Source organism: Paraburkholderia atlantica (genome assembly GCF_000092885.1).
Lineage (GTDB): Bacteria > Pseudomonadota > Gammaproteobacteria > Burkholderiales > Burkholderiaceae > Paraburkholderia > Paraburkholderia atlantica.
Genome location: NC_014120.1, coordinates 1 through 57,671, shown reverse-complemented (window position 1 = coordinate 57,671; position 57,671 = coordinate 1). Strand labels below are relative to the sequence as shown.

Genomic DNA, 57,671 nt, shown 5'->3' with positions numbered 1-57,671 from the left:
AACTTCCTCCGACGGCAGCAAAACTAGCCCTCTGTCACGAAATGCTTCCCGCTGCAACGGCGTGGCAACGAAGGCCTTGGGGGCGACATCTTTAGCAATCTCAAGTATGCGACTTATCGGATAATTTGCCCCGATCACCGAGTAGGTTGCGTGCAGCTTAATCGCAGCTAGAATGACGATCAACGCGTTAATGCCGCGGTCAATGCCAAGCAGCACCCTGTCGCCGGCACCAACACCGGAGGCTGCGAGTCTGTTAGCAAAACGGTTGGCCGCAGTATCCAACTCCGCGTACGAAATGCGACCGCGCTCCCAGAAATAAGCGGTATCCACTGGCGACATTTTGGCACGCGCTTCGAACATTTCGCGTAGTGTACTAGCGCCCGTATAAGCGAGCCGTCCTCCGTTGTAACGCTTAAGAAAAGCCTTTTCTGCCGGGTGCCGCAGATCCAGCTCTGCAAGCGGCGCCGCCGGCGCCGCAATGATCACCTGAATAATTTGCTGCAGGTTGAGCAGCATTCTGGAAACGAGCTCGTCGGAGAACAGCTCAGTGCAATAGGACATCTGCAGATAGATGCCGTCCCCCTCTTCCTGACAGTAAAGAGTGAGATCGTACTTGGTATAACCGTTTTCCAATTCGCGTGCGACAATTGAGACATCATGCTGCCCCTCAGAAATCAGCTCTGCCTTCTCCGAATACATGTTGAACATCACCTGGAATACGGGGGAAAAATTGCTTCCACGTACCACGTCAACTGTTTCCAACATCCGACTGAATGGATATGCCGCGTTGAAGGCAGCACCGATGACAGTTTGCTGCGTCGTGGTCAGATGTTCGATGAATGACTTGTCAGGATCCATCTTCGCCCTTAGCGGCAACATGTTTAGGAAGAACCCCAGCAGGTGTTCCGTACCTGACTGTTCGCGCACTACATTCGGAGTTCCGACGATGATATCGTCCTGTCCGCTGTACTCTCTCAATAAAACGTAAAAAGTCGTCAGTAACACGCTGAAAAGCGTGGTGCGATTGTCCGCAGCGAGTTCGCGAAGTCTGGACGCCGCGAGAGCCGGAATTTGTATGGCGTGTGACTTACCGGTGTAACGCATCCGCCTCGGACGAGGCTTATCGGAAGGCAGGGCCAGCACCGGCAACTCACCCGACAACTGTTGTGCCCAGTACGAGCGCTGTCGCGCCCAGCAGTCCGATCGAAACTGCTCAGACTCCCATTTCGCGAAATCCGCGAACGAAATTTCGGCTTTGAGACCGTCCTCTGAACTGACTCCCGCCTGGTAAAATTCACGCAGTTTGCGCACCATCACCGAAAGCGACCACGCGTCCATAATGATTTCATGCGTGGTAAAGATGACAACATGCCGGTCGGAGCTCTCTCGTACTAGTAGTGCGCGATACAGTGAGCCTGCGGCGAGATCAAAGGCCGGTTGAAACTCGCTCGCCTTCAGTTCAGCCAACTTGGGGGCAGGATGGTCGCCGCAAAGGTCTATAAAGCGCAAACGACCCTTCGGCGGTGAATCGAAGGTCAAATATGGATTGCCGCTCTTTTCGACGAATCGGATGCGCAGTGTGTCGAAGTACTGCACCACCGCATCCCAAGCCCGACTAAAGCGATCTCGATCAAGCTCTCCGCAGCATTCGAGCGCCGTTTGCAAGGTATAGTTGGATGCTGTTGGATCAAGCTTCCACAAAAACCATAAGTGTTTTTGAATGTGACTGGCCGGAGCCTCTCCGCCCTCATCACGGCGACTGACGACAATGGCGGGGAGCGACTCATGCCCATCCTCTTTCTCGGCCAGGAGTTCGGTCAACTCATCTATTGTGCAATGGTACAGGTCAACCACAGAAACTTCGCAGGCGAATTCGCTCCGAATACGGTTGATCGCAAGCATGGCGCGCAGCGAGTCACCGCCCATCAGCAAAAAGTTGTCGTTTCGCCCCAGCCGGTCTAGATGCAGTATCTCGGCTAAGAGCCTGCACAACCGAACCTGAAGACCGTCAGCGGGCTCCAGATATTTCACATCGGACAAAGGACGCAAATTTTCTGGAGAAGGCAATTGGTTGTAGTCAAGTTTGCCATTGGCGTTTAATGGTAATTTCGCCAGCTCGAAGAAAAGATCAGGCAGCATGTAGTCAGGCAACTGACACGACATGTGTTCGCGTAAAGCGCTCCGTGTAACCTCCTCTCGAAGCTTGACGAAAGCCACGAGGCGCGGAAGTCTTTCCGCTTCCCCTGGACTAGTCAGTGTTTCCCTTGCCGTCAGTTTCACCCGATTGTCAGCGGGATAATGCACCACTACGGCCGCGGCCTCGACGGCAGCATGTAACCCCAACAAACCTTCCACTTCGTTAAGCTCAATACGGTAGCCACGCAGCTTGACCTGGCGATCTGCTCTTCCGAGACACTCCAGCAAGCCATCCTCACGCAGCCTCACGAGATCACCAGTCTTGTATAATCGATCAAATCCGCGCTTATCGCTGAAAGGGTTAGCCACAAAAGCCTGCTCGGTACGCGCGTCGTCGTTAATGTAACCACGCGCAACGCCAACGCCGGCTACACAAAGTTCGCCTACGTCACCTGACGCAACAAGCGTCAGCGCCGCAGCATCTGGTCTGACCACATAGATTTCCAGATTGTCTATCGGTTTCCCGATCGGCATAAATGCCTGACCTTCCGCCGGAGAGTTGGAGATCAGTGCATGCGTGACACCGTCGGCACATTCGGTTGGTCCATAATGGTTGAGGATGGGAATAGACGGGTACATCGCCAGCCAGCGTCGGCATACGTCGGGCGGCAACGCCTCTCCGACGGTGGAAATCCTGCGCAGCGCCGGCAGCGCGCGTGCATCGATCAATTCGACTTCGGCCACAAACGAGCGTAGTAGCGACGGCACAAATTGAATGACTGATACTTGGGATTCGCGCAACTCAAGCAGCAGCCTCGACGGATCGCATACGACGTCTCTATTAATGATCCGCGTGCACGCCCCCACTTGCAGCGCCGCCATAAACTGCCACAGAGAAATGTCAAAACAGTGGGATGCGGTCTGCGCCACCTGATCAGCTTTACTGATCTCCAGATCGCGTACTTTAGCGTGCAAGTGATTGATCAAGCTCCGCTGTTCAATCATTACGCCCTTTGGGTGACCGGTGGTACCCGAAGTAAAAATGACGTAGGCAAGATCACTACCTTTGCCTCTGGGCCCGGCAAAGGCTGCGCTCGATTCTTGCGCTTCCGCAATATCAAGAAGCACTAGTTCCGGTCTGGTTGTCTGCAGATATGCCGCCTGTTCGAAGCAGTTACGGGCGGTCAGCAGCAGGCAGCATTTACTCTTCTCCAGCATGTAATCCAAACGTTCCGCTGGATACTGGCGATCAAGCGGCATATAGGTACCGCGAATCTTAAAAACGGCAAGCATCGCAGCCAATAAGTCAATTCCTCGCTCCATCAACACGCCGATGACGGGCGCCTCGCGGCCACAGCGCTCGGTCAGCGCCATTGCGATGCGGTTGGACTGCTCATCAAGCTCCCGATACGTTACCGACTCGCTGCCATGCCTCGCTGCTATATGTTGCGGATAACGCCGTGCCGCCTCGCAAAAGTAGTCCACTGCCAATAGGGTTTTCATTTAAACCTCACTCACTCGCATAAGTCCTTGAATTAACCGACCCTATACTAAAAACAGTTCTCTCGGCGGGCGACCGCGCAAGTATCCGTGGAATGATCGCCGAAAGGTTCATTGCGTTTGGGTTGGATAACAGGCCAACTGACCATCTTAAGATATCGAAAATCACATCTTCTTCGCATTCTGTACGTATTCAATATTTTGATATCTATTCAGGGAACGGAATGGAACTGATGATCCAGAGCGCCGGTTCGTTAATAACGCGTAGCGCGGCACCTTGAGTGGACGCGGCAATAGAATGTCGACTATCATTTTTTGCAGATCTTGTCTGTGGTTCGTGAGGCTTTGGTGTGTGTTCACGCTTGTTACCTCCAGCTTCAATTTCCCCGCGACTGCAGATGCAATAGTTGGGCCAACGCCACGGCACACCTGAGAGATATCTCCAACACATTGCTGATCGGGATCATTGATGGGCGCTTACCCTCCAAAACGCTTGCGGGATCTTCCGGCAAATATCATTTGTAGGATTTGCTGTGTTGCATATCCGACAATGCTGGATATGCAACACCACGGATTGCCGCGACGAGGGCCGACCAAAGCGGCGAACTTACTGACGAGTGCATCAAATAGTGCATAGTTGGCTCCGCGGCATACCGAACGTGCTTTTCCTTGAACAGTTTCCGGATCACGTGAGGCTCTCTTTTGCCGACGATGCAGATGCGCGTTAAAGGAATGGGCGCGCCCCCCACCCAGCGGCATGGATGTGCCAAATCTGGGTCCACCCCATCTTTGCAACCCTGATTTTCGATGGCGAGTTGGCTTCCCCAAATCTATTCGGCGTCGTTTTGGGGATCGCTCTCTACCGCGCCTCGAGCGGGCAGGACGAGCAGGCGCCTGACATTTTTGTTGCTCCGCCGGCTGATCCTGAGAAGATTGGTCTTGCCGCCCGTACTGTATTGCCGCGGAACGAGCCCAACCGATGCCGCAAAATCGCAACTGCATCGGTACCGTTTTGCGTCGCCCATTTTCGCGGCCAACGCGCTTGCGGTGACCGGGCTCCCCAAATACGTTTCGATCCACTACACGGAGCGTCTGGCCGAAACCGGCGTCGAATCGGCAGTCGACACAGTTGGCGATTCGTACGACAACGCACTGGCCGAGACAATCAACGGGCCGTATAAAGCGGAGCTGATTCATCGGCGCGGCCCGTGGCGCAGGCAGCGAGCTGTCGACGTGGCAACGCTTGAATGGGTCGACTGGTTCAACAATCGTAGGCTGTTCTGCCCGATCGGCGACTGGAGTTGACCCGGCTTCGTGGACACCTATCCTTTTGCTCAGGAGGTGCCCATCATGGGAAAGCACCGCAGCCCGTACCCACCCGAATTTCGGACGCGGATTGTCGAGCTGGTTAAGGCCGGGCGAACGCCAGAAGACTTGGCGCACGAGTTCGAGCCCACCGCGCAAACCATCTACAACTGGGTGGCACAGGCTGATCGTGAGGTAGGCAAGCGCCACGACGGTTTGACTACGGCCGAGCGCGAGGAGCTCACCCGCCTGCGCCGCGAGAATCGTCAGCTCAAGCTTGAGCGAGAGATACTTTCAAAAGCCGCGGCCTGGTTCGCACGGGAGACGGTGCCCGACAAGGGTTCGAGTTCATGAAAGCGAATCGGGCCGCATGGCCGATTGCCACGATGGCACGACTGCTGGAAGTCTCCGCCAGCGGCTTTTACGCGTGGTTGGAACGGGCTCCATGGAAACGTGCATGCAGCGATGCCGATCTGCACATTGTCTTCTACCTTGACGAAGTAGCGTCGGCAGTGCGCCTTATGCCGAGCTCCGCATAAGGATCATTATCCTAAGTTGGGTTTTATGTTGTGAGGCAGTTGGCCGGCAGCGGACTGTCGTGATCGAGGTGACGAATTACTCGGCATAATATTCGTCGCAACGCTGCACGAACAGGGTGTCCAAACGGGAGCAAGCATGCAGATCCCGCTGCGAACGCGATCGAGTGCCGAGCAGTATATCGTCAGGCGCGAATGGGTCACCGCGCGTCTCGAACAATGTCCATTGCACCCTTTGGGCGGATGCGGGTTTGCTCGCCATGGCACCTACCGACGCGTGACGCCATTCGGGACACGCATCGCGAGGTGGTACTGTCCTCGGGGACATAAGACCGCCTTTAGCCTTTTACCCGATTTCCTCGCTGCAAGGTTGCCTGGACTGCTCGATTCAATCGACGCTGCCGTCGCAAGCACTTCAGGTGCGTTGATCGAATTTACGGTGGTTCTGTTAAGAGCAAGGGCGCCGAATGCGACATCAATCTGCCGACCCCTACCCATTCGGGGCATCCCCGACGACGTCCGAGATCGTTCGCGTGTGGCACGACGACCGTTCTGTAGGAGACGGCAGTTCCATGCTGTACCTCAGATGGATACGGCATTTCAGGGAATACTGTGAGCAGTGCGGGCTTGACGAACGCGCTCAACTAACTCGCGATGGTGCCTGTCGATTTTCTACGTGGTACGTCCGAAGGCACGGCATCAGGCCGGAGACAGCTGCAAACGCGCGGACGGCTCTGTACGCTCTCAATCGGGTCGATTACGTGCTGGGACGGGATCCTCCGTGTTGGCGGCACGCGCCGGTTACCGCTGCGCCCTCAACGGCGTTGCTGCGCTCATATGAGGAATACCTGGTGACACATCGCGGTAGCCCGGCGGCAACCGTACACAAGAAGTTGACCCACATCGGTTACTTTCTACGGCATCTGCGTGTTCATCAGCGAACCTGGCGTTCGATGAAGCTGACTGATGTCGACGCCTTTTTCGTCGACTGCAGCCGTCGCTACGCGCGGGCCACTACGGCCGATATTGCCTGCAGCATCCGCTCCTTCTCGCGTTTCCTGTTTGCTACAGGACGCAGCTCTCGCAACCTCGCTGAATCGGTAATCGCTCCAGTCCAACCAAGATACGAGCGGCCACGCCGAGCTCTCGCATGGGAGCACGTTCAGCGGTTACTGGCAGCAGTGGACCAATCAAATCCGCGCGGCCTGCGCGACTACGCCATGCTACTGATGATGGCAACCTATGGATTCGGCGCTGGCGAACTGATCCGGTTACGGGTGGACGATATCAATTGGGCCGCCTCGACGTTGCAGGTTCTGCGTCCCAAGACCGGCGCGCTCTTTACGCTGCCACTATTGCCGGTCGTGGCGAAGGCGCTGGTCCGCTACCGGACGGCATTTCTAGACCTGACCTATCCCGATGAATCTGGACGGCCATGGTTTTACTTTCCTCGATTTTCCTATTCGCGGCTGGATATCGCTTCATACACGTCCGCTGGCACTTAAAGCGAATGCCGTGCGGTCTTTGCCAGCGATCCGGAGCGGTTCAGGCCCTTTTCCGCTCCAAGTTGCGCCGCTCCCCGGGTCTCTGTACTTCGGCAAGTATCGTCCGCTTTGAATCGGAACATAATGGTTACTCTTGACCCCAAGAGTTGAGGGGTATGGAATGAGTTCAAAACCACTTGGTCTTGAACTCATTGCATGGCATAACACATCTCTCGCTCATCGCCGTCAGGCCGGTCACGAAGGTTCGATATCGACTGCTCCTATCGAGCGCGCGATGAATGCCTTCTGGTCGAGCGGCTATCACGGCACCTCGCATCCTGATCTGCTATCGCTGGAAGAGGTACCGGCTGATGCAGAAGTTCTGTTCGCGTAGGCGCCGCACCGGCAGCCACCTCGATCGGGTCCCAGCTTACGCGAGCGTACCGGATACCAGCCGCGAAGGCCGAAGGCATGACCATAGCGACCAAACCTTTACGACGTCGGGCCACCAGCGCTCTTGCAAAACAACTCATCGCCGTTCGTCTGAGGCCATGGCGCGAAGACAACCCCGGAAAAGCCATTTCTTGGAGTCGTACTTTAATGTCACGAGTTTCAACGGGAAGGGTACCCCGCCTTCCCCTCTTCCACTGCGGCATTAGCCGTTGACGGCTCCCGTCGCGCCGGGTTGTTTGCACTTGCGGCGCAGTTCTTCTGTCGTTTCGCCTCCGCGGTCCGGCAGCCAGCCCGACGGCTAGATCCGGGGGCCCTAAAGAAACGGATTTTTACGTACGCTAAGCTCCGTAAGGATCTGATTGCGGTTCAATCCGTCGCTCCCCGGACTGCATGGTAGTGCCGTTGCGCTTTGGCGCCATTTCCGCAGGTGGCCATTGAGCACCATCTTCGCGACTTGCTTCGCGATAAATCGAGGAACAGCCACGAACATGCGCCACATTCCTGGACCTTCGATAGGATCGGTTGCATAAGCAGTTCGCTCGCGGCGACCGCAAGCCGATCGTTTAAAAGCGCGCTGCCGGCTTTATCAGGGCACACCGTCCACAGTGCCGGCGCTTCTCCGTCAATGCATAGGCTTGAGTGCCCCAACGCTTGAATGATATGAACTTCCAACCGCATACGAGCTTTCTCTGGAAGGGGTGATCCGGTCGCTATCGCAGAAAACACGGCATATGTAACTTCCCGGAATTCCGTTAGCTCCGTCTGAAGATCGGATGGGCGCTGCCCGGCACGCAATCCCCGAGGCGCGTTTCACACGGGTTCCTGGCTCGGGGCATCTGATGCAGGAAGACGCTCCCGAAGCGATCGTTGGCGAGCTGACGGGTCTTCTGCGGTTGGGGCACGCGACGCAAAATTGACGCCTATCCGGGGTCCAAGTCGAACGTCCGCCGCCACCAACAGCCAGAAGCCAATCCGCGACAGGCCTCCCCGGTCGCGTCCATCTTAGGTATAGCCTACCCGGACGTCAGGCAATGGCTGTCAAAGTCGTCAGGATAGGGTCATGCCGACGATTGTTTGACGCGGACTCGCCAAGGTCATCGATTTCAGGCTGACACCTTTGCTGGAAATTCGCCATGAACGGTCAGCGTGTCGGCTATGTGCGGGTTGCACGTTCGAGCAAAACGCCGAACGCCAGCCCGACGGCGTCGCGCTTGACCGCACCTTCGCCGACAAGGCGTCGGGCAAGGATGGCTTCCCTGCCAGTTAGCGCATGCCTCGAAGACACGCTCGTCCGTCCCGTATTGGGCCGTTGCGTGCCGGCGGATCGTCCGTATGCAAAATCGGCAACGCAGTCACTGTCACGTGTACTACGCTCCCGGCCCTCAGCACACTGAATCCTCGACGACGCGCAGTTCAAACACCTTATTCTCCCCGCTCAGCGACCTCGCGGCAGGCGCAGCGAGCGCGCGCCGATACCACGCATGAAAGTGGCGCATGCCATCTTCGAGCGGCGATTGATACGGCCCCGCGTCACTCACTCCGCGCCGGTGCAGTTGCAGGCGCCCTGCATCCATGCGTTCGGCGATTTCATCGTCTTCGATCATTGTTTCCAAATACGCGGCGCGCTGCGCCTCGATGAATTCGCGCTCGAACGCCGCGATTTCCTCCGGATAGAAAAACTCGACGACGTTCAGCGTTTTCTGCGGTCCTTTCGGATAGAGCGTGGACGCCACGAGCACATGCGGATAAAGCTCGATCATCTGAGTCGGAAAATACGCAAGCCAGATTGCGCCAAACGACGGCGCGTGGCCGCCGCGATAGTCGAGCAGCCGGTCGTGCCACGCTCGATAGATATCCGACCCCGGCTGCGCGAGTGCGTTATGTACGCCGACGCGCTGCATGCTGTACGTGTCGGCAAACTCCCAATCGAGGTCGTCGCAGGTCACGAATTTGCCCAGTCCCGGATGAAACGGAGCGACGTGATAGTCCTCCAGATAGACTTCGATGAACGTCTTCCAGTTGTAATGGCAGGTGTGCGTTTCGGTATGGTCGAGCACATAGCCGGAAAAGTCGAATTCGGGGCGCGCAAACACTTTGGCCATGTCTTTCGCAGGCTCACGAGGTCCCTCGTAGAGGAATCCGTGGCAATGCTTCAGCGCGAAGCGTTCGAGATTACGGCAAGGCTTGCGTTCGAACTCGGGCGCCCCGATCAGTTCGCCCGTGCCGTCATAGGTCCAGCGATGCAGCGGGCAAACGATGTTCCCGCCGGTCGCGGCGAGATTGCCGCTCGCTTGCGCGGCGCCGCCCACGTTGCCCGTATCGGCGCCCAGCATCAGCGCCTGGCGATGACGGCAGACATTGGAGAGCAACTGCACGACGCTCGCGTTGCGCACCAGGACGCGGCCGCCTTCCTCCTGCGGCAGCCCGCGCCAGTTGCCCGGCGCGGGCACCGACTGTTCGTGGCCCACGTACAGCGCGGCGTTCGAGAAAATGCGCGCCATTTCGCGCTCGAACAGGGCCTCGTCGAAATAGGCGCTTGCCGGCAGTTGCAGCTGCGCGTCTTGCGCATCGGACGGCGGAGCAAGATGCGTCATATTGCTGATGTCGTTCATCGGTCGTTTCCATTTCGGTTAGATACCAGGTGCGCGTGCGTTCGCGTTCACGCGGCCGGCTTGGCATCCCGTTGCGCATTCAGGCGCACGATGCGCTCGCGTTGTTCCAGTCGCGGGCATGTGCTGCACAGTTCTCCATCGCGTCGGCGATAGTGGTAGCAGCAGGTCTGGCGATCGAGCGCGAGCGCGCTCGCGCCATCGCTGCGTGTATAGGCGAAAAAGCCGCCACGGCCTGCGAGTCCGAGCGCCCGGAGCCAACGTTCGCCGAGCGCTTCGATATGCGCGTGGGTCCAGCCGGGATGCGTGGACCGCAAGGCGAGCAACGCCGCCAGCACGCAATCGGCCTGCATGCATCGCGCAGCGTGAGCATTGAGCCGAACGACGCTCGACAGTTCGTTGAAAATCTGCGCACAGCAGGCGGCAATCTCACTCGCGGCACCATCGATCAGTGCGTCGGGATCGCCCTGCGCCGGCAAGTGATCGGGCAACCGCACTTCGCGGGTCCAGCCGTTCTCGACAGGCTGTTCGAAGCGATCGAGCGACAGTGCGCGCTGCGCCGTGTGGACGCCGATCACGTTTAGGTAAATCGGCTGCCAGATCAGAATGCCCCAGCAGCGCAACGACCAGTACGCACGTCCGGCTTCGGGATACCCCGTGGTCCAGAAACTGAGCAGCGCTTCCAGCGCGACACGATTGCCGTCGCAACGGGCAGGGCGAACGTGCGTTGCGCGACGTGCGGATTCGTCGTTGCAGGGCGGCGCAGAGCTTGCGCAGTTCGCGACCGCCCCGCGCAGGCCAGGCACTATGCGTGCGGCGAGCCGCAGGAGATCTTCCAGTGTGCGGTTCGCCGTCATGCTTAGGCTTCGACTGCTTCGGCGAGCGCGCCCGTCTCGGCTTCCTGCGATACAACGCGCCGTCCCGCGAGCGGGTTCTGGAGATTGCCCGCCATCTTCAGATTTCCAGCGGGGTCCGACAGATTGACCATCTGCAAATTGTTGCCGAGCTGCAGACGATTGAGGCACGAATGCAGGAATTCGGGCGCGAACAGGTCATAATCGGCAAACTTCTGCGCGAGCTGCGGATGCTCTGCCTGATAGCGGGCGACGCAGCTTGCCACCGCGTTCCAGAACACATCCTCGCTGCAGCAGCCGTGCTCGACGAGAGTCTGGTTGACGTAGCGGAAGAAGCCGTCGAACACGTCGATGAAGATCGCCAGCAGCTTCACGCGTTCGGGCACGTCCACCGCGAGCCGCTTCACGTTATCGGGGAGCTTGGCGTCCTTGTTGAGGATCGCGGATTCTTCCGCGATGTCCTTCATGATCGCGCGCACCGGCACGTGGTTCTCCATCACGAGGATCAGGTTCTCGCCGTGCGGCATGAACACCAGGTCGTGCGTGTAGAAGCAATGCACGAGCGGTGCGAGATACGCGTTCAGGTAGCGCTCGAGCCACGCCTGCACGCTGAGGCCGGACGCTTCGATGAGCGCGGGCAGCAGCGCGCGGCCGTGGCGGTCGGTGTGCAGCAACGCCGCCATCGTCATCAGGCGTTGGCCTTCGCCCGCCAGTGTCAGCGGGTTCTCGCGCCAGAGTGCCGAAAACATCTTCTTGTACGGACTGTCGACCTGCACGGCCGCTTCGTAATAGCGATTGCGAAAGCCGAGCGACGCGACCTCGCGCAGGATCGTGAAGCCCTGCTTCTGCAAATAAGGATCGCTTGCGACGAGGCCCTTGATGTAGTCGTTGATCGCCGGCGTGCCCGACATGTAATACGGCGAAAGACCACGCATGAACCCCATGTTGAGAATCGACAGCGAGGTCTTCACGTAGCGCTTCGAGCGGTCCGAGAGGTTAAAGAACGTACGGATCGATTGCTGCGCGAGATAGCGGTCGTCGCCATAACCCAAGCAGATGATGCGATTCGTCGCGACGTACGACGCGAACGCGATCGACAGCTTGTTGAACCATTGCCACGGATGGGCTGGCATCAGATGGTAGTCGTCGAAGTTACAGCCGCCCTCCTCTACGATCTCCCTGAATCGCGCGATGGTCGGCGCGCCGAGTTCCTCGTCCATGAGACGCGCGTAGTCGAGGTCGTCGCTGCAATGAAACGCGGCGTTGTCCTTATGGACCGCGAGCCATACGACCTGAATCGGCGAACCGGCTTCCGGCGCGAACGCGCGATAGTCGCCCGCGTCGAAGCCGAGGCGGCCATTGTTGGCGACGAAGCCCGGGTGACCTTCACTCATCGCAGTTTCGATCGCTTGGAAGTCGGCACCCAACAGATCGGGCGTCTCCGGTCCAATCTTGACGGTCTTGTACGCGGCGCCATACAGCGTGCTGCTGATTTCGTCGAGATAGATCGGCAACATCTCTTCCTTGATGCCGAGACGACCCTTTACGTCGAGGATGAAGGAGAGCGCGTCCAGCGGTTGCTGAACACCATCGCGTGTGCACCCGATCGACTCTGAACGAATGCTCCAGTGACGCAGCGCGAGTTGACGTGCTTCGAAGCTGTAGATGCTAGTGCCGTCGTCGGACTCCACTTCGTAGCGCGCATGGTGTTCGCCGGGCGCGTCGCCGATACGCGTAGGCTCGACGATCAGCTCGTGCGCGTATTCGGCAAGCGCCTTGCGAACCAGCATGCGGTTAGCATTGGCCCATACATCGGGCGTGAGATGCGCGGTGGCCTGTTGCGGGGCGGGCGTCGAAGGTTGCGCCGTCGGTTGAGTCATGACTTGAGATCCTTTACAGTGGTTTCTTGAAGGGTGGCGTAGAAGTCGGCTCGCGTGCAGAACGCGAGCGAGGCGGTTTTCTCACGGAACGCGACGCTCTTCGCATAGACGAAGCCCATCGCGCGGTTGAGTGCGTGGATACGTGTGTTGCGCGCATCCGGTTCGACGACGATGCGCTTGGCGTCGAGTTGTTCGAACAGGAACGTCATCAGTGTCTGGAACACGCGGCGTGTATGACCGGGCACGGGCGTCGCGGCAGGTCCGACGAACAGATGCATGCCGAGATCGCCGTCGCGCACGTCGTAGTGCTCGCCCGCCTCGTCGTGCGCCGGGTCGTAGCTCTCGAAGAGAAACGCGCTCGCACCACGCTGGCTGCCGATCCATGCACGTGCGTGGCCGCAGTCTTCGATGGCCTGATAGAACGCGGCCACCTCGTCGACGCTCTTGTCCTGCATGTTCCAGAAGGCGGCGCGCTCTTCGATGAACCAGCGGTGCAGCGTGGGCGCATCCCGTTTGACGTCGAGCGGGCGGATGTAAAAGCCGTTCACGGTTGCGCACAGCGTTGCGTCTTGCGAGCTAGCGGGGTTATCGGCGAGTCGTGCGGCAGATAACGGCGCGGGCGCGCGCAGTGCGATTTCGTCGGAGGCGATGTCAGTTCGCATGGCCGGTGGCTCCTGTGTTGGCAAGATCGTTGGAAAGCGCTGCATCGGCGAGCGCGGCATGTTCCGAGTCGCGAGCGGGCTGGCGCTCGAGCAGCCAGATGCTCATGAGGGCACACAGCAAGAGGCCCGCCGAGGCGATGAAGAACGGCGCGCGCAAGCTGATTTCATCGACGATCGCGCCAGCGGCGAACGAAGCGAGCAGCACGCCGAGGTTCTGGAAGAAGTTCATCACGCTGAAGTCGGTGGCATACGAGGCGGGCGTACTGAGCGCGAACATCGTCACGTCGAGCTTGACGACGATCTGGAAGAGCGCCCAGCCGAACAGCACGCGTCCGACGATGATCCACAGCGGCGCTTCGACGCCTTGTAGCAGCATGCCCACGGTGCAAAGCAGCAGATTCGGGATCATCTGATCCGGCAGACGCCGGCCTCGCCCTGCGGTGTGCTTGTTGATATACAAGGCGACGAGTGCAACCATGCCGGGAATCGCGAAGACGAGACCGGAGAGCAACTCGCTCGGCGAACCGCTCGTGTTCTGCCAGTAGGACGACATGAACGGCCGGATCAGGTACACACAGAAGTCGAACGCGAGCATCAGCAACGCGAGCCGCAAAATCGGCAGCCGGGTGCGCAGCTTCGGGCGCACAGCCACAGTCTGCGCTATCGCTTCGTCTGCGAAGCGGCAGCGCCGTGCGATGGCGTGCGAGCGGATCAGCCACATGCAGATCGCCATCTGCGCGAAGTCGCCGGCGGCCATCGCGAAGATGCAGGTGTGCGCGCTCCAGACCTGCATCACGAAGCCGCCTGCAACAGCGCCCGCAATTGCACCGAAGTGCACGACCACAGAGAGCAGGCCGATCGTGTGCGGGTGGGACTCCTTCGGCTCCGGCCGCATCATGTACGGGTACATCAGCAGATAACTACTCTTGCACATGAACATCGCGAGCGACAACACCCAGAAGAGCGGCAGCGTCGACGCCCAGTAACTCGCCAGCGACAGGACGCCGGCTGCGCATTGCGTATAGACGAGCAGATGCATGGCGTCGAGCCGTTTGGCGACGCGTGCCCAGATGGGCAGCGTCAGCATCACGACGATCGAAATGAACGCCACGTAAGCGCCCGCGTGCACAGGGCTCTTTACGCCGTAGCGCGCGGCGAAGAACTGCGGATAGAAGGGAATCAGGATCGCGTCGCTGACGACCGCGAAGGTCGTCATGAGGATGATCATGTTGCGCAACTTCATCGCGCCTCCAGCGGCGCTTTGACGAACGCCTCAGTGTCGGGCACCGAGAAGTCTTGCAACGCGATGCGCCGCTCGATCTTGTAGTGCTCGACGCCGGTCAGTTCGCGCAGGATGCACGAATTGCGATAGCAACTCATGCCGAGGTCAGGATTGGTCAGCCCGTGGCTAAGAAGCCCGGCGTTCTGCACGAAGATGTCGCGTTCGTTCACGTCGATCGCATAGTTTCGTGACAGGCGGTAATGCCCGTTATCGTCCCAGCGGATGCGCTCGCGAATGCCGTCGATGAAGCCCGGCACGTTCTGCCGGTAACCGGTCGCGAAGATCACACCGTCTGTGATGTGCGTGTACTGCACGCCCTCGTCGCGCTGTACGAAGCGCAGATGGTAGCGGTCGTCGACGTGATCGTGATGGCAGCCGGTCAGCTCCGAATTCGCGATGAGCCGCGCGTTACGATGACCGCGGCTGCGGCGGTCATCGAGCAGATCGTAGATCTGGTTGATCAACGAAGCATTCACGCCCTTGTAGAGACTGTCCTGCTTCGCGATGATACTTTCGCGCACATTGCCCGGCAGGTTATAGAAATAGTCGATGTAGTCGGGCGAGATCATTTCCAGCGTGAGCTTGGTGTTCTCCATCTGGAAGAAGCGCGGAGCGCGCGTGATCCACGTCAGCGAATAGTTGTACTTATCGCTTTCCTTGAGGAGATCGTGAAATATTTCGGCGGCGCTCTGGCCGCTGCCGATTACCGCGATCGACCGCTTCTGCTGCAATTCGTGTTTGCGCGCCACGTAATGCGCGCTGTGAATGCAACGGTCGCGCATCGCGTCGCAACAGGCCGGCAGTTGCGGCAACGAACCCACGCCCACCACGAGCCGCTTCGCGTGATGCACGAAGGTCTGGCCGGTCCGCACATGGCGCCCACTCACGACGTAATGGGCACGCTCGCGATCGTATTCGACGTTCTCGACACTCGAGCCGAAAGCGATGCTGGAAAGCTGCCTGATCGCCCATTTGCAGTAACGGTTGTATTCCTCGCGGCTCGGGTAGAAGCGCTCGCGGATGTAATACGCATAGAGCTTGCCCTCCTGCTTGCAGTAGTTCAGGAAGCTGAACCTGCTCTTTGGATCGGCGAGGCTGACTAGGTCGGCCAGAAAAGGATTTTGCAGCGTGGTGTCGTCGATCAGCATGCCGGGATGCCAGTCGAAGTCTTCGTTGCGTTCGAGGAAAAGACCATGCAGGTCGCGGATCGGATCGGCGAGACAAGCGAGGCTCAGGTTGAACGGGCCCAGACCGATCGCGACGAAATCGAGAACGACTGGGTTCGTCCCGGCGTCGGAGCCCGCACCTGCAGTACGGGGCTCGTGCTCATGGAAGATATTAGTTGTACTCATGTTTGAGTTTCCTCTTTGACCGGGTAGGACCTGTTGGGATGCCATCAACGATGGATGGAAGTTGCGAAACGGGGCAGAGTGCCATGCGGCTCATATGATAATGCGAGTGATTCGCATTTGAGAATCATAGAAATTTCCTCGCCGTCTTGCAAGGCCAAATGACGAATTAAAAGGAATCCGAATCAGTCGATTGACTCACTGTGCATGAACGGGTCATAAGCCCGATCGGCCGCAAAGTCGCCATGAACCGAAGAGGCGTGGGGTTGGTGGCGGTGTCTGCAACGGGTGCCGGTCGCGATCGCGAAGAATTTGGTTCCCCCATTTCGTCAGACTAATTAACCCTTCTACATGTGGGGATTTGTGCGCGGCGAATCGTCCCGGGCGGGACACAGCCGCGAGAGCCGTCTGACGGGCGATACAGCGCTTAAAGCAATCGAATTGCAACGTAAGGCTTTTAAGTGGACGCGCGTTTTGCTAGTATCGCTCATTTGCGAATGCTTCCCATTTACAAAGAGGGGCGCAGACGCCTCGGTCCTGCCAGACATGAAAAAACAACAAACCAAACGCCGTACCGGGCTCATGCCCCACCGTCCTGTACAGATCGCGGCGTGGCTGACTTTTGCCGCCGCATCTCAGCATGCCTTCGCGCAAAGCAACGCCAGCGCCGAAGCCGCTGCGGCGGCTATCGCCGCCGGCGTGACAGCAGCAGCAATGCGTATAACGCGTGGGCGACGTACATCACGATTCGCGGTTTGCCGATCGACTGGCAAAACGGTTTTCGTATCGTAGAACGTAATAAATCTGTCACCTGCCCTCGCCCGTAACCGCGGGGCGGAACGCGTCCCTGTTGTCACTTTTATTCCCCTTCGAATCGGCATAAAAGTGTCAACTCGCATATGTCCGTATTAAATTTGTTAACTCACCTCCTACACTTCGAATCCCGTTCGTAGGAAGGCGATCTCATGGCGGATACCCTTCTCATAGCCCACCCAATCCCGCTTGGTCGGCCGCGCGGCGCACACCGATTCGAAGCATTCAGCCCCAAGCTCGAGCGCCGTGTCATGTTCTACCGGCGAGTGTCGCTCGAACAATGGTTATTGACCCCGAAAAGCCTCGAGGGTCGGACATCCCAGCACGTACGCAAACTCACCATCGGCATACTTTCTGGCAATCGTCACCTGCGACGGTGTCAGTTCAAGCTTTGACGCGGGCACGTCCTGAGCGGCGTGTTCAGCCTTGCGTGCCGCCATATAGGAGCGAGTGGCGCGTCACTCGCTTCATCGAGCGCCCCCTAAATCAGGCCATCGTCGTCCCGGAACATACCCCTTCATCTGCTCAACCTGCGTTTCGAGCGAATCGACCGCGCCATACAGCTCCCCGGCCACTTCCATGAACACGAAATCTGTCGAGAATGTTGCGGTCCCTGCGGTGAACTGGAAGGATTCAGCAACGTCCCGAGGAAACCACTATCGGTCCCATTCGACAATTGCATAGGAATACGACATATGTTGAATCTTTAGTCCTGACCGATTTTCGTCAGGCATTGGAACTGGCCTTTTTGGTGTTCACTCGCCCGGTTAAAGCTGATTCCAGCCCCCGTCGAAGCCAGGCACACGACAGCAGCCGCGGACTCTTCCCGGCATTTCGAGTTACCGGCGAGCTGCCCTGCGGCCGCGGCGCGACGCTGCGATCGCTTCGCGCAGATCCTCCAGCATCGCACTGACGTGCACACCCGCGAGATCGCGCGCGGCCTGCGCGGCACCAAGTTCGCGGCGCAGTTCACCAATTTCGAACTCGAGCTGACGGATCCTCGCACGTGCATCCTTGAGCGCGGCCGTCGTCACCTGCAGCTCGCGTGCGCTCTCGTCGCCCGCATTGGATGACACCCGTTGGACGGCCCGTGCATGCAGCGGCGCGACGCTCTCGCGCAGCAGTTCGCGCAACAGTGGCGTGAGCGAGGCGCGCAGCGCGTCAGCATCGACGGTGACGGGATGTCGGGCGTCTTCACGTTTCCTGCGCTGCGCCACCGCGGACAGTTGTTTTACGGCGGCAGCCGTTGCCACGCGCGAGTCAGCAGGAAGCAGCGCGGACGCTTCGGCAGCCGCCTGTACGGCGCCACGCTCGAGCGCCTGCGCGCGCAACACCGCCGACTGGATTGTCGGCGTACTAGGGCGCCGACGTACTCCGACCTGCGGCGCGACATCCCGCAACAGCCGACCGTAGGTCGTGGCGCCATAGACACGGCCCGTCGTAGCGCGTACCGCCGCAACGAGCCCGTCCAGAAAACCCGTGTTGTCCCGTGGGAAGTGACGGTCGAGCACCGCAACCGCACTCGAGATTGCGCGCACCTGCGCGTCGCTCCATTCGATCCGGGGTCGTCCCATTTGCCGCACCCTCAGAACAGCAACGCCTGGCGCGGATCGCGCGCGGGCGGCCGGGAGGCGGTGGCCGCCTTGCGACTGCGCGCGGAGGCGCGGCGCTGTGCAACCCGGCGCAGATGCGCGATCAGGGACACGATCTCGACGCCCGCCGTAAGTGTCAGCGCAAAGCGGCCAATCTCACCCGGCGCAGTCGCCGAACCTGCGCGCAGCGACGGCCGCAGCGCCAGGCGCCGCGCGCGGGCGAGCAACTGGCCGCGGCTCATTCCGGGCCAGCAGTCGGCGACGAACTGGCGGACGGTGGCGGGCAGTGACTCGGGGGCGACATCGCCAGGCAGCGCTAGGGCAATGAGTTCGAACGCATTAGCCATCGTGGACCATCTCCTTCTATCACCTCACGCGAATCGGACTGAGCGCTGACCACGCGGTCGCCGCCAGCGACGCGTGCAATCCAGCATTGCCCCAATTGGGTCACCTGAGGTATAAATATTGCGCATTATTATACCTCTCCTCACCACTGCCTGGCACCGCCACCTGGATACGGCAAACAGGCAGGCCTGTATAAAGTACCCGCGCTGAATCACTTCGGTACGGTCGCGGCTTCGCGCACAGCGACGGCGGGAAATCAGGGCAGCGGTGCGCTCCGCCACCTGCCGAACGTACGCAGCCAAGGACACGGGATCCCGACATTGCAATTGGTAAAAGGTGAGCTAGAATCAGGTGCATTCTTCACCGGGAGATTGCTCACCATGCAAATGGAAAGCTGGGTCAGGACAATCGACCGCGAATGGCATCAGTTGCGCCACGCTGACCCTACACTGGATGTCGCAAAGTTCTCGCGCCACGTCATTGCGGCAAACAAGACTGGATTCCTGTCACCGGAGTCGCTCGCGGCGATCGCAAATGCAATGCTCACCAGCACGTTAGACCGCGCACCCCATCTGGGCCGCTGGTTGCTGGAGCGTATTGGCGCGAACCGCCATCCCGCCTCGCGAATGGCCATGGCTATTTCTCTCGTCACACCAACAGGAGGAGAGGCGGACTTTGGCAGAGGTAACGCGATTCTTGCAGACGTGATGAAGGACGAGACCGCGGACGGTCGTCTGCGCGGGCTGGCCGCCGCGGCGCTTGCCGACAGTGCACGGCTCGGGCGCGGCATGCAGGTGGACGCAATCCGTGCGCGCTCGCTGTACGAGCAGGCCATTGAGCTGGGACACAAGGCCTCGGCACACAATCTCGGACTTTTCTGGGAAGGTGTCTGGGGTGCGGAAGACAATAGCGTTGTCCGGGACCGCACAAAGGCCATGCAAAGTTATCGACGCGGTGGCGAAGATAAACGTTGCCAACGCCGTCTGGAAGCGCTGGGTTGAAACCCTGCCGGCGTGACACCCCGCGCGAAACGGTGTCTCACTTCGAATCATGGATCACGTTTCAATGACTGTTTCCTCCTTTGCGCCACCCTTTTGCGGTCAGCCGCTCCACCGCTGCGCTTTCATTCGCGATCTCTGATCCTGCGAACGACCGCAAAGCATGTTCGGCCACCAGGCCTAAGCCGTTACGTGAGCGACGGCAATAGCCGGCAGTGTGATCAGACTGGCTCCGATGGTCCCCATGATTGATTGCAAAGTGCGTTAGTCTTGCGAGCGACCCCTGTCCGACAGAATGGGATGCTGCGCCTCCCATTCGCGACGGGTCTTTGCCAGTTCATCAGCAAGTAATTGTTCGTCCGGAAGCACGGTGTGATACTCCGCGGCAAGCACCTTGTTTGGCAGGCCGTCAAGCGCATAGCGCGCGATTGCCGCGTTAGTTCTCGCGCAAAGGATCAGGCCGACCGGCGGATTCTCATCAGGTAAAGTCCAATGTTCCTTGGCGTAATTGCAGTACATATGCGTCTGGCCGACGTCAGCATGATTCAGCTCGGTCAGCTTGAGATCGATGAGCACCAGACACCGCAGTCTCCGGTGAAAGAAGAGCAGATCCACGCGAAACCAGCTGTCGCCGATACGTAACCTCCTCTGCCGCCCGACGAATGTGAAGTCGCCGCCCAGCTCAAGCAGGAAGTCCTCAAGCCGATGAATTAGCGCTTCTTCAAGGTCGCTTTCGGAGTACTCGTCCTTCAGGTCCAGAAACTCTAGTACATAGGGATCCTTAATTGCTTCTTCGGGCGTCACGGTGTCGTTCGGTTTAGCAACGGCACCCTGTTCGAGCATCGCACGCTTGTCTTTGGACAGCAATGTCCGCGTGTAGAACTGAGTGCCCATCTGGCGTTCGAGCTGTCGCACGCTCCAGCCGCCTCGTAATGCTTCCGTTTCGTAGAACGCCCGTTCTTCGGGTGAACGTGTCCGTCGCATCAGCCGCACATAATGCGTCCAGGACAACGGGAAGCGCTCACCCAACTGTTGAAGCGAGAAAATCCGAACCGGTGATTCGGATTTTGCCTTGGCCGCCTGCGTCCTGGATTTCCGAATCGCTGATTCGGAAATCTCACCCGGCGGATAGCTCTGGTAGAACAGGCGCATCAATTCGAGATTGTCTGCACCGAAACCCCGACCGAACTGCCTCGTCAGATCTGCGGACAGTCGCTGCAGGAGCGCCTGCCCGTAAGCCGCACGCCCCTGCCCGCCCTGCTCAGATTCAACGATCCGACGCGACCAGCCAATACGTCGCCGTCATCAGCGCATTGATACTCCGCGCCGCGGTCCGGCGCCCCTCCTCCAACAGCTCGACCACGTCAGGGAGCGTGTCGCTGTAAGCGCCTTCGGGCAGTATTACGTCATTCATTGTTTCGGCTTTCACTAGTCTCATCGAAAGAAGGATACCCGACTGGAACTCCTGAAACAGCCACGCGTTCACCCTTCGTAAGACCAACTCATTTTGACATGCTGTCGCAGCCCGCAGCTTGCGAGATAGCGCCATGCGCTCGAACAGCATTGACCGAGTGTGTTCGTTGACGTCCCCAACGTGACAAGCTGCCCTCCTGTTTGCAGGACGATTTGTGGCGAAGCCGTGGGAACGTCGACGCAAACTGACGGTTAGTTGCAACCTCGAGCGCGGACGCGAGTAAGCCGATTTATTCGCGCAGTCGAGGCGCATTCACTACGTTCTTCGGGCGGCCTGCGAGGTTTCCTGTTTCCTCCTGACGCATTTGCAGCGTCATTGACGGAGTGCCCCCTCGAATAGCCACGCATAGTTTTCCGAGGGCGTTACAAATTACGTAATGTTCACTACGCCTGTTCCAACCGGCGTCGCAGGCTACGTCGGAGCGAGAGCTAGCAGCCTTTTTGTCCATGTTAGGGGGAAGCCTGCCGTGAAACAATTGTGGAATAAACCGCACGAAGCCCCGACAGACGTGGCTTTCGGGTTAGCGCAAATTGTTCGGCAATGTTTCACGGAGACGGGCGCACCATTCTGCCTCGATAATTTTGAGTTTCCAACCAAGCGTCACGCCAGCAAAATAACATTTCCTTAGTTCTACCAGGCACTTTTGCCGGTCGGTTTGGCCCGAGCTATCGATGTGTCATTGACTGCAGTCTGACGGCGCTCGCCATTTCACGACGTGCGGTGTCTCCGCAGGCCGTAAATCCGGCGCTGAATTTGGTCCACCCAGAGGCGCAGTCTGCATCGCCACCGAAGACTCGCGACAGTAGGGGCGGGCGGGCGTAGACGATGCCACCGCAAACGAACCGTCGTGCTTACAACCGCTGTCGAGGACTGAGGCATCTGTAGCTTGGCGGGGATGCGATGCGATTCTCCAAACTAGGCTTGTTCGTGTTGATATCCTGCCGGGCCTGAAGGCGGGGATTCCTACGACACTATGCGCGAGAAGCATCATGCGTGGTCGCTTCGGCGGGCTCGCGTACAACAGACCGATCTGACTGCGTCACCTCTCCACGGACTAGCCAAGGCATTTCTGGCCTTTCACTGCTCCGCAGCTCTTCTACGCGTCGAGGCACGTTGATTGTGTCGATCACATCGACCTAGCTCTAGGAACCGCGCGCTTTCAGAGGAACTTCGCTGTGCGGTGCTGTTATTGCCGACCGTGCCCGCAGCAGTGACACGTTTGGCTCGCATGCCGCCGCGGCGCAGAAATGAGCAGCCCTGCCAGTCGAGCTTGCAAGCCAGCTACCGCCGGAAGTCGGCCCAGCCTGGTCGATAATCGCTTTGTTCAGGCTGAACTTGAGCTTCACATTTTTGCCCGGATGTCAAAGCGTTCCCCAGCCGACTTCGACATTCGCGCACCTTCAGGTCCTCGATACACACAGCACGCGGCTTTAGCTGATCGTGGCTGCGGCCTTATGAGTAGTCGCGACGAACGTCGGCGACACGGACTTGGATGCGCTGCATGCCTCACGCTTTCCCAGCTGCTGGCAATCTTGCCCTCGCAACTTAGGCTGCGCTTGGCACGCTCGACGTTTCCCGTGCCGCCTGAAGCTGTTGCGAAACCGCGGAGAACGTGGCAGACAGGCTTCATCTCAAGCCAGATGCCGCGAAATCGAGCCGCCTGTTGCGCAAGCGCCTTCGTCGACCATCGGTAGTGACTTGTATGCGGGCGCGCTTTCTTTTTCCCAGGGCGATCGACGCGGATCGACGCGCGTCCCAATCAAGCTCGATTTATTACCCGGAACACAAATCGCGTATCGGCTTGCCGTAGCAGACGCGACGATGTCGCCTATTGTTCAACCCGGACCAAAGCGCGTTTTCAGATCTCGTCCTGAGGCCGCGATCTATTCGATGTGCCGCAAGCACCGATGTAGCTCGGAGACTCAGCGGGGCGCGCCGCAGCGATGTCAGTTTGCGGGCCCTGCACCGCTGAACTAGGCAGAGGGACTTCCGGCTGTGGGCAAGAAGACGCATGTCCCAACTTGGGACACTCCTCCGGCGGGTCGGAACGTGGGCGCGACGTTGGTCTACGACGACACCCCCGACTTCCGGCGGCCGATGATCAACGGATCGCTGAGCTTGCCGATGCGGGGAGAGTGTCCAGCCGGGGCCGTCTCCGTAGAATTGGCGTGGAGGCGCGCCGGTGAGTACGCGACGAAACAACCTCAGATTTGCCACCCGCCGGCGGTTATCAGATCGCCAAGCTGGTGTTGCGCGGGACGTGTGTCAACGGGGGACACGCCTTCGACAAGTTTAAGCGCCAGCGCGACGTTGAATGGACGGCGGCGCAAACGGCCAAATTTTCTGCGGCCGGTCATCACCGCGTCGCCGAATGTTGCCGTCGCGAGGGCGCGCGTGTCCCAACGTGGGGATACTCCTCTAGCACGTCAGAGCGTCGCGCGAACGTGAGTCCACGCGACAAAAGTGTCCAGATTTGCTGCGGCCGGTGATCGGATCGCTGAGCTTGCGTCTTAGGCAGAAGTGTCCCAACTTGGGACACTTCTCCGTCAGATCGGAACAACGGCGCGATGTGGACTCCACGACAAAAGCAATCCTAGAATCGTCCTGCACCGGCGTTCTCCAGATCGCCAAGCGTGTCCCGACTTGGGACATCTCTGCCGATCAGGGCGACGGCGCGCCGATGAGTCCACGGCGAAAACAACCTTTAGATCTCCCCTCAGCTGGCGATCATCGGATCGCCGAGTTTGGCGCCGCCCGGGAAGCGCGTCCCCTCTTGGGACACACCCGAGGTCCGCGACTAACGAGGGCCACTCCATAAAAAGTGCCCCTCAGGGCACTTTGTCGCTCGATCTCAGCTAGCGCTGCCGCTGCTGGCCGAAAAGAGCTCAGCGATGAGCGTCCGTATCTGCCTCTCCTTTTCGTCTGTAAGCATCCCGGCTCGGATCTTCACGGTAAAGCCCAAAGCATCTTTCGTAATCGACCCCGCTTGATTCTTTCCCGCGAAAATTTTCTCGATGCTACGGTCACTGACACTGCGTGAACCATTGTCACCGCTTTGAAGGGCTTGCTTGATCGTTCTCACGAGTTTTGATTGATCGAGTTCCCCCGATACCACTCTTCCCCATACCTCTCGAGCGACGTCGACTGCCTTCCCGTTCTTGTCCCTCAAGACCGACACGAGGCCCTCCGCGGCAGTCGCCCCCAATAGCCGCGGCTGGATGTCCAGATCCTTAACCACAAAGTCCGGGAGTTCCGAAAAGGCGAGGAAACGATACAGCTCCGAGCGAGAAATACCCAATCCCTCCGCCATACGCTTCCGGTTGGGAAATTCTTTCTCCGTGCTGCGAATCGAGCGAGCTATCTCATAGTCGGATAGGTCGTCGCGGACGACGTTTTCCACGAGGGCTAACATCGCCATCTCTTCATCCGAAAGATCGATGATGACAGCCTTAATCGTGTCCTTATCGATCATCTTGTGTGCCCGCCAACGTCTCTCGCCAGCAACAATCTGGTGCCCGTGCGCCGCCCGCCGGACTACGATTGGTTGAACCAGCCCCGCTTCGCGAATCGATTCCGCGAGTTGCCTCAACTTCGCATCGTCGAAGACCTTCCGTGGCTGCCACGGGTTAGGAACGATGTCCGCAACGGTTACTTCTGACGCGGCGCCTGACTTCTCAAGTTCGACGATTCTCTGTTGTGCCTGAGCTAACGCGCCAGCCATTCCAGGTGCGGTCCGCGGGCTGGTAGGCTTTTCTTGCTGCTGGTCAAGCTTGATGTCCTTCGCGGCCCGGACCTCAGCAGTTTTGCTCATCATGCGCTCACGCAAGTTGCTCATTGTCCGGCCCTCCATTGCGAGACATATTGATCGTCGATCCACTTGCAGTAGTCCAGCAGTGGTTGCTTCACCCGCGCCAAAGTCTTCGCAACAGCATCGGAACGCGATAGGTCAAAGACCGTCGAGAAGGCCAACGCACCGTTGCTCATAACGGAACTGGCCGGGACCTCCGTTGTGTTAAGCCAGTCCCCGTATGCACGTTGAGACCAGGAGCGGACGACCGGCGCTGATGATGTTGTTCCATAGTCCACTCGAGACAGGAGGACAGAGATGAAGTCGTACGTTTTATCGACCTCATGCTCCACAAAACCATGTGCTACCTCGGCGAACAGAGACCAGAAAGACACCGAGGAGATAAAGTCCAAGCTCTCCGGAACCAAGGGCATAACCATCGAATCTGCCGCCATGAGACCATTAAGGGTCATGTAGGAAAGAGACGGGGCGGTGTCCAGAATGATGTAGTCGTATTGAGCGCGAAGCGGTTCAACTCCCTTGCGAAGGACAGACCAGAATTCAAAGCCTGGGTTTGTCTGTTGCGCAGTAGGAAGATGAAACTCCGCGTCATGAAGGTAGTTGTGTGCAGGGATGACGTCTAGGCCATCCCAGTACGTGCTTTGCACCTTCGCTGCGAGTCCGCCTTCGATGTTCGGGTCATAGATGAAAGGGAGGACCGTGTCCTCCCATGTCACGTCTTTTTCCGCGTAGAGCCCGCACAGTTCCGAGAGGGACGCCTGCGGATCGAGGTCAATGACGAGGACCTTGCGACCACGCAGGCTCAAACCTTGCGCAAGACACATGGTTGTAGTGGTCTTGCAAGACCCCCCTTTGAAGTTCGCAGTGATTAACACGCGGCCACGATGTTCACGAGTGCCGGTGACCAGCGGAGTCTGGTAGATGTCAGATACCTGCTGCACCCACGTGCGAACTTCTTTAAGAGAAAAAATGCGCGCCCTGCCAGTACCGTGTGCCACACCCGGCGGAAGCTCACCGCCTTCCTTCGTAGCCAGATAGTTAATTTTCTGGCGGTCGATACCACATAGCTCTGCCAACTCGCCAATTGTGAACACGGGAGGGTTCTTGCGAGGTCTCGGAGCTAGAATTTGGTCACGCAGTTCGTTCGCCATCACCGACAGGCGCTCAGCGAACTCCCCCAAATTGGAGAGCTTCACGCGCCTGTCTATTCCCGGCAATTCGCTCAAATTCATTTTGCAGTTCCTATGTTTTATCGACGGTGAGATGATTTCTTCACGCTCACCATCTGTTTCTACGGTTCCTGTTGGATCACGCGTCGAACCGTAGAATACTCATCCCGCCAAAGAATTGCCAACGAAATCTGATCATAAAAGCCGGGCGATCCGCTCGAACAAATTTCTTTGCTTTTTTTCAATAACTTACGCGACAAGCTTAGCAGACGACCTTAACGAAAAATCGCAGAAGGCGAGAAACCGTCAACGGGACCGGAGACGAAAGCTCAACCATCCCAACACAGAACGCCTCACCTTATCGTGGCAAAAGCGGCGAAATTTGCTTCCCTTTTGTGCACCACACAATTTGCCTCACCTTCGCTAAAGCCCCAACCGTCGACTTTTGCCAAAGACTCGGGTCCGCAAATACGCACTCTCCCTCTCCCAGTCCCATTGAGTAACCGAACCGTATTCGCTCAGCTACAGCCTGTTCGTTCTGCTCGCTGGGGTACTGGTGGTTTGTGTTTACAAAATAAACAAAACGGACAAACAACTAACGCAAATTGCAGTTTCCTTGAAAAACAACGAGTTAAGAGCGAAAGGTGAGGCGAATTGTGCCAAAAGTGCTGTTAATTGAGAAGCAAGGTGAGGCGTTTACCACGGCAATGTGAAGCGAATTGAGAAGCAAGGTGAGGCGATTTGGCGGGGAGGTGAGACGAATTGTGACGAGGAACGTCGGAAAGGTGAGGTGTTCTGTGTAGACCGCCGTGCAAGGTGAGGTGATCTGTGTTGACTTGGCACCTTCGCATCGGTACCGTACCGCTCCAGATATCGTTGACCACAACTTGGGGGACCGTATGACAACAGCTGGGCAAGTAGCCACATCTCGGCAACTGGCCTTGGCTTTGTTCGACGACGCAACCGGTCAGGATCTGCCAGTCGACACGGCTCGATCCGACATCGGCTTCGCGCGAAAGAACGTACTGATCCGGATTATCGATTTAGGCGTCGCAGCTCGACGTCTGATCGATGCGGCGTACTTCATCGTTGCTCAGGACGAACAGATACGTGGTCTCTATGACGTAGAGCTGGACTACTTTAAGTGGCTCATGCGTTACTCGAGTCGCAACAACGCACATCTCGAGCAAGTCATCACGGAAGCCCAACGGGCATTGATTCAGGCGACTACCGCGCCGGACGCCGATGGCGAAAAACCCTTTGGCTCAGTGCAACTGATTGGACGTATCTCCTACTCAGGCGGCCGCTTTCAGTTTCGAGTACCCCCGGATCTCATAGACATCATACGTGGTCCCGGCAAGTCGCATTGGCTTAGCCTGCGTATCACGTCCCTCTTCACGCTCAGCTACGCACGGGTCATGTACGACCACCTGCTTCCCTACGCGGATGAAGGAGAAACGGATTGGCTTACGCTCGATGAATTGCGTTTGTGGCAAGGGGCAATGGGTGCCAAGGCAAACGAGTTCAAGTATTTCAAACGAGACTGGCTAGTTCCCGCTATCGAACAGATCAACGAGGTATCCGACCTGAGGCTTTCGTACGAAACGCGTAACGAGCAGGGATCTCGGAAAATCGGTCGCCTGAAGTTTCGCATCGAGCGTAAAGAGATGGCTGAGCGCATCCTTCATACTCACGAGCAGGCGCAAGCGATTTATCAAACGTTGAAGCAGGAGTTCGGGCTGTCCAGCGCTCAGCTCAATCAGATCGCGGCATCGCGCGACACTTACAACGATGAACGATTGGAACAGGCAATCGAGCGTACGCGTTTCAGCCTGAAACTGGGTAAGGTGTCGAAGAGTCCGGCAGGATTCTTCATGAAGGCCTTGAAGGAGGGGTGGATCATCTCCGACGCTGAGCGTCAGATGGTAGAGATTCAGGAGACGTTAGCTCTGACAGAACAGCGCGAAGTCGAAGTGAAAGAACAGGCTGTCAATCGCGCGGCGTTGCGCGTCGCGGCGCAGGATGTACATGCGCAGGATCGCAGAGTCGAAGAAGTCCGCCGTGGATGGGAAGCTTATGAAGCTGCGACACTTCGACAGCGAGAGGACTGGCGGCGAACCTATAAGGTCACGCCCGCCGGCAAACTTACGTTGCGTCGGTTGGGAATCGATCCAACGAGCGATTTGGCCGAACCCACCATCCAGAAGTACCCCGACCTAAAAGACGGATTTGCGGGCTATGTATTCAACAGGTCTAGGTCTGGCAAATCTCGCTAGCTTTAGCTCGATGCTTGTATCGAATGTTTGCCGGAGAGAGCTCTGAGTTCCGGCTGACGTCTCTCCTGTATCGAAATACCCGGAGACGCAGTTTGACCTGGCGACGAAAACGATGCGGCTCAACGGACGCGTCGCTCTCTACCAGCATCTTCTCAGATCAGTAACAACACGCCATTCAAAACAGCGTTGATTGCCTTCTCAAGACGCGGAAGATCTGAGGACATGCGGCTCAATTGCGGCGAGTACAGCCGGATATATCCTTCCTCGTTATGGCGTGCGAGCCTCACGACTTGTTTTCGGATCGGCGCCAAGAACCCAGAAGCCAAGCCCGCGAGTATCTCGTGCACCTTGAGGTCGGAACGGACGCCAAAGCTCACCGCGCGAGCTATTAAAAGCATGCGCCCGTTCTCCTTTTCAATCTTCGCGAGTCTCTCCACGGTTTCAAAGGAAATGCGATGTGCGCCGCCAAAAGTATGGACAACTTCGTCTGGGACTTTTGCTGCGCGCAGCAACCGGGTGACGTGCGGTTTGGAAATTGCCAAGGCTGAAGCCATTTCAGATTGCGATCGCCAGATTTGCCGATTCAAAAACGAGCTGCAAAGCCGCCCAAGCGCGATGGTCGACGCCTTCCGCCGGCGCAGGCTATCGTATTGAGCCAGAGCCTCTTGCTGACGTAGCGTAAGCGAATCTATCTTCATGTCGATGGTTTTCCAAAACGAGTTGATGCTACCCCGGATGATCAAGTGTCAAGGAAGCTCAAGCATTACCCGGGCGGTCACATGTCGCCTTTTGAAGAACAAGGTATGTTGATTTATATCGCCCGAAACTTTCGTCAGCCGGCTGACGCCAAAAGCTCTACATTTCTGTTTTAGATCAAAGACGTTACTGAGCGAGTCCATGCAACCCATGTAACAGCCACGATCCTATTCGCATACAGTCTCAGTCGCTGCCCCGAAAGCTACCCCAAAATCATCATCATTTCGGGTTAAACCCATCAGCCGGCTGACGCGGCGCCAGCTAGGAATGCCAGCCCAGAAAGCCTTCACTAATCGCACCTCTTTTGCATGACTCGCTTCCCATGTGGACTGATTCAATGGAGTCGGTCCAAATGGAACGAGCGTCATGCCTCTTTTCCGCAGCAAAAAGCAGATAGCACTGTCTACCGCCCCTGGGGGCTACTCCGAAGATGATCCCGAGAAGATCATCTTCGATAACGGCTCGCGCCTGCGCGTTGAAGCGAACCACTGGAAGACCTTCTGCTTCATCCTCGTGTTCATTGCTGGCGGCGCAATCTACACCCGAAATCCGGCGCCGTCCGTCGTGAAGGCCTATGGTGTGTCGGGGGACGCGAACGGCCATGCTGTCGTTACCCAACTGACGGCATACAAGCCAGACGATCAGGCTATCCGCACCTCGCTTCGTGAGACCGTCGAGCGATGGTTCACGATCGAGCCGGTGCTCACCGATGACATCCAGACGTCGCGCATGGCTCGCAACATCAACGGCGTGAAGGCCATGATGGTCGGCAATGCACGCAACCAGTTCGGCGACTGGGTCAAGACGGATGCACCGTTCCAGCAGATCACGCTCAACCCGAAGCTGGTGCGGGAAGTGCGGGTGACCAACGTCGCGATGCTCGAAGACTCGACCGCGGTGGTGGAGTTCACGACAAGCACGACGCAATCGCCGACTGACAAGCCGGTGTTGCAGAAGTACGCCCTGACGTTCCGCTACCAGATCATTCCCCCGACTTCGGAAGACGCGCTCGGTATGAACCCGTTCGGCGTTTTCTATCCGTTGTTCTCAATCCAGAAGACCCAATGATGATCGACTCCCGCACGCTCGCCTCGTGGGTCGCGGCTCTTGCCTGCGTCACGGTGGTTTGCTCGCCAGTGTCTGCTGCAGGGAAGGGCAGCCAGGTTCCGTCCGCACCCTTCGATATCGCCACTGCGATTGGCGATCCCATGAGCCCGGTGAATCCGTATAACGCCGGTACCGACCCGATCACCATGCCCGGCGACGCCCGCATGGCGGTGTTCTCCTATAGCCGCGACCAGATCTACCGCATCATGACTGCGCCGCTCAAGACCACAACGATCGAGCTGGCGCGCGGAGAAGTCCTGGCGACTGAGCCCGCGCTTGGCGATTCGATCCAGTGGATCGTGGATACCGACGGGTCGAACCACGTGTTTATCAAGCCGGTCAAGCCGGGTCTCGTCAACACGCTGCACCTCACGACTAACCAGCGCGAGTACGACATGACACTCGTCTCCTCGCCGATGGGGGGTCTTTTCTATCAGACCGTGCGGTTCAACTATCCCGGTTCACTGATGGCCAAGGTTCGCGCGCGCGAGGATGGCAACCCTGACACGACCGATGCGGGGCAGGGTGGACCCAATGCCAATGGTTCCGGTCCGCTCGGTGTATCGCCTGACAAGCTGAACTTCGACTACACGGTATCGGGCTCGGCGCCGTTCCGGCCGGAGACGGTATTCGATGATGGCAAGTCGGTGTGGCTGCGCCTGCCTGCGAATGCGCCTTTTGCCGTGCCGATCGTCAGGGATCATGGCGACAACGTCAGCCCCAACTTCATCCGTCGTGGACAGTACATCGTCGTGCAGGAAGTGCCCGACGAGATCGTCCTGCGCGCTGCGACCGACCAGGTCACGATCAGGCGCGGTCGTCCCGGCATCTTCGGCTTCTGAGAGCAAGCGCACATGACAGGGCTAAACGGACAGCCGACGGGCGCGCAGGCGCAGATCGTCAAGGGGAAGTCGCCACGCAACGCGCTGATCAGCGCAGGGGCAGTCGCGGCCGTCGTCATTGCGGCACTGGGCTTCTACTATCAGGTCAAGGAGAGCGCGAAGGTCGACGACGAGGCGAAACTGGCAAAGAAGGCCAAACAGGCAGAAGTGGTCGACAAATCGAACAGCACCCAGGACGTCGACAGGATCATTGCGGACCAGCAATCGGCCGCACGACGGATTGCGGCGTCCGAGGCGAGAGCTGCCGCGTTGCCGCGCGCGGCTTCCGCTGCAGCGCCCAGCCTCGCCCCAGGTCTGACTGCGGACAACTTCGTCGCTGACCAGCGCACTCGTGAACTCAAGACCCAGGCGGATACCGACGCAATTTACGCGTCGGCGATCTTCCGTCCCGGCGTCAAGGTCAAGGATTCCGGAACCGCGCAGGCCAGCCTTCCACCGGGCATCCTCACGCCGCAGCAGATTGCCGCACGACAGGCATCCGCCCAGCAGGCTGCCACCGGTGCAGCCGGTGCACAGGTCGCCGCAGCGCTGGCGGCAGCGGGCATTGGCCCGGAGGCCGGGCGTGGCGCCGTTTCATCGACGCAGGACCGCGATACGGCGTTTATCAGGACCGCAGCAGGGCAGTCCGGCAACGGCGAGGATTTTTCCCGCGGCGGCTTCGTTGGACAGGCGCACGGTTGCGTGCTTTCGCCGCCGCACCATATTCCGGTGCTCTCCATCGAGGGGCTGAATTCCGATCGTCCCGGCACCGCTGCGCTCATGGTGGAAAAGGACGTCTACGACAGCATTCGCGGTGACTGCCTGATGATCCCGAAGGGCACGATGATCACCGCGCCATACAGTTCGGATATCCAGCCCGGGCAGCAGACCATTCTTGTTGCGGCAACCGAAATGCGGCTACCCAACGGCAAGCATGTGCCGCTCTACGGCGGGCAGGGTGCGGATGCCGATGGGTCGGCAGGGTTCTCCGGCGACGTCAACAGCCACTTCCTGAAGATCTTCGGCACGTCGTTCCTCACGGCGATCCTTCTGGGCGCATTCGACAAGGGCGGCACGTCGTCGACCACCACTGGCCCGCTCGGCGTGACGCAGGTGGGCACGACCGCCGGACAGGTCGCGGCGCAGACATCGCAGTCTGTTCTCGATCGCTACAAGAACATCCCGCCCACGATCACGACGGGCCCGGGCGAGCGCCGCTTCATGATCAAGGTCAATCGCGACATCTACATGGAGCCGTACCGCGGTGACTAGGCGCCTCGTCATGATCCTCTCGCTGGCGTCGCTTTCGATAACAGGCCGCGCGGCGACCATCGAGAACATCATCAGCCCGACGAGCCTCGTGCTGACGCAGGCAGGCGCACGCTCGGTCGCGGACTTCGATGGCAAACCCGTTTTCTACTGCGGGCTAAAAGCGTTCGAATCGTGGGCCGCACCACTCGTTGGCCAGCCGGTGCGCAGCAATCCCGAGACCGGTATGACGGTGTCGGTCGATGCGCGCGAGGTTCCGCTCGAGCGTCTGCTGGTGAAGAAGGGCTGGCTGCAACCTGTCGTGCTTGATGACGACGCGCAGGCTGCGATCGCGGAAGGTCGTGGCGGCTGGGCGTGCGCAGGCGCGACGGCGCCATTCGAGCTGATGCATGCGAGCGTCGATCCCAAGGTGCTGGCGGGCATCGCGCTCAATGAATCTGCGTTCAATGGCCGGGCATGGCCATGGACCCTGAACGTTGCAGGGCAGGGCTATTTCTTCAGATCGCGCGAGGACGCATATCGCGTAATCGAGTCGCTGATCGCGCGCGGGCGGTGCGACTTCGACGTAGGCCTCATGCAGGTGAACTGGTGCTGGCATGCGCGGCGCTTCGCTTCGCCGTGGGAAGCCCTGGCACCTGCGACCAGCATCCGTGTTGCTGAGGACATTCTCAACGAGAACTACAGCAAGACTCACTCGGTCGCGAAGGCGATCGCGTATTACCACAGCGCCAATCCGGCTCCGGGGCAGGCGTATCTGGCGCGTTTCGCGCGGCACCTCAATCAGATCCAGACCGGCCTATGAAGCTCAACGTTTCCCGAATTGCTCTTGCCTGTCTCGCGCTGTTCGGCGCGATCACGGCACATGCGGCGAACACTGACCCATTCGATTTCGATTACGAGATTGCAGGCGGTATCGCAGAACGTCCTGCGCTCATCTTCAACGACGGATCGAAGACCTACATCCAGCCTCGCGCGGGCCAGGTTATTTCCGCGGTCGGTGGCCACGCGGAAGGCCCCTATGTCGTGGTCGACGGCACGCCCGAAACGGTCACGTACACGGTAGCCGGCCGGCAGGCCAGTGCGCGCTGGACGAAGGCGAACACGTTCATCGGCGGCGGAGCGCGTGGCGCGCTCGCGGCGCTGCGCGACGATCAGCCCGCTGGCTTCGATGGCTTCACCAATCGCCTCGTGCTCATCGGCACACATGGTGCGCTTGAACCGGTCCGCGCGCTCAGGGCAAGCATGCCCGTGGCCAGCTTCGTGAAAGCGTTGGCTCCGCAGGGCTGGACCGGGTCTGCACAGAAGGATGTGGACATCACCGACGCAAGCGCCTTTGCCACGCGTGCAGGCGAGAACTGGATGCAGGCACTCGATCGCCTGATGACGCAATCCGGACTGTATGCGGACGTCGACTTCACGTCGCGACACATCCGCCTGCACCGCGATGCGCCAAAGTCAGGCGCGCTCAACTATGCCGCGGGCGAGAAACCGCAAGCCGATGCGGTTGCGCAGCGGGCGGCTGCGAAACCTGAGGAAGCGGCATCGCCCACTCCGCCCGCATCCCTGCTGGCCGAATACTTTGGCGCGCAGGCGATCCGCGACGGCGACGACACGCATACACAGATCCGCTTCGCGTCGAAGCCCACTGGGGAGCTGTCGTTCAGAACGCCCGAAGGCCGTTCGCTGCATCCGAAGTGGGATGCCGGTACGAACGTGATGACCATCGAGCGCGCCGAGCGCATGGTCGTGTCGGACGGCACGAAGACGGTCGAGCTCGCGCGTTCCGCGGGGACTGTCTATGAATTCGACACCACCAGCCCGGCGCACCTCGAGGCTGTGTTCGACCGCGACGGCCACACGTATTTCAAATTCGCCGGGTCGGTAGTGCAGATCCAAGTAGCAGACGTGAAGCACCTGGGCTCGGGCGAGCAGAAGGGCCGGTACTACATGTTCAACGGCACGGCCGAACAGTTCATCGTCACGGCGGATGGCAATACCGTGAATGTCACCCGTCGCCACGATGTGAAGTACTTCGAGCGTGCCGCGCCCGGCTCCCAGCCCGCGCCGACGGCACCTGCAACAGCGGTGGCGAAATCGTGATGTACGGTGCGCGCATTTCCATTGTTTCCGTGGTCAGCGCGGTGCTGATTGGCTGTGCCTTCGGTGCGCGCGCTGACTGTCTGGAGGACGCCGCTGCTTACCGTCATATCAGCGCACAACTCGTGCGCGCGATCGCACAGCATGAATCAGGCATGCGGCCGAACGCAGTGAACGTGAACAGCAACGGGACCGAAGACATCGGCCTCATGCAGATCAACTCATCGTGGCTACCCGTGCTTGCCCGGTATGGCATTCGCCGGGAGCACCTTTTCAACGCCTGCGTGAACGCCTACGTCGGTACGTGGATTCTGGCCTCGAACATCAGACAGTTCGGGCCGACCTGGAAGGCCGTGGGTGCCTATAACGCGGTTTCGACCCAGAAGCAGCTGATCTATGCCAACGCAATCTATCGCCGCCTGCAGCGGCAGGGGCAATAACGAATGAACGTGACCATCGAACGCAATGAACGGGTGCGCGTGATCGCGCGTATCCTGGCTGCACTGGCGCTAGTGGGCGCATCAGGCTGGAGCCACGCCGCAATCGACCCGGACCAGTCGCACGTCGCGGCCCCCGCCGGCGACGGATGGCAGATCCTCGCGGCAGTCCCGTCGTCTCGCGCGACGCCTGCGATTTCCGCACCAGCACCCGCGCCCGCGCTCGCACCAGCACCCGCACCCGCACCCGCAACCGCAGTGGTTGCTGCACCCGTTGCGCGGACGGCATTGGATGCCTCGTCCTCACAGACCGCAACAGGTGTTGCCTCGGTGGTTCTGCCGGGCACTCCGACAGCACCGGCTGCCACGATGACGCTTTCGCTTTCGCCGCAGGACCTCAATCTGCGCAACGCGCTCGACCGCTGGTTGCAGACGCAGGGCTGGCAACTTGCGTGGAAGGTCGATGACGATCTGCCGCTCGAATTCAACGCGACTTTCTCTGGCGACTTCACGACCGTTCTCACGCAGGTCATGCAGGCGACCAATCACATGCGGGTGCCCACGCGCATCTGCCGTCACACGAACAACGTCATCCGCGTCATCGCGCGCGCGGGCAACTGCCAGGACTAACACCATGCGTCACGCATCCATTATCAAAACTGGCCTTTCCGTCGCCTGCTCGCTGATGATCGCAGGTTGCGCGGTCAATCAGAGCGACATCAACGCGGCCTACGACGGGGCTCATCGCATCGGGAGCGACGCGATGGCCAATCTGCCTGGTTCGATGGCGCTGGTGGAAGACGTGCCAACGGCGTTCCTCGGCGACCGGCTGGTGCCTGTCGCGTATGAAGCGACGCTGCCCGCCACCTTCCGCGAGAAGAAGGTGACGATGCCTGCGAACATCGGTATCAGGCAGATTTCGACGCTCATCTCCGGCGCGACCGGTTATCCGGTCCATCTGAGCCCCGACGTGTTCGTGCCGCGCAGTTCGCTGGTACCACGCGAGACGGATTCCTCAGGCGGCAAGGGCAGCGCGACAGGAAACGGTAATGGCTATGAAGAGCCTGTCTACGGCCAGGTTTTCACGGGCTATGCCGGCGCGTATCTGACCCGCATGGCAGAAGACCTCGGTCTCGACTGGTCGTTCGACGGCTCGACCATCAACATCACGCGCTTTGTCACGCGCATGTATCAGATCGCCGCGATCCCGGGCAAGGTGTCGATCAAGTCGACCATGTCTAAGGGCATGGACACCTCGACGGGCAACCAGGCGAACGGCACCGGCGGATCGGGCGGCAACACGGGCTCATTCGCTGCCCAGACCTCAACGGGGCGGGAAGGGGATTTCGACCAGATCAAGGCAATCAAGGATGCGCTCGACAAGCTGCGCTCGCCAATGGGTCGCGTGACCGTGAATCCGCAGAGCCGTCTCGTGATGGTCTACGACACGCGTGAGGCGGCAGACCGCATGGGCAAACTGCTCGCCCAGGAAAACGCCGTCTCGACGCGTCAGGTGATGCTGCGTGTGCGTACGCTGCAGATCGCGCTGAACAACGGCAGTCAGGCGGGCGTGAATGCCGACGTGGTGTTCAACTATATCCAGGGCGGTCTTGCCAGGTATGCGGTCAGCTTCACGTCGCCCACATCGCTCTCGTCGGGCGGCGGCACGGTCGGCCTGTCGGTGCTGCAGGCGAACGCGCCGTTCTCGGGCACGAACGCTGTCATCAATGCGCTGAACCAGTATGGCCGCACGGTTCAGGACAGCACGCAGACGAAGATGACGCTCAACGGCCTGCCCGTTTCCATCGCCTCGTTCCAGAGCGACGATTATCTGCGCTCGACATCGCCGTCTGCGGGGAGCCTCACGGCCACGTCTGGGGGCGTGCCGGGTCTCACGCCGGGAACCGTGACCACGGGTGACTTCGTCAACATCCTGCCAGCGGTCAACGACCACAACCAGATCATCCTCTCGTACTGGGCCGACAGTTCGAAGCTCAATGGCCCGTTCACGTCGGCGTCGGTCGGCTCTGGCCAGACGCTGCAACAGATCCAGCTGGCGCACACGACAGGCAGCAAGGAGGACCAGACGATCGCGCTGTCTGATGGTCAGACGGTCGTGCTGTACGGCCAGATGACGGACCTTGCGAACAGCACGACGAATGGCGGTATCGCGGGTATCACGGGTCTGTGGAACAAGTCGAAGACCTTCCAGGTGATCATGCTGACGGCTACGGTCGTCCCGTCGATGTGAGCACGGGCATGCACATTACCGATCCGCTGCCGCGCGAGAAGAACGCGCGCCTGGTCTTCGGACTGGACTGGCGCGCGTATCCTGCAAAACAGATGCGCGCCGAGCGCCGCCGATACGCCGATGATTTCGGCGCGACGCACTACATCGAATACAAGGTCGGCAAGGACGCCATCGGTGGTTTCTGCGCACCTGAGACGGGCGAGATCAAGGGCGCGCGCCTGTATTCGGGAGCGGCGCGGATCGCCCAGCACGAACGTGTGAAGGGAAGGGCTGCCGTACTCGTCATGCTGCAGGATGACCAGCGCGTGCACGTCGTCTTCGTGGTGCGTGGTGTCGTACGCAGCGACGAGGTTCTCACGGTACCGAAGGCGCACGAAAGGCGTCTGACGATCGAGCAGGAATGCCTGAGGCTGAACCTGACGTTAACGACGCTCGGCTCCGGCCAGGCCGTGGGAGACGTGGACGAGAGCTTCGGCGCGGCAGCGCTGCTTGACGATCGCAAGACGGGGCGCATTTCGAAACTGCCGGCTAACGTGCCGACAGTCGTGCCGGTTCTCGTGATTCTCGTGGCCGTTGTCCTGGGTGGCATGCAACTGAGGGACCTGTTGGATCCCCCGACGCCGCCGGCCCCGAAAGAGCCGTCGCTCGAGGACCGGTACGCCGCGCTTGTGCGTCAGACCTTCGCCGCGAAGATGCCGCGCGCCAATCTGCTCGCGCCAGCGCTTCTTTCCACCCTTGGCAGTAGCGAATCCGTCGTGGCGGGCTGGGTCTTCGAGAAGGCAGTGTGCGCGACGCAGGGCTATTGCTCGTTGACCCTTCGCCGGTATGGCGGCAGTTTCGATGACCTCCGCCAGGCGGCGCCCGAAGCGATGCGTCCGCTGCGCTTTGATGCGGATGGTCTGCGTGCCGGAGCGCGCGGTCCGCTGGTGCCGGGCGTCGCGTTCGTGACAGCCAGTGACCAGAAGGCGTGGCCGACCGAGCAGGGACTGATCGACGCGCTGCAGACGCCACCACAGAAGCTCTCGACCAAACCGTTCGAGCTGGTCAGCTACGGGTACACGGTTCACATCGAACCTGCCAGGCCGTTACTCGCGATTCCGCCGGGGGCAACCGGCCCGCGGCCTGCGCAGATGATTCGCGTCGGGGCGTGGGAGATCAACGGCTTTCGCTGGCAATCACCGTTGCTCGCGAAGCTGCCATCCAATATGACGCTCGACTCCATGACCGTTGAGCTGAAGCTGACCGAACAGGGCGCAACAGGGAAGGCGAACGGCGGTGCAGGCGACCAGGGCGGAATCCATTTCACAGCGAAGGGCAAATACTATGTTCTCGACTAAACGGCTGACAGCGCTTGCCAGCGCATTGATGCTGGTCACCGGTGCTGCGCAGGCGCAACAGATGAAGCCGGCTGCGCCGAAGTTGCAGACGGTCAGCGTGCGCGTCCCCTCGGCCAATATCGACACGGGGACGGCCGTGTCGGCTGGCGCTGCACCGGCAAGCGCAGCGTCTCAACCGGTCTCCCAACCTCCAGCCCAGACGGTACCGGCCGCCGCTACGCCGCATCTGTCGATCGATGAGATCGACCAGATCACCCGCTCAAAGATCGCACGCCAGCTTGCCGGCGATAGCGGGCCGCAGGGCAGTGCGGTCACGCTCAACACGCCCGCACCGGCAACCGCGCCTGTCAGTGCGCCGGTCACAAGGCCGATAACTGCGAGTGCCCGCGTGGAACCGGTGCGCTTCGTCGGCGCTTTCAGCGATGTGAGCGGGCAGTCGGTGCTGTACGAGTACCGCAGCGCCTCCTATCCCGCGCATGTCGGCGCGAAGCTGCTCAATGGCTGGACCGTGAAGCGGGTTGATGGATTTGTTGTCACCGTCGGGGATGGCAAGCGTACCTGGACGGAAACCATCAGCGGCGGCACGACCAGTACATCGGACAACCCGCAACAATCCGGCGGGCCGACACGAACACTGAGTGATCTGGGTGGTCCGCTGCCTTCTTCCTTTCCTCTTTCCGCTACCGCGCGATAAACGATGAGCCTCTTCAACGGTATTGAAAAAGACGAGCCGTCCTCGCGCGGCATACTTGGGCGGTTCCGTGCATTGCGCGCCGGGTTCACTGACGAATCCCCCGCGTCGATGCCTATTGCGGGTGCAGACCGCAAAGACGAGACGAATCGCGAGCCGCGCTTCGTGCGTAAGGACAGGCCGCTCAAGGCAGAGCCAGTGGACGCGAAGCCGGGGCAGCCGATGACGCTTGGCATGAGGCTGAGAATGGCGGACGTCACCGACGTCGATGCCAATGACAGCAACGCGCACGAGGCGGTCGGCGTCGATCCTGCACAGCGGGAGGCACCCCCTCACGCGGCGCGAGTTGAGCCGACGACTGACCACGCGGCTGAAGCGCAACAGGCCGCGGAGAACGTCCCTGGAACGACGCAGGCCGATGTTCCTGAGTCAGCGATGGCGTCACCCGTCATGGGACGCCCTACGGCTGAATCCGACGAGTCTCGGGTCGAAGCGCATGACGTTGCACCGCAGGAAATGCCGCCGACACAGCCCGCCGACGGGATGCATGAGGTGCACGAACTCCATGCTCAAGCGGACGTAGTGTCGCAGCAGGCCGAATTCCTCCCGTCAGGCCTGCCGCAACTGGTGGCCGCCGATGCACTGGGTTTCAAGCGCATCCTGAGTGAACGCGGCCAGGACGCGACACTGCGCATCACGGATTCCGCACGCCGTGAGTTCGTGGCCGTGGAAGTGCAGGCCGGGATGGCAATCGTCATCACGACGCGTGCATTTCACGAGTCCGCGCTTTATCCGACGTATGTGATGGATCTCGAGCGCGCCGACATCAAGGTGCATGAAGAGATGATCGCAACGGACGCGGTGATCGCCGCGATCTACGCGCGCGAACGCAACCGGTCAGCCGCGATCATCCCGGAGAGCTCGCGCGCGATCGGCACGTTCCGCGATGTGACCGAAGCCGCAGTCGCTTACGGGGCCGGCGATATTCACTACGAGTACCGCGATTTCAACGACGATGTCGAAGCCCGGTTTCGTGTGAACGGCGACCTCTACACGTACCGCAAGCTGCCCAAGGCGCTGGTGCGGCGCGCGCTGTCGGCCGCCTATCAGGATCTCGTCGCGCGTAACACCAACTCGGGCGAGACGTTCCAGCCCACGGCGTCGCAGTCGGCGATGATCCCACTCGTTGTGCATTCGGACATCGTCAATATCCGCTGGCAGAGTTCGCCGCTCGTTGGTGGTTTCGATGTGGGCCTGCGCCTGCTCGACGGCAACTTCCGCAACCTCAAGGTGCTGATGCCGGAACAGATGGGGCTGCAGACGTCCCAGTTGCGCATCGTTCAGGCGCTGGGCAACGTCAGCGGCGGGGTCACGGTCCTGACCGGCGAGACGGGCTCAGCCAAGTCCACGTTACTGCGCGCGATGTCCTTCATGCTCGCGTCGCGCGACCTTCGCAAGCAGTTCGCAGTCAATGAGCCGTCCGAATATCCGCAACCGTGGCTCTCGGACATTTCGATTCCGCGTCGTCCAGATGAGACCGACGAAGAAGCGAACCGCAAGTGCGCCGAGGTGATCCGCACGCTGATGCGCATGGACCCGGACGATGTGACGGTCGGAGAAATCCGGGACCGTGTCGTCGCCGGACTCGTGGCGGAGCTCGCACTCACCGGGCATCCGGTGCAGACCACGCTTCATGCGGACAGCGCGATCGGTGCCTTCATGCGTCTCGCCGGTGGGCGCCTGCAGTTGCCGATGGATGAAGTGTCTTCCGAGAAGTTCATCAATGCAGTCGCGAACCAGAAGCTGATCCCCCTGCTGTGCCCGCATTGCAAGGTGCCGGCGCGTGACGTGATGTCGGCAGCGCAGATCGAAACGCTCGAACGCAAGTTCGGTCTGGACACATCGAAGATGGCGTGCCGCGACGAAGCCGGTTGCGAACACTGCCGCCTGAAGGGACTGTTCACGCGGGCGGGTAAGGTCGCGGCCGGTACGAAAGGGCAGACGCTTGCAATGGAGATCTTCCGGCCGACGATGGAGTTTCTGGATCGCGTTGCCGAACGCGACTGGCGCGGCGCCGAGCGGGTATGGCGATCGGCGCGCACGACGGGGTTTGACAGCGATGACATGACGGGCAAGACGATCTATGAGCACGCGCTCTACAAGGCGTCGCAAGGGATCATCGATCCGCGCTTCATCGACACGGCGATGCGTCCGTTCGACGAATACCGGATCTTCGCTGACCGTGACGGGAGGCTGCCGTCGTGATGCGAGGACTGATTCATACGCTCTTCATGGCGCTGCCGCAGAAGGAGCGGCTGCGCATTGCCCGCTGGCGCTTCCAGAAGATGCGCGAGACTTTCTATCGCGAGACACGGCTGGACGTGGCGGCCAAGGGGCTGCGCAATCGTGAGACGCTGCTCGAGCGCCTGACGACTCTCGAAAAGCGTCATCGCTCGCGCAGGTGGCTGACGTGGCCCGTGTTCAATGCGGTTGCGAAGCGCATGGTGGCGGGCGACGACTTTGCCACCGCGCTCAAGCCGTTCATTCCGAGCCAGGAACACGCGCTCCTCGATATCGCGGGAACATCGACGCGCGAAGACGCCGCGGTGCGGGGGCTGGAGCTCGCGGAAATGGCTGCGCACGCGGAGGGTGTGCTCGCGTCGACAACGTCGCTGGAGATGGCCTATCCGGCATTCCTTATCGTCTATCTCTACATGTTCTGCATGCTGTTCGGCGGGGAAATCTTCCCGGCTGTCGCGGACACGAAGCCGGTCGATCAATGGTTGCCAATAGGGCAAACGCTCTATGCGATCGACACGTTCTGCTACGAGTACTGGTGGCTGAGCGCTGCGATCGCCGCGGGTCTGGTGTCGTTGTACTTCTGGACGCTCAAGCGCTGGACCGGACACTTCCGTAACCGCGTCGATGCGTTGCCGCTGATGTGGCGCAACCGGCGCGACCTGCGTGCTGCGCTGCTCATCGTGTCGCTTGCCGGTCTCTTCGATTCAAATCTCGTCCTGCGCGCTGCGCTCGACCGTCTTGCCAAGACCGCCGACCCGTGGCTCCGGTGGCACATCGACCGCATGAGCCGGCGGCTCACGCAACGCCCCGATGAACCGATGCGGGCGCTCGACACCGGCATCTTCTCCGAGATGGTGATCGACACGATCGCCGATGCGGCGGGGCGCGACCAGTTCGTCCAGGCCATCAAGAGTCTCGGCCGGACTTCGCTGGACCGCGTCGTCGCCACCGTGCGCCGCAATGCACGTATCACGCACTACGTGCTGCTCGGCTTCGCCGTCTCGCTGTTTTTTGTGCTGGGCATCGGATCGTACGCGGCGACCGGCGCGGCGAGCTTCGATTCTTCCCCGACTACATCCGCTGTATCAAATTGACCGAGGCAATGAGAAAAATGAACAACAACCTGATCCAGAATCAGACCCAGGAACAACGCAAGGCGGCGATCCTGCGCATGGGACGCCGGCGCAAACAGTCCGGCGAGCTGTCGATCATCGAAGGCGCAGCCGTCATGGCGGGTGCCGCGCTGCTGGCTCTCATCGTCTATGAGGGTCGCAGCTTCGTGATGGATCGTATTCACGCGCACCAGTTCAAGAGCGAGTCGCAACTCTTCCGCAGCGGTATCCAGGACGCGACGGCGAGCGACACGGATTTTTCGGCCGAATCGCTGCTCACGCTGGCGCAGAATCACGCGTTCGATTCGGCAGGCAGCCGGGTGAACAAGACGGCCGGCACGCTGACCGGCATCTTCGGCGGCCCGGTGACAGTCGCGGTCGCCACCATTGCCACGACCGACGATGCGATGGTGGTGACCTATCCGGTTCCGGCGACGGTCTGCTCACTCGCGGTTGGCGCGGTGGCAGGCGCCTATACCAAGGTGACCGTCAACGGGACGACCGTCTCAGATCCCAATACGACCTTCAGCCAGACGGCTGCGGGGACGGCGTGCAGTTCGGGTGGCGCGACGGCGAGCATTGCGATGTACGCGACGCACAACAACTAAGGACAGTCGCCCATGTTCAGCATCGTTGAGATGGTGGTCGTGCTGGTGGCCGCTGCGCTGATGACGACGGTCGCGATCAAGGAAGACGCAGCGAAACGGCGCGCGCAGGTCATGACGGCCGAAGGCCAGAACGAGGCGGTCATCAACTCGGCCTTATCTGACTGGGTGACCAACAATTACGCGGCGCTGATTGCGGGCGGCCCTGTTGCGGTGGTCGCCAACCCGCCGACGCTCAATGACCTGTTCACGCAGGGGAACCTGAAACAGCCGCACGCACCGGGACCGTTCTGGGGCGGGTCGTACGTGATCAGCATGAGTGTGGGGCCTGCGACGTGTTCGGCCAGCAACGGCGACTGCCACGTCACGTACGTCATGTATCCGTCGAAGCCGCTCACGCGCGGCGGGGTGCCGGATATCGTCGGCGCGTCGCAGATTGCGCAGGCTGGCGGCAATGCGTTCGGATACTCGAAAACGCAGAACGCTGGAACGATCACTGGCCTGAACGGTGCATGGACGGCGACCAATCCGCTGGGCAATGTCCCGGCCGCGATCCTTGCGACCAATGGGCCAACCTCGGACGGTAACTCGGTCTATATCCGACGCGACGGCGCGCTGACGTGGACGGGGGACCAGAACGTCAATCACGTGAGCCTGCATAACGTTCACGATCTGGATGCAGAGGGGACGGTGAGCGCGGCGAATGTTGGAGCCACGGGCGCGGTGGCGGCAAGCGGTGCGGTAGCCGCGGGCACGACGGTCACGGCTGGTACGACTGTCACCGCGGGCACGACGATCGGAATGGGCAGCGTGGGCTGGCCAAGAACCGCTTGCCCGGCGGTGAATGCCATGGCCGGGGCAAGCGACGGGTCGGGGCTGATGCTGTCGTGCCAGAAGCTGTCGGGCGTTCTGCAATGGATGCCGGTTGGCGGACAGAAGCTCTGGTACGGCTACACTTCGATCCTTTCTGGCGCCGGTACCTATGTGCCGAACCCTGAGTGCCCCGCAGGCGGCACACCTGGGATAGTTGTGTCGGGGCAGAGCATGTACACGGACCCGACAGCCACGATCAATTACCCGACTTCAGGAACGGGACCGTGGACGGTCTACATCACGGACGGCAGCGGCGCGATCATTGACGGGCGCGCGGTCGCTTCTACGTTTTGCTCTTATTGAGGGAGAAGAAATGAGCCTGACGAAGCTCATCATCAGGGTTGGGGTGTACGTGTGCGCGCTGCTGTGCAGCCACGCGGTGTTGGCAGGGCCAGTGAGGTGTTCGGTCAACAATCAGGATTCAACGTGCGTCACGCAGATCACGACAGGGTGGCAGACCGCGCCTACATGCTCTAGCGGACCGGGCTATACGACGGTTTCGGCGGCGCAATGGATCGGTTCGAAATACTCAGATCCCGTGTGCAACTACCAGGCGCCACCAAGCTGTGCGCCTGGATGGATTCAAAGTGGGCCAGACTGGAATGGGTCGAGCTGGGTGAACCTTGGCTGTACTGCTCCCAGCCCGCCACCGAAAACGATAGTGTCGATCACGGGATTTTGGGTATGGGGGGCTTGCGAGACCTTCACCAATGGGAACAAATCTGGCTCGATGCCAACAGCGGTCTATCAGAATAATTGGTCCGACGGATCAACCACGTATTTCCAGTATTGGTTCGGTAACCAATACCCGGTTTTGATGGACGGTCAAGGGCGGCCTTACGTGACGTCCATTGGCGACAATTGGGACACGTACGCTGACGGGAACACGTGGCCGCTTGCGTCGTTATACGCGGTGGCTGCCGGCTATCCGGGCGCTTCGATTCCACCGCAGCCCGCATACGCTTGTTCGGGTTTTAACCACTAGGCGATAAGAAAGTTCGCAAACGCCACAAAACGTGATGTCAATAAAAAAGCCCCGGTCACTGCGCGGGGCTTTTTCCTGCTGGCGGAGAGCGCCGCCATACCGGCAACCTATCGGCCGCGTCAGCCCACGACATTACCCGTCGTGAAGGTGAAGTTGCGCGAAAATGCTGTTCCATTGCGCGTGCCGGTGAGAGATACCGAATAGGTCGTATTAGCAGTCAGCGGCGCAGCAGGGTACGCAACTGCTTCGAACGCCGACAGTTCCTGGTTAGGATCATTTGTCGAATTCAGGACTTGCAGCGTGATGACGTTACCCGACGTGTCCGTGTAAGTGCCCGACGTCAGCACGATCGTATCAGTCGGGTTGCCGACTACCGCGACGGGCGTTCCGAACGCACCGGAAGTATTCGGCGGGGTCGGAAATTCCCCCGCCTCCTTATATGGCACGCCAGTGGTGCCTTGACACGGGAACGTCAGTGGCAGATTCCCTGAAAGTGATTGCAGGTTCGCGATCGAGACGGACGAATGGATTTCGGGGTATCCGTTGTACGTCGTTTCATTCCAGCCCACACCAATTTCCGTAACCGGCAAAGCAGCGACTGCGATGTGATAGACCCCACCTAGCCATTCATTGACAATTTGCTGGCCATAAGCCGCTTCACTCAACGTGGCGTTTGTGTAATAACCGGCGCTCGCGCCCCCGGTATAGACACCCGATCCCGGGAATCCGAAATGAACCGCGCGGTCAGCGTATGTAACGCCGGTATAGCCGGTGTTGGTCGCTACCTCTGTATCGCTGATCGTGCCGCCGTTCTGACCCATATAAGACGCATGAGCCTGCGCGGCCTGATCCAGTTGAGTGTTCTCGACGAAAGCGGGAAATCCGCACTGCTGCCGCTGCTGGTTGAGCGTGTTGAAAACAGCGAGTTGCGCGCTATCAGCGGTGTACTGCGGCGTCGTTACGTTGGCGCTAGTCGCCGTGGACGCTGGCGGGGTGCTGCTGCTCCCGTTGTTGCTGCTGCCGCCGCTGCTGCTACCGCTGCTGTCACCACCGCCCCCGCCACCGCCGCATGCAGCGAGGGCAAGCATGGCCGCGAAAGAAATGGCTGTCAGAGTGGAAATGTTCTTCTTCATTATTGAATCCTTGGATTTGTTGTTGGCCGTGCCCCTTGCACGACCTTGATTCCATCTTATCGAGCGGCGCGCAAAGTCAAGTCGCGCCCGGTCGCGCTCCGGAAATCGTCGGGCGATCGCGCCGTTGTCGGATTGGGCATTCTATTGATATCGGTAAATTCACGTAAGAATTGAGCGAATCGCCCAGTATCTGGTCCAAAGAAGTCTGGGGGATAGGCGGTGAGCGCTCAGGTGCGCCGCCGGCGACGCCGCCAGTGAAACACGCGAAGGCCCACGAAGGCCGCGATGAGCAGGCCGCCGGTCGCCACCGGCTGGAGCTTTGCCACGACGGGGATGAGGCGCGAAGCCATATAGAGGCAGAAAAAGACGACGGCGACCCGGCCAAACCACGGTGCGCTCAGCATCGAGAGAAGGCGCGAAGGCTGGCGACCGGCCCATTCCTGGTATCCCTCGTTGACCGTTTTCAGGTCGAACCCTTCGGCCAGTCGGGCCCGCTCGTCGCGATAGAACTGCTCGTACTGCTCGAAACGGCCGTCACCGCGGCCGTCGAGCCACGCGGCGTTGCTCTCGGGTGCGAGATAGTCGAAGTCCTCCATCGTCATCTTCATATTCGGTCAGTGCACCCGTCCCGCAAGCCATGCGACGACGCCGACCGCATCCACAATCACGTTACCGTCTGCTTCCGAATGGAATGCACCGGTCTCGGGATTCTGCCAGCCGAACTGCGCGCTGCCGTCTGCGCTGAAGACGACCAGCCCGGCGGGCAATTCCGATTGTTGCGCGATGTCAGGCGTCACGCGTTTTCCTCCGCGGCTTCTTCGCGTTGAGCTGCTGCAGGCACGCAGGGCATGCGAAGCGGTTATGCACCTCGATCTTCGTGTCGTTGTTCGAGACAACATAGTGCGTGGTACAGGAGCGGCAGGGAGCGACGGTGAGACGCGTGTCGGCGGCCATCGAGCGGGTCAGGTTCCAGCCTCGATCTGCGGAGATGAGCCGGCCTTCGAACAGGCGCGCGTAGATATCGTTCGTCGCAATGAGCGCCTCGGGTGCGTTGGCATCCATCGCAATCGCCGACCGGTACAGCCACATATAGGTCGTGGCGTGCAGGCGGTGAAATGGACTCTCAACGAACCAGGGCAGCGACGTGGCGACGTTGCCGCACGGCGAGCTTCTGCCGTGGATCTTCTGGTACAGCGTTCGCATCTGGTGCTGGTTCAACTGGAAGAGCGTCGAGGCTGTCGAGGCGCGCAGGCCATGCGCCATCATGGCGGCCGCGAAAATTTCATTGGTCGCCCGTCCGAGTCGCAGCCCACTCCAGTCGGCCCGGATCGGCAGCTCGCCCGCGCGCGCCGGCGACGTGCGCATGATCAGATGCGCAATCATTTCATCGGTCAGGCTGCTGGCGGCAAACTCGTACCAGAAGGTGGGACTGTTAAAGCGCCAGCGGAAGAGGGGCAGGCCTTGCATGCCACCCAGCGCGAGGTTGAGCTTGTACTGCGGCACCGACCGCAGATATTTCGCCAGTTCCGTCGTGATCCCGAGCAGCGGCGCACACAGCACGCTCATGTTCAGCACCTGGGTGACCAGATTCAGAAAGGCGACATTCTGGTGGTTGACTGCATACAGGGACAGGTGGTCGAGCGGCGGCGTCTTGCGACGCAGGATGTCAACGGCCACGGTCGTCGGCGTCTGGTCGACAAAACAACGCCAGTCCTCGACGGTTTGCAGCGTGGGCTCGACCATCAGGAAAGGCGTGCGCAGCAGGTTGCGCAAGGAGGCCTGATTCAGTTTGAGCTGGTCGATCTCCTCGCGGGAAATGTTCAGCACCTCGCTGAAGCGGCTGTCGTGCCGCAACATCAGCTTCAGGTGGTCGACCAGGTTGAAGTTCGTCACCTGAATCACTTCGTTGAGCCAGTCCGGGACGTAGAGCCGCTCGACGGCGCGGTAGTTATCTTTGTTTTCCATCATGTATTTCTTTTTCTCTTTCTCTCTAATATGCGGCGGCCATCAATCAGGCTGCGCGTGCGGCAGCCTGCAACTCCCCGTGAAACTTGCCGACGAGGTCGGCCAGCGCCGTGAACAGACCCGTGAAGGCCTTGTGCGCGCCGTCTGCCGTGACCAGAAGCTGGGCGCTGTGGTAGTCCTGCATGAAATCGCCGAACTTCTGGAGCAGCCCCTTGATCTTCTTCTCAAGCAACTCCTGCTCTTCGATCTTCCTGGCCTCCGCGTCCCGTCGTTGCTCGAGCGCGGCAACCTCCGCTCGCATTGCCTCGGCCTTCTCGCTGGCTTTCTTGAAATCGTCCATCGCGTTCTGTGTCGCCTCCTGGAGATTCTTGATGTGTTCAGGCAGCGTCGGCACAGGGACTTCCTTCGTCTGCACCTTTTCCGATGCTTCGCGCAGTTCGTTTGTTCGGGTGGTCAGTTCGCGCTCGGTATTGGCAAGCTGGTTTTGCAGCACACTCAGCATCCGCTGGGCTTCGGCGAGTTCAACGAGCGTGCCATTCGCGTTCTTCTTCTCCTGCTCGATCTGCTGTTGCAGGCGCCTGGCTTCCTCAGTGAGGCGGTCGCGGTCGGATTTCGTGTCGTCAAGCTCTCCCGCGACATCCGATAGCTGGTTGGTCACGACGTCAAGGCGTGTGTCCTTTTCCGCAAGCTGGTCGCGATAGTCGGCGATGAGCTTCTTGATTTCCCGTCTGCTCAGCTCGGGATTCTCCTTCTTCGCATCGACGACCATCTCAACGATCTCGTCACCGACGTCGTTGCCAACCAGCAACTGCATGTCGCTCAGTGAAAGTATCTGCACGGCCCCAACGTTCGTACTGAATTTCTCGTAGCAGCGGATATACAGTTTCACTGATGACCGGGAGCGCCGGAAAACCTGCTCAAGGAAGCGGTAGACGAGTTCCGTAGCGGTGCTCCGGGACTTCGGCGTATCCCCGAGGCGGCTGACGAAATCGTTCTGCACGCGGGTCAGGATATGGGCAAAGTTGCCGCCGATACGCATATGCTCCTGAAGGATCTTGCGGGTCGAGTGTGCGACTTCTTCGCTTTCGGCCACGATCGCGGCGACAAGTGAATCATCCAGCTGGCCGGCAAAGAACTGCCGCGCGGCCTGACTGATTTCGCGTTGGTCCGGAATATGGGCAAATGCGGGGGGCAACGACTCTTCCAGCGCATCAGATCGGTCTGCACCGCCTGCGTCGAGGCGGGTCGGGTCGAACTCGTCGTTGTTGACTTTCTTGTCCTTGCTGTTGCTCATGATGGTGTGTGTCCTTGCTCGTTTCGGGAGGAAGCCGGTTCGCAGGTGTTGCGCGAAGCGAAGCCGACGGAAGTCTGTCGTTGACGCTATGCGTTGCAGGCCGCGTAGTGGTTGCCCGGCCCGCGAAAGGCGTCGATCAGTCTCCTGACTTCCCGGAGTGGAAGGCGCGGGTCAGCTTTTCTGGCTGCCACGATGACGGCGACGAGCTCATCACTCGCACCCGCGAGCAGATGCATGTCGCTCAGGCGGAGGTGCCGGATGGCTTCCGGATTGGTCCCGAATTGCTGGTGGCACCGGAGGTAGAGCCTGGCGCTGGAGCGGGAGAGGTTCAATTCGCGCTCGACGAAGCTCAATGCCCAGCTGGTGGCGTGCTGCCGTATCACAGGCTTGTCGCCAAGGTTCTGCGTCCGGTCCTGCTGGACAAGATGCACGATGTCGGCAATCGCCTTCGCGATCATCATGTGTAAGCCGGCCGCGGAGCGGTCTTGTGAGGAATGTTTAACGTTTTTCATTTCTTTTCTGTTCTGTTTCCGTGTGGCGTGACACTGCACTCTGACCTTTCTGATGCGCGTAGCACTCATCCCCTGGCCAGAATACGCTTCGTTTTTCGCCCGTTTCGGCTGAAAGGCGCACGATTACATGCAGCTTTTGTGACAACCGTCACTTTTGCGCGAAGCAAAGGTTGAATCGGCAAGCATTCGGGAACCTTTAGAAATTCCGGGCAATTTATTTAGGGTTTTCCCTCGGTTCATGCGGATTGCATCACGCGTATGCGATGCGCATGAATTGCCGCGTCACCGGTGACAGCCACCGCCTGAATTGCGCGCCAGGCGTGGTGCACGTTCACCGGTAGATCGCCCCTCGCGTCGTGGCGTGCCTGGCGGGCTCGCAGCCATTGATGCAGGTCGGCGCGACGAATGAGATTGGCGGGGAGGGCGGCCGAAATTTCGCAGCGGTCACTCGCGAACACACCCAGACCTTCAACCGGCCAGGTGCCGGGCAACACACCCCGCAGGAAACCAACCTTGGACCGGTTCTGGCGAAGCGGCGAGCGGCGTGTTTCGCGTTGGCCGTCGGCGCCGATGCGCACAACGGTTTGCGCGTCAGGGCCGGGCAGGATGCTGCCTGCCCAGTTCTTGGTTTCGATGACGAAGATACCGAAGGGCGTAATCGCGAGATGATCCAGTTCTGCCGTCGGGAACTTGGTCCCCGGCGCGTGGTTCAGCAGCAGGGCGCCCGGGTGGAGGTAGAAGTTCTCGCCGCACAGCCATTGCAGCGCGGATCGTAGTTCCGCCTGCACGAGCGCCTCGCCTTCGTCGCCGCTTTTCTGATTGCGCGTGGCGGGTGCGGTGGTGGAGTCTGGCTTGCGTTGGCGCGTGAGTGCCCGCCAGGCGAATACGCAGCCGGACACGACAAGGATGGTCGTCAGCATCGTGGGAACCTCGTTGAGTGGAGATGAGTTCCAGTCTGCCGCGTAATTTTCGAAGTCAAGTCGTCGCGGAATCGACGCAGAAACCTGGAAGCTTTCTTTCCGCCTTCATGTAATCCCGAAAAGCTATATGGTTTAGTCGAGCTTTCCGGGTTAAGGCCGTCAGCCGGCTGACGCAATGGCGCGAGCAGCCACCAGGTGCGAGACCCGCCTGCCTTTTAAGCTGCACGACTTTCGCGAGCATTCAGATCTGTTGGGAGATTCGCGCGCGGTAATCTAGGCTCATCTCCGCGTCGTCCCCGACGCATCGACATGCGTGACGGTAGTCGCGCGTCCGTTCTGCCTCTCCCTCATCTTTTTTCCGTGCTGGTGTTCCCGTATGGGCCCTTTTCCGGGTTCCTACGAAAGCGCCTCGCGCCGAGTTTCCTTGCTCGTCCCGAGCATCGAAACCACCGGACGTTGTCCGGACATTCCCTTGTGCGTGAATTTTTCTGGAGAGAAAAATGCTGAAAGTTCTGTTCAACGGTGCCCTGAAGACACCGGGCAAGCTGGTCGCCCTTTGTCTGGTCGCCTATCTCGCGACCATTTCGTTTGTGGTCTCCGGCTTACTCATCCTGCTCGCTGCTCGCTGGGTGTACAAGGCGATGATGAAGAAGGCCAAGGAAATTGAAACTGCCGAAGCCGAAGCGCAAGCCGCACGCATCGAGACTGAAAAACTCGCTGCTGCTGCTAGAGCTGCTGACGCCGCGAAAGCTCGCACCGCTGCCGTTGCACACGCAACGGCGGCTGCGAACGACCCGGCTGCTCAACCGGCACCGATGAAGCAATATGCAAAATCGGCTGTCGTTGTTCCGTTCAAAACCGGTACCCAGTAACCGGGTGCCTTAACCACATACCGTCACCCTGGGCTTATGCCCTCGGTGACGGCACCTCAACCCATGCCGGGAATCCATTCCCGGTTACGGGTCATTGGGTTGCCGGCCAGATACCGGAGCAATCCATGGAAACGCATGTGGCTGCCTGGCAGCTGGACATGTTCGGCGATTCCTCGCCGGTTCTCGTCACTACCCCCCGGCCTGACCCTCTTCCCGATCCGCAGTTCTGGAGCGCAACGGTTCGCGACAGGATGGTCGACGCCCTGATCTCTTTCGCAAGTGACAGCCGTCGCGGCGATACCATGCCCGAGTCGCTGATGGATTGCGCGGCCCTGTTGTCCGACCGTCTGTGTAACCGCAAGCTCGACGTCGACGACTACCGCGCGACCCTGGGCTGGATCATGGGATATTGGGATGGTGCGCTGCCGTATCTCTTTGTGTGCGGGGTCAGCGGCGTTAATCACGAGATTCTGCAGGACGCGATACTGGACACGCCGCTGCTGGCACACGATCTGCGCGAGCTGCAACGCATGTGCTTCGGCACGTTGCTCTAGGAGGCAGCATGGCAAACGCTGGATCACTCCTTACCCGCGTACTCGCGGACCTTTTCCCCGGCAAATCCACCGCACAACCCACCTCACCGTTACCTCAGGCCAGCGCACCGGCCGCACCTGTCCAGACGCCCGCGGCTCACCCGACCGGTAGCATCAGTGTGCCGCACGAGATAGGGCAGGGAGCGGCAAACGAAACGGTGGTGACGATCGGTGACACGCCGCACCTGTTCGTCGACGAGGGCGATCACATTGTTGAGTTCATCCCCGCCTTCGATGACCACACCGAGGAAACCGAGTTCGGCCTGAAGATCGTGCCCGATCTCGCTCCCCACTGGTCACAGGTAGCTTCTCATCGTTGCACGCTCAAGGATGCGATCGTCACCGCGATTCGTGGGGGCAGCACATCGGGGGGCAGCACATCACTCAACATCCCGAAGTCGGAGCCACGTGACCCGAATGAAGCGCCGACCCCTGAAGCTGGGCTTGCTGCTTCGCACGTGAGTGGCGATGACGACCGGCCCGCACGCGGCAGCGCCACGCGCGCCCGAACGCGAGGGGAGTCGAATGACGCCGCCGTGATGGGGCGCATCCTGTCCTGGGGAGAAGAGCGGTTCCCGGATCGCAACAAGCCCGGGCGCTTTTACAAGTCATTCGCCATGCACATCGACACGACGACAGGCGAGCGAACGCTTCAGGGTGAAGGCCTGAAGGACGCAATCGCGGAATGTCACTGCGTCGTCGGTGATGTTGTTTCAGTGCGGCGCCTGCGCAAGATCAAGGTCCCGGCATTCCGTAGCGATGGCAGTCCGGTCATGGTCGAAGGCAAACAGATCATGTGGGACAAGTGGCTATGGTCAATTACTAAATAGAGGAATCAAGAATGGCATCAGTCAACAAGGTAATTCTCGTCGGCAACCTCGGCGCAGACCCTGAAGTTCGATATCTTCCAAGCGGCGACGCTGTGGCAAACATCCGTCTTGCGACGACCGATCGCTATAAGGACAAGGCCTCAGGCGAGATGAAGGAAGCGACCGAGTGGCACCGGGTCTCGTTCTTCGGGCGCCTCGCCGAAATCGTGTCCGAGTATCTGAAGAAGGGCTCGTCGGTGTACCTCGAAGGGCGCATCCGCACGCGCAAGTGGCAGGCGCAGGACGGCACCGATCGTTACTCGACCGAGATCGTCGCGGAACAGATGCAGATGCTCGGCGGCCGCAGCAGCAGCGACAGCGGCGGTGACTTCGAACAGCGTGGTGGCTCGCGGGCCAGCCGGCCAGCGCCGGCCTCGCGTTCCAGTGAATCGCGTGCGCCGGACAATATTGGCACCCGCGCGCAACCTCCGCAGCCGTCTCATGGCGGTGGCGGTGCTCCGCGTGGTGGCGGCTTCGATGAGATGGATGACGACATTCCGTTCCTGGGTTTTCACACCCGCTCGGCGTGGTCGATCATCTGATCCCGGAAAGGCTCACCGCTCTTCCAATTCTTCCCCCGTAACACCTCACCTTCGCACCGACACGCCTTCGGGCGTGTCGTGCGACGGATCTTCTGCAACGGCCGTTCGCGCCTGTCTTCTATTTCTATCCAGCCAGCACGTCTGCTGAAAAAAGCCGCCCGCAGCGCGCGGACCGCTTTTTTGAGCACGCGTTCTTACGCCTGTCTCAGGCACCGACCTAACCCACTTCCGCAAAGGAGAGTGACTATGAGTTTGAATGGAAGGGAACTCACGCCCGAGCAGTACACGTGGCTACAGCGCAAGCTGAAGGAGTTCACTCGCTCCCCGGAGCAATGGATCTCGCTCCTCGTGAGCTATGGCGTGCCTGCTGACCGATTGACCGGCAAGGCGTGTGCGTGTCCCGTTTGCGGCGGCGACGATCGGTTCACCTACGACAACAGGCGTGGGCGAGGCGACTGGGTATGCCGCCATTGCAACAACGGCGACGTGATGGCGGGCGACGGCCTTCAGCTGATCACACGTGTCAACCGGATGGGGCTGTACCGGCTGATGCGCGAGATCGACGGTGGTTCTGCGCCGCGGGCAATCCGCGCTGCTCGCACAGCTGAAGCACCAAAGCCGAAGCGTAAGGCAAGCCCGGAGTTCACTGCCAGGCGTCTGAGCTCGATGTGGGATGCTGCAAAACCACTGTCGGCGGGCGACCTTGTGATGCGCTACCTGGGCGCCCGCGTGCCTGGCCTGCGCGTTGCACCTTCGCCGGCGCTGCGGCTCGGCATGCTCGAGTACCGGCACGAGAAGAAGGTGATCGGCAGCTGGCCGGGCATCCTCGCGCGGTTCGAATTGCCCGATGGACGTCTGGGTACGCTGCACCGGACATTTCTGGAACGATCGACGCCTGCAAAGGCGCGGATCGTGTCGGCCGAGGGCGAAATCCTTGACCCGAAACTCAACGACATGACGCTCAATCCGCTTGCGGGCGGAGCAGTGCGCCTGATGGAGCCAGTCAATGGCGAAATCGGTGTCGCCGAGGGGCTCGAGACGGCCTGTGCTGCGCACATGCTGTTTGGTGTGCCGACGTGGTACTGCCTGAACATCGGTCTGCTGCGTCAGTTCGTTGTGCCGGAAGGCCTGGGTATTCGCGTCGTGCACATCTTCGTTGATTTCGATGCGGTCGATCCAAAGACCGGCAAGTCCGTCGGCGTCGCAGGTGGCGTCGAGCTCGCGAAGCGTCTGAGAGCCGAAGGGTTCACGGCCATCGTTCACCGGCCGCGTGTACGCGGAACCGACTTCGCTGACGAGTGGGTTGCACGGTGCGCGAATGCGGTGCCGTCGACGGAGAACTGTCGCGGCGGTGTGAAGGCTGCTCAACTCGCAGAAGCATTGCAGTAAGCGCGGCTTTCGCCGCACCTCTTTAATCTTGCCCGGTGGGGATATTCCCCGCCGGGGAATATCTCGTCGGGCTATTTTTCTGGAGAAGAAAATGCGCTCGTTCCAGGTTCTCGTGGGTGGGTTCGCGATCGTTGCTACGAACGGTGCCGAAGGCGGACGTCAGCCGGTCGTCAAGTCCGAAGCAGTGGCCTTTGATGTGATTGACCGGAAGGCCGCGGGCAATACGCAATACGCTAGCCGTGACCAGAGTTTTGATGAAGCGTGGGACTTTTGCGCCCGCCGTCTACTTGTTACCGCGGCTCCCCGGCCGCACTGATCGGTATGGAGAAACGGCTCCCCCAGGATATTGGGGGAGCCGTTTTTTTTCGTCTGCGCGTTTCGCCAATTTCAGGACTTCAGGATGGCCAGGCATACCACTACAACGATAGCGAAGACCTTCCACAGGCGCCAGATTTCGCTCGACCACACCGCGCCAGCCGCGCCCGTGATCAGCAGTATGACGCAGAGGTCCATGTCCACCACGTGCTTGCTCGCGAGCATCGCGGCGAACCACCACAGGGCGACCGACGCCACAAAGATGATCGCGCGGCGTGCGAAGAACGGCAGCGCCATGAACCTGCTGTAATAGTCGGTCGGACGTTCGATCGGGTCCATTACTGAGCATCCTTCTTCCGGTTCGTGTACCACACGAGCACATCGTAGCTGTACCAGCCTGCGATGCCGGTGGCCGCGGCCGTCGCAAAAAACACCCACGTACGCAGTTCGCCGAGCGGCAGCCCGCCGCGGACGATTTCGATCAGTTCCAGCATACAACCTCCAGTTAATGTTGCACCGGTGCAAGGCGCGGCGCGCCATGAACACACCGATGCGATAACCCATCTTCGCATCACGACACAGAAGTCAAGTCAAAGGAAAGCGGCAAACTGGTCGGCGATGTCCTCGACGTTGTGCGCTTCTTTGGCCTCCGCTTCGTTGACCGGTTGCTCTGTTCTGCCGACCGATTGTCTGGCCTCGCTGGATGACTCAATCGCGGCAAGGGATGAAGCAGAATGCAAGCGTGACGCTAGTGTGTCGGAAGCCTCAGACATCGCCACCGGGCGGCTATCAGGCGTGCCCGCGCCCTGAAGCGCGGACTCTGCGAGTAGCCTCAGGATCGTTGCGCGCTGTCGTGCTGAACCGGCCGCGCTCAATCGCGCATGGAGGGCCGGTGTGGTCACCTCGTCGATGACCAGCTTCATTCTGAATTTTTCGTTCATGCTTTCGCGGCGGCCGTGCGTTCGCGGGCGAGCCCGGCCTCGCCAACGATCAGGAAGCCTTTGACGTTTGCCGTGCAGGGCGAGTCGATGATTTCGAGTGTCACGCGCGGGAACGCCTTGCGGATCGCAGGCGCATACAACGCACCACCGCCGCCAGACAGAATGATCGAGCGGACGTTGGTGAGCTGGCCAACGTTGTTTTGCATCTCCTTGACGACACCAGCGATGACCGGTTGCGACTGTTCGAGGTATGGATCAAGGTCGATGTCATTTCCATAGAAGAAGAACGGCTTGCGCTCGCGCAAAGCCTTGTCAATGCGTTCGATGTCCTCCACCTGATCATCCTGGTCGCGCGAGATGAGTGCCGCGATGCGCTGGTAAATCTGCGATGCGCCGCCGGGGATACCGTCGCTGCGCTTGTCGTCCATTGTGAAGCCGTTCGCATAGACCCAGTCGGTCGTGAAATAGCCGACGTCGATGACAAGATGCGCGCTGTCCCGACCGAACTCGTTCTGACGATTGGTTGATGCGGCCACGAGGGAGCCGAGCGGCTGTGGGATGACCACTACCTTGTCAACAGTGACGCGGCCCGGGCCATAGTCAAAGGTTCCGGTAAAGCGATCGCGCAAGGCGCCGGAATACTTCTTCATGTTATGGACGGGCAGGCCAAGCACCAGGCGTTCGATATGCGTTAGACCCGCGAAGTGGATGGAACCCATTAGAAGTGCCGCATAGTTGTCCGACAGAACGTAGTCGTTCGATAGGGCGCGACCGGTGTTGCCGTAGGCAGCGGTCAGGGAAACGTCTGGCCCGACCTCGTACTCGATCTGGTCGATGACAATCGTCGCGACCTTCCGGGACGTGAGAACGCTTTCACCATAACCGGATAGGGTGCGGCTGGCTGCGAGGGGAGCCAGAGACGGGTGCATGCCGGTGGCGATGCTCCCGCTCGCCGCGCGCAGTGCAGATTTCGTGTTGCCGTAGCCGACGTCGACAGCGAAGACAGAAGTTTTCAAGTTGACTCCGTTTTTCCAGGATGAGGGGCAAAGTGGCACTCAAGTGACACTTTGGATGGCTCGTAAAGGTTCGCTCGGCGGAA

At 60.0% G+C, this 57,671-nt stretch carries 50 protein-coding genes and 5 pseudogenes (1 of these 55 running past the window's edge); 28 read left to right on the top strand and 27 right to left on the bottom strand.

The window, feature by feature from the left end; all coding sequences use genetic code 11:
* Both BC1002_RS33595 and BC1002_RS37085 read right to left on the bottom strand, forming a co-directional pair.
* Nucleotides 1-3,639: the 5' portion of a non-ribosomal peptide synthetase gene (locus tag BC1002_RS33595; RefSeq protein ID WP_013094434.1), read on the bottom strand. 2,874 nt of this gene lie to the left of the window's left edge; 3,639 of the gene's 6,513 nt are visible here — the first part of the coding sequence; the start codon lies at nt 3,637-3,639; the stop codon falls past the left edge of the window.
* An 857-nt stretch (nt 3,640-4,496) separates the two neighbouring features.
* Nucleotides 4,497-4,691: pseudogene (locus BC1002_RS37085) on the bottom strand (transposase); the annotation flags it as partial.
* Between the two features lie 7 nt (nt 4,692-4,698).
* Between BC1002_RS37085 and BC1002_RS33590 the strand changes: the two are divergent.
* The 3 genes and pseudogenes from BC1002_RS33590 to BC1002_RS33580 form a co-directional block, all read left to right on the top strand.
* A pseudogene (locus BC1002_RS33590) lies at nt 4,699-4,932 on the top strand (integrase core domain-containing protein); the annotation flags it as partial.
* A gap of 18 nt (nt 4,933-4,950) precedes the next feature.
* On the top strand, nt 4,951-5,295 hold the full coding sequence (locus BC1002_RS33585; RefSeq protein WP_157874871.1) for a transposase: 345 nt from the start codon (nt 4,951-4,953) through the stop codon (nt 5,293-5,295).
* A gap of 649 nt (nt 5,296-5,944) precedes the next feature.
* The gene (locus BC1002_RS33580; protein ID WP_311734685.1) at nt 5,945-6,982 is read left to right on the top strand and encodes a tyrosine-type recombinase/integrase; all 1,038 of its coding nucleotides are present in this window, start codon (nt 5,945-5,947) and stop codon (nt 6,980-6,982) included.
* On the opposite strand, the gene BC1002_RS39900 is transcribed toward BC1002_RS33580, so the two are convergent.
* Nucleotides 6,959-7,174: an H-NS family nucleoid-associated regulatory protein gene (locus tag BC1002_RS39900; protein WP_157874869.1), complete on the bottom strand. Its 216-nt coding sequence runs from the start codon at nt 7,172-7,174 to the stop codon at nt 6,959-6,961. The two genes, BC1002_RS33580 and BC1002_RS39900, sit on opposite strands and share 24 nt — an antisense overlap.
* Here BC1002_RS39900 and BC1002_RS38335 point away from each other — a divergent pair.
* Nucleotides 7,143-7,355, top strand: coding sequence for a hypothetical protein (locus BC1002_RS38335; protein ID WP_013094430.1), 213 nt, complete (start codon nt 7,143-7,145; stop codon nt 7,353-7,355). The genes BC1002_RS39900 and BC1002_RS38335 overlap by 32 nt on opposite strands.
* A gap of 425 nt (nt 7,356-7,780) precedes the next feature.
* Here the strand turns inward: BC1002_RS38335 and BC1002_RS39240 are convergent, their stop codons facing one another.
* Nucleotides 7,781-7,942 carry a CGNR zinc finger domain-containing protein gene (locus BC1002_RS39240; RefSeq protein ID WP_238538120.1) on the bottom strand — a complete coding sequence of 54 codons (162 nt, stop codon included), beginning with the start codon at nt 7,940-7,942 and terminating at the stop codon, nt 7,781-7,783.
* A 266-nt stretch (nt 7,943-8,208) separates the two neighbouring features.
* Between BC1002_RS39240 and BC1002_RS39895 the strand changes: the two are divergent.
* Both BC1002_RS39895 and BC1002_RS39235 read left to right on the top strand, forming a co-directional pair.
* A pseudogene (locus BC1002_RS39895) lies at nt 8,209-8,331 on the top strand (alpha/beta fold hydrolase); the annotation flags it as partial.
* A gap of 216 nt (nt 8,332-8,547) precedes the next feature.
* A pseudogene (locus BC1002_RS39235) lies at nt 8,548-8,663 on the top strand (recombinase family protein); the annotation flags it as partial.
* Between the two features lie 133 nt (nt 8,664-8,796).
* Here the strand turns inward: BC1002_RS39235 and BC1002_RS33575 are convergent.
* From BC1002_RS33575 to BC1002_RS33540, 8 genes are all read right to left on the bottom strand, one after another.
* The gene (locus tag BC1002_RS33575) at nt 8,797-10,026 is read right to left on the bottom strand and encodes an aromatic ring-hydroxylating oxygenase subunit alpha (protein ID WP_013094428.1); all 1,230 of its coding nucleotides are present in this window, start codon (nt 10,024-10,026) and stop codon (nt 8,797-8,799) included.
* A gap of 47 nt (nt 10,027-10,073) precedes the next feature.
* A complete protein-coding gene (locus BC1002_RS33570) occupies nt 10,074-10,880 on the bottom strand; it encodes a siderophore ferric iron reductase (protein ID WP_013094427.1) in 807 nt (268 codons plus the stop codon).
* A gap of 2 nt (nt 10,881-10,882) precedes the next feature.
* On the bottom strand, nt 10,883-12,757 hold the full coding sequence (locus BC1002_RS33565; protein WP_013094426.1) for an IucA/IucC family protein: 1,875 nt from the start codon (nt 12,755-12,757) through the stop codon (nt 10,883-10,885).
* Nucleotides 12,754-13,419: a GNAT family N-acetyltransferase gene (locus BC1002_RS33560; RefSeq protein WP_013094425.1), complete on the bottom strand. Its 666-nt coding sequence runs from the start codon at nt 13,417-13,419 to the stop codon at nt 12,754-12,756. Before BC1002_RS33560 ends, BC1002_RS33565 begins: the two co-directional genes overlap by 4 nt.
* Nucleotides 13,409-14,662, bottom strand: coding sequence for an MFS transporter (locus BC1002_RS33555; RefSeq protein ID WP_013094424.1), 1,254 nt, complete (start codon nt 14,660-14,662; stop codon nt 13,409-13,411). Before BC1002_RS33555 ends, BC1002_RS33560 begins: the two co-directional genes overlap by 11 nt.
* Complete coding sequence (locus tag BC1002_RS33550) at nt 14,659-16,053, bottom strand: lysine N(6)-hydroxylase/L-ornithine N(5)-oxygenase family protein (RefSeq protein WP_013094423.1); 1,395 nt, start codon at nt 16,051-16,053, stop codon at nt 14,659-14,661. The genes BC1002_RS33555 and BC1002_RS33550 overlap by 4 nt, the downstream gene beginning before the upstream one ends.
* A 1,649-nt stretch (nt 16,054-17,702) precedes the next feature.
* On the bottom strand, nt 17,703-18,374 hold the full coding sequence (locus BC1002_RS33545) for a hypothetical protein (protein ID WP_157874868.1): 672 nt from the start codon (nt 18,372-18,374) through the stop codon (nt 17,703-17,705).
* Nucleotides 18,375-18,448: 74 nt separating this feature from the next.
* Complete coding sequence (locus BC1002_RS33540; RefSeq protein ID WP_013094420.1) at nt 18,449-18,802, bottom strand: hypothetical protein; 354 nt, start codon at nt 18,800-18,802, stop codon at nt 18,449-18,451.
* Nucleotides 18,803-19,180: 378 nt separating this feature from the next.
* Between BC1002_RS33540 and BC1002_RS33535 the strand changes: the two genes are divergently transcribed.
* Complete coding sequence (locus tag BC1002_RS33535; RefSeq protein WP_013094419.1) at nt 19,181-19,801, top strand: SEL1-like repeat protein; 621 nt, start codon at nt 19,181-19,183, stop codon at nt 19,799-19,801.
* A gap of 261 nt (nt 19,802-20,062) precedes the next feature.
* On the opposite strand, the pseudogene BC1002_RS33530 reads toward BC1002_RS33535, so the two are convergent.
* The 3 genes and pseudogenes from BC1002_RS33530 to BC1002_RS33520 form a co-directional block, all read right to left on the bottom strand.
* Nucleotides 20,063-21,212 (bottom strand): annotated as a pseudogene (locus BC1002_RS33530) (PDDEXK nuclease domain-containing protein).
* Nucleotides 21,213-24,123: 2,911 nt separating this feature from the next.
* Complete coding sequence (locus BC1002_RS33525; protein ID WP_013094418.1) at nt 24,124-25,107, bottom strand: ParB/RepB/Spo0J family partition protein; 984 nt, start codon at nt 25,105-25,107, stop codon at nt 24,124-24,126.
* Nucleotides 25,104-26,312, bottom strand: coding sequence for a ParA family protein (locus tag BC1002_RS33520; RefSeq protein ID WP_013094417.1), 1,209 nt, complete (start codon nt 26,310-26,312; stop codon nt 25,104-25,106). Before BC1002_RS33520 ends, BC1002_RS33525 begins: the two co-directional genes overlap by 4 nt.
* Nucleotides 26,313-27,148: 836 nt before the next feature.
* Here BC1002_RS33520 and BC1002_RS33515 point away from each other — a divergent pair.
* Nucleotides 27,149-28,525, top strand: coding sequence for a replication initiation protein (locus BC1002_RS33515; protein WP_013094416.1), 1,377 nt, complete (start codon nt 27,149-27,151; stop codon nt 28,523-28,525).
* Between the two features lie 152 nt (nt 28,526-28,677).
* On the opposite strand, the gene BC1002_RS33510 is transcribed toward BC1002_RS33515, so the two are convergent.
* On the bottom strand, nt 28,678-29,223 hold the full coding sequence (locus tag BC1002_RS33510; RefSeq protein WP_041736335.1) for a hypothetical protein: 546 nt from the start codon (nt 29,221-29,223) through the stop codon (nt 28,678-28,680).
* Nucleotides 29,224-29,647: 424 nt separating this feature from the next.
* Between BC1002_RS33510 and BC1002_RS33505 the strand changes: the two genes are divergently transcribed.
* The 14 genes from BC1002_RS33505 to BC1002_RS33440 are packed head-to-tail and all read left to right on the top strand — an operon-like array spanning nt 29,648 to nt 44,545.
* Nucleotides 29,648-30,349 (top strand): VirB8 family type IV secretion system protein, encoded by a 702-nt coding sequence (locus tag BC1002_RS33505; RefSeq protein WP_013094414.1) that lies wholly within the window; start codon nt 29,648-29,650, stop codon nt 30,347-30,349.
* Nucleotides 30,346-31,230, top strand: a complete 885-nt coding sequence (locus BC1002_RS33500) for a TrbG/VirB9 family P-type conjugative transfer protein (RefSeq protein ID WP_013094413.1) — start codon at nt 30,346-30,348, stop codon at nt 31,228-31,230. Before BC1002_RS33505 ends, BC1002_RS33500 begins: the two co-directional genes overlap by 4 nt.
* Nucleotides 31,231-31,242: 12 nt before the next feature.
* A complete protein-coding gene (locus BC1002_RS33495; protein WP_013094412.1) occupies nt 31,243-32,541 on the top strand; it encodes a TraB/TrbI/VirB10 family type IV secretion system protein in 1,299 nt (432 codons plus the stop codon).
* Between the two features lie 10 nt (nt 32,542-32,551).
* Nucleotides 32,552-33,340 (top strand): transglycosylase SLT domain-containing protein, encoded by a 789-nt coding sequence (locus BC1002_RS33490; RefSeq protein ID WP_041736202.1) that lies wholly within the window; start codon nt 32,552-32,554, stop codon nt 33,338-33,340.
* The gene (locus BC1002_RS33485) at nt 33,337-34,638 is read left to right on the top strand and encodes a TrbG/VirB9 family P-type conjugative transfer protein (RefSeq protein ID WP_013094410.1); all 1,302 of its coding nucleotides are present in this window, start codon (nt 33,337-33,339) and stop codon (nt 34,636-34,638) included. The genes BC1002_RS33490 and BC1002_RS33485 overlap by 4 nt, the downstream gene beginning before the upstream one ends.
* Nucleotides 34,638-35,075 carry a lytic transglycosylase domain-containing protein gene (locus tag BC1002_RS33480; RefSeq protein ID WP_013094409.1) on the top strand — a complete coding sequence of 146 codons (438 nt, stop codon included), beginning with the start codon at nt 34,638-34,640 and terminating at the stop codon, nt 35,073-35,075. The genes BC1002_RS33485 and BC1002_RS33480 overlap by 1 nt, the downstream gene beginning before the upstream one ends.
* A gap of 3 nt (nt 35,076-35,078) precedes the next feature.
* The gene (locus tag BC1002_RS33475; protein ID WP_013094408.1) at nt 35,079-35,702 is read left to right on the top strand and encodes a toxin co-regulated pilus biosynthesis Q family protein; all 624 of its coding nucleotides are present in this window, start codon (nt 35,079-35,081) and stop codon (nt 35,700-35,702) included.
* A gap of 4 nt (nt 35,703-35,706) precedes the next feature.
* On the top strand, nt 35,707-37,323 hold the full coding sequence (locus BC1002_RS33470) for a type II secretory pathway protein (protein WP_013094407.1): 1,617 nt from the start codon (nt 35,707-35,709) through the stop codon (nt 37,321-37,323).
* An 8-nt stretch (nt 37,324-37,331) separates the two neighbouring features.
* A complete protein-coding gene (locus BC1002_RS33465) occupies nt 37,332-38,660 on the top strand; it encodes a type 4b pilus protein PilO2 (RefSeq protein WP_013094406.1) in 1,329 nt (442 codons plus the stop codon).
* Complete coding sequence (locus tag BC1002_RS33460; protein ID WP_013094405.1) at nt 38,647-39,354, top strand: hypothetical protein; 708 nt, start codon at nt 38,647-38,649, stop codon at nt 39,352-39,354. Before BC1002_RS33465 ends, BC1002_RS33460 begins: the two co-directional genes overlap by 14 nt.
* Before the next feature lie 3 nt (nt 39,355-39,357).
* On the top strand, nt 39,358-41,616 hold the full coding sequence (locus tag BC1002_RS33455; protein ID WP_013094404.1) for an ATPase, T2SS/T4P/T4SS family: 2,259 nt from the start codon (nt 39,358-39,360) through the stop codon (nt 41,614-41,616).
* Entirely contained in the window at nt 41,616-42,746 is a 1,131-nt protein-coding gene (locus tag BC1002_RS33450; protein WP_013094403.1) for a type II secretion system F family protein, read from the top strand. The genes BC1002_RS33455 and BC1002_RS33450 overlap by 1 nt, the downstream gene beginning before the upstream one ends.
* A gap of 17 nt (nt 42,747-42,763) precedes the next feature.
* Nucleotides 42,764-43,372: a type 4 pilus major pilin gene (locus BC1002_RS33445; protein WP_013094402.1), complete on the top strand. Its 609-nt coding sequence runs from the start codon at nt 42,764-42,766 to the stop codon at nt 43,370-43,372.
* Between the two features lie 12 nt (nt 43,373-43,384).
* A complete protein-coding gene (locus BC1002_RS33440) occupies nt 43,385-44,545 on the top strand; it encodes a hypothetical protein (protein WP_013094401.1) in 1,161 nt (386 codons plus the stop codon).
* An 801-nt stretch (nt 44,546-45,346) separates the two neighbouring features.
* On the opposite strand, the gene BC1002_RS33430 is transcribed toward BC1002_RS33440, so the two are convergent.
* From BC1002_RS33430 to BC1002_RS33400, 7 genes are all read right to left on the bottom strand, one after another.
* Nucleotides 45,347-46,360 (bottom strand): CAP domain-containing protein, encoded by a 1,014-nt coding sequence (locus BC1002_RS33430; protein ID WP_013094399.1) that lies wholly within the window; start codon nt 46,358-46,360, stop codon nt 45,347-45,349.
* A gap of 227 nt (nt 46,361-46,587) precedes the next feature.
* On the bottom strand, nt 46,588-46,968 hold the full coding sequence (locus BC1002_RS33425; RefSeq protein WP_013094398.1) for a hypothetical protein: 381 nt from the start codon (nt 46,966-46,968) through the stop codon (nt 46,588-46,590).
* 6 nt (nt 46,969-46,974) lie between these two features.
* On the bottom strand, nt 46,975-47,157 hold the full coding sequence (locus BC1002_RS33420) for a hypothetical protein (protein ID WP_013094397.1): 183 nt from the start codon (nt 47,155-47,157) through the stop codon (nt 46,975-46,977).
* A complete protein-coding gene (locus BC1002_RS33415; RefSeq protein WP_041736191.1) occupies nt 47,147-48,325 on the bottom strand; it encodes a FlhC family transcriptional regulator in 1,179 nt (392 codons plus the stop codon). The genes BC1002_RS33420 and BC1002_RS33415 overlap by 11 nt, the downstream gene beginning before the upstream one ends.
* Before the next feature lie 46 nt (nt 48,326-48,371).
* Nucleotides 48,372-49,619 carry a hypothetical protein gene (locus BC1002_RS33410; RefSeq protein WP_013094395.1) on the bottom strand — a complete coding sequence of 416 codons (1,248 nt, stop codon included), beginning with the start codon at nt 49,617-49,619 and terminating at the stop codon, nt 48,372-48,374.
* A gap of 86 nt (nt 49,620-49,705) precedes the next feature.
* Nucleotides 49,706-50,131 (bottom strand): hypothetical protein, encoded by a 426-nt coding sequence (locus tag BC1002_RS33405; RefSeq protein WP_049870349.1) that lies wholly within the window; start codon nt 50,129-50,131, stop codon nt 49,706-49,708.
* Nucleotides 50,132-50,367: 236 nt separating this feature from the next.
* On the bottom strand, nt 50,368-51,051 hold the full coding sequence (locus BC1002_RS33400) for a nuclease-related domain-containing protein (protein ID WP_013094393.1): 684 nt from the start codon (nt 51,049-51,051) through the stop codon (nt 50,368-50,370).
* Between the two features lie 500 nt (nt 51,052-51,551).
* Between BC1002_RS33400 and BC1002_RS33395 the strand changes: the two genes are divergently transcribed.
* From BC1002_RS33395 to BC1002_RS33370, 6 genes are all read left to right on the top strand, one after another.
* Entirely contained in the window at nt 51,552-51,923 is a 372-nt protein-coding gene (locus BC1002_RS33395; RefSeq protein ID WP_013094392.1) for a hypothetical protein, read from the top strand.
* A gap of 125 nt (nt 51,924-52,048) precedes the next feature.
* Nucleotides 52,049-52,477 carry a hypothetical protein gene (locus BC1002_RS33390; protein ID WP_013094391.1) on the top strand — a complete coding sequence of 143 codons (429 nt, stop codon included), beginning with the start codon at nt 52,049-52,051 and terminating at the stop codon, nt 52,475-52,477.
* An 8-nt stretch (nt 52,478-52,485) separates the two neighbouring features.
* On the top strand, nt 52,486-53,346 hold the full coding sequence (locus BC1002_RS33385) for a hypothetical protein (RefSeq protein ID WP_013094390.1): 861 nt from the start codon (nt 52,486-52,488) through the stop codon (nt 53,344-53,346).
* Nucleotides 53,347-53,357: 11 nt separating this feature from the next.
* A complete protein-coding gene (locus BC1002_RS33380) occupies nt 53,358-53,927 on the top strand; it encodes a single-stranded DNA-binding protein (RefSeq protein WP_013094389.1) in 570 nt (189 codons plus the stop codon).
* A 246-nt stretch (nt 53,928-54,173) separates the two neighbouring features.
* Entirely contained in the window at nt 54,174-55,316 is a 1,143-nt protein-coding gene (locus BC1002_RS33375; protein ID WP_013094388.1) for a primase-helicase zinc-binding domain-containing protein, read from the top strand.
* 91 nt (nt 55,317-55,407) lie between these two features.
* Nucleotides 55,408-55,632, top strand: coding sequence for a hypothetical protein (locus BC1002_RS33370; RefSeq protein WP_013094387.1), 225 nt, complete (start codon nt 55,408-55,410; stop codon nt 55,630-55,632).
* 71 nt (nt 55,633-55,703) lie between these two features.
* Here BC1002_RS33370 and BC1002_RS33365 read toward each other — a convergent pair whose 3' ends face one another.
* From BC1002_RS33365 to BC1002_RS33355, 4 genes are all read right to left on the bottom strand, one after another.
* Nucleotides 55,704-55,970 (bottom strand): hypothetical protein, encoded by a 267-nt coding sequence (locus BC1002_RS33365; protein WP_013094386.1) that lies wholly within the window; start codon nt 55,968-55,970, stop codon nt 55,704-55,706.
* On the bottom strand, nt 55,970-56,125 hold the full coding sequence (locus BC1002_RS38580; RefSeq protein ID WP_013094385.1) for a hypothetical protein: 156 nt from the start codon (nt 56,123-56,125) through the stop codon (nt 55,970-55,972). Before BC1002_RS38580 ends, BC1002_RS33365 begins: the two co-directional genes overlap by 1 nt.
* Before the next feature lie 96 nt (nt 56,126-56,221).
* On the bottom strand, nt 56,222-56,572 hold the full coding sequence (locus BC1002_RS33360) for a hypothetical protein (RefSeq protein WP_013094384.1): 351 nt from the start codon (nt 56,570-56,572) through the stop codon (nt 56,222-56,224).
* The gene (locus tag BC1002_RS33355; RefSeq protein ID WP_013094383.1) at nt 56,569-57,588 is read right to left on the bottom strand and encodes a PRTRC system protein D; all 1,020 of its coding nucleotides are present in this window, start codon (nt 57,586-57,588) and stop codon (nt 56,569-56,571) included. The genes BC1002_RS33360 and BC1002_RS33355 overlap by 4 nt, the downstream gene beginning before the upstream one ends.
* Nucleotides 57,589-57,671 lie beyond the last annotated feature (83 nt).

Bases quoted from the DNA above. Each gene is read 5' to 3' on its own strand.
- BC1002_RS33580 (WP_311734685.1), top strand. From the start codon at position 5,945: ATGCGACATCAATCTGCCGACCCCTACCCATTCGGGGCATCCCCGACG.
- BC1002_RS38335 (WP_013094430.1), top strand. From the start codon at position 7,143: ATGAGTTCAAAACCACTTGGTCTTGAACTCATTGCATGGCATAACACA.
- BC1002_RS39900 (WP_157874869.1), bottom strand. From the start codon at position 7,174: ATGAGTTCAAGACCAAGTGGTTTTGAACTCATTCCATACCCCTCAACT.
- BC1002_RS39240 (WP_238538120.1), bottom strand. From the start codon at position 7,942: ATGCAACCGATCCTATCGAAGGTCCAGGAATGTGGCGCATGTTCGTGG.
- BC1002_RS33575 (WP_013094428.1), bottom strand. From the start codon at position 10,026: ATGAACGACATCAGCAATATGACGCATCTTGCTCCGCCGTCCGATGCG.
- BC1002_RS33570 (WP_013094427.1), bottom strand. From the start codon at position 10,880: ATGACGGCGAACCGCACACTGGAAGATCTCCTGCGGCTCGCCGCACGC.
- BC1002_RS33565 (WP_013094426.1), bottom strand. From the start codon at position 12,757: ATGACTCAACCGACGGCGCAACCTTCGACGCCCGCCCCGCAACAGGCC.
- BC1002_RS33560 (WP_013094425.1), bottom strand. From the start codon at position 13,419: ATGCGAACTGACATCGCCTCCGACGAAATCGCACTGCGCGCGCCCGCG.
- BC1002_RS33555 (WP_013094424.1), bottom strand. From the start codon at position 14,662: ATGAAGTTGCGCAACATGATCATCCTCATGACGACCTTCGCGGTCGTC.
- BC1002_RS33550 (WP_013094423.1), bottom strand. From the start codon at position 16,053: ATGAGTACAACTAATATCTTCCATGAGCACGAGCCCCGTACTGCAGGT.
- BC1002_RS33540 (WP_013094420.1), bottom strand. From the start codon at position 18,802: ATGGCTAATGCGTTCGAACTCATTGCCCTAGCGCTGCCTGGCGATGTC.
- BC1002_RS33535 (WP_013094419.1), top strand. From the start codon at position 19,181: ATGCAAATGGAAAGCTGGGTCAGGACAATCGACCGCGAATGGCATCAG.
- BC1002_RS33525 (WP_013094418.1), bottom strand. From the start codon at position 25,107: ATGAGCAACTTGCGTGAGCGCATGATGAGCAAAACTGCTGAGGTCCGG.
- BC1002_RS33520 (WP_013094417.1), bottom strand. From the start codon at position 26,312: ATGAATTTGAGCGAATTGCCGGGAATAGACAGGCGCGTGAAGCTCTCC.
- BC1002_RS33515 (WP_013094416.1), top strand. From the start codon at position 27,149: ATGACAACAGCTGGGCAAGTAGCCACATCTCGGCAACTGGCCTTGGCT.
- BC1002_RS33510 (WP_041736335.1), bottom strand. From the start codon at position 29,223: ATGAAGATAGATTCGCTTACGCTACGTCAGCAAGAGGCTCTGGCTCAA.
- BC1002_RS33505 (WP_013094414.1), top strand. From the start codon at position 29,648: ATGCCTCTTTTCCGCAGCAAAAAGCAGATAGCACTGTCTACCGCCCCT.
- BC1002_RS33500 (WP_013094413.1), top strand. From the start codon at position 30,346: ATGATGATCGACTCCCGCACGCTCGCCTCGTGGGTCGCGGCTCTTGCC.
- BC1002_RS33495 (WP_013094412.1), top strand. From the start codon at position 31,243: ATGACAGGGCTAAACGGACAGCCGACGGGCGCGCAGGCGCAGATCGTC.
- BC1002_RS33490 (WP_041736202.1), top strand. From the start codon at position 32,552: ATGATCCTCTCGCTGGCGTCGCTTTCGATAACAGGCCGCGCGGCGACC.
- BC1002_RS33485 (WP_013094410.1), top strand. From the start codon at position 33,337: ATGAAGCTCAACGTTTCCCGAATTGCTCTTGCCTGTCTCGCGCTGTTC.
- BC1002_RS33480 (WP_013094409.1), top strand. From the start codon at position 34,638: ATGTACGGTGCGCGCATTTCCATTGTTTCCGTGGTCAGCGCGGTGCTG.
- BC1002_RS33475 (WP_013094408.1), top strand. From the start codon at position 35,079: ATGAACGTGACCATCGAACGCAATGAACGGGTGCGCGTGATCGCGCGT.
- BC1002_RS33470 (WP_013094407.1), top strand. From the start codon at position 35,707: ATGCGTCACGCATCCATTATCAAAACTGGCCTTTCCGTCGCCTGCTCG.
- BC1002_RS33465 (WP_013094406.1), top strand. From the start codon at position 37,332: ATGCACATTACCGATCCGCTGCCGCGCGAGAAGAACGCGCGCCTGGTC.
- BC1002_RS33460 (WP_013094405.1), top strand. From the start codon at position 38,647: ATGTTCTCGACTAAACGGCTGACAGCGCTTGCCAGCGCATTGATGCTG.
- BC1002_RS33455 (WP_013094404.1), top strand. From the start codon at position 39,358: ATGAGCCTCTTCAACGGTATTGAAAAAGACGAGCCGTCCTCGCGCGGC.
- BC1002_RS33450 (WP_013094403.1), top strand. From the start codon at position 41,616: ATGCGAGGACTGATTCATACGCTCTTCATGGCGCTGCCGCAGAAGGAG.
- BC1002_RS33445 (WP_013094402.1), top strand. From the start codon at position 42,764: ATGAACAACAACCTGATCCAGAATCAGACCCAGGAACAACGCAAGGCG.
- BC1002_RS33440 (WP_013094401.1), top strand. From the start codon at position 43,385: ATGTTCAGCATCGTTGAGATGGTGGTCGTGCTGGTGGCCGCTGCGCTG.
- BC1002_RS33430 (WP_013094399.1), bottom strand. From the start codon at position 46,360: ATGAAGAAGAACATTTCCACTCTGACAGCCATTTCTTTCGCGGCCATG.
- BC1002_RS33425 (WP_013094398.1), bottom strand. From the start codon at position 46,968: ATGAAGATGACGATGGAGGACTTCGACTATCTCGCACCCGAGAGCAAC.
- BC1002_RS33415 (WP_041736191.1), bottom strand. From the start codon at position 48,325: ATGGAAAACAAAGATAACTACCGCGCCGTCGAGCGGCTCTACGTCCCG.
- BC1002_RS33410 (WP_013094395.1), bottom strand. From the start codon at position 49,619: ATGAGCAACAGCAAGGACAAGAAAGTCAACAACGACGAGTTCGACCCG.
- BC1002_RS33405 (WP_049870349.1), bottom strand. From the start codon at position 50,131: ATGAAAAACGTTAAACATTCCTCACAAGACCGCTCCGCGGCCGGCTTA.
- BC1002_RS33400 (WP_013094393.1), bottom strand. From the start codon at position 51,051: ATGCTGACGACCATCCTTGTCGTGTCCGGCTGCGTATTCGCCTGGCGG.
- BC1002_RS33395 (WP_013094392.1), top strand. From the start codon at position 51,552: ATGCTGAAAGTTCTGTTCAACGGTGCCCTGAAGACACCGGGCAAGCTG.
- BC1002_RS33390 (WP_013094391.1), top strand. From the start codon at position 52,049: ATGGAAACGCATGTGGCTGCCTGGCAGCTGGACATGTTCGGCGATTCC.
- BC1002_RS33385 (WP_013094390.1), top strand. From the start codon at position 52,486: ATGGCAAACGCTGGATCACTCCTTACCCGCGTACTCGCGGACCTTTTC.
- BC1002_RS33380 (WP_013094389.1), top strand. From the start codon at position 53,358: ATGGCATCAGTCAACAAGGTAATTCTCGTCGGCAACCTCGGCGCAGAC.
- BC1002_RS33375 (WP_013094388.1), top strand. From the start codon at position 54,174: ATGAGTTTGAATGGAAGGGAACTCACGCCCGAGCAGTACACGTGGCTA.
- BC1002_RS33370 (WP_013094387.1), top strand. From the start codon at position 55,408: ATGCGCTCGTTCCAGGTTCTCGTGGGTGGGTTCGCGATCGTTGCTACG.
- BC1002_RS33365 (WP_013094386.1), bottom strand. From the start codon at position 55,970: ATGGACCCGATCGAACGTCCGACCGACTATTACAGCAGGTTCATGGCG.
- BC1002_RS38580 (WP_013094385.1), bottom strand. From the start codon at position 56,125: ATGCTGGAACTGATCGAAATCGTCCGCGGCGGGCTGCCGCTCGGCGAA.
- BC1002_RS33360 (WP_013094384.1), bottom strand. From the start codon at position 56,572: ATGAACGAAAAATTCAGAATGAAGCTGGTCATCGACGAGGTGACCACA.